The following is a 52493-nucleotide window of genomic DNA, read 5'->3' as shown; positions in this document are numbered from 1 at the left end:
TAGCTCACCAGGGTAATCAATAGCATGCCTGCCAGCGTATAGCCTTCCGGCACGTGGAAGTGCAGCGTTACGCCCGCGATAATCAACCCCGCCATGGTTCCGCCCGCCCGGTGCAGAATACGCACTCGCGTGGCGCCGTAGCCGTTCTGAGTGACAAACAGTACCGTCATTAATATCCAGTAGGGTTTGGGCAGATGCAGCGCCATGCCCATCAGGCTGGCGATGCTCAGCATCACGCTAATCCGGGCGGCGTTGCGCAGGGCGGAAGATTTAAACGAGAGATAGCTTTTAAGCGCAGGCAGCAGCGGCAGGCGCTTTTGCTTATCCGCCATCAGATCGCGGGGATAGAGCGGGCGCTGGGTACGCAGCACGCGGGCAATACGGCTGAAGTGCCAGGCGGCAAACTGGCCTACCGGGTTATCCTCATGCTGGCGGGCGATTTTCTCCAGTGCGCCGAGCTGCTTGTCCATGTTAAAGCGGGTGGGGTAACGGTGATAAAGAATGTCGTCGGCCAGTACCCGCAGGCGTGCGGACACGGTCTGCGCGTTCCAGCGGATCACCGCTTCGGCATGGCTGCGCTCCACCAGCTTTTGCACCTCCTTCGGGTGGTGCAGGCTCACGGAGATATGCTCCTGCAGATCCAGCCCCACCTGGAAGGTGCGCAGCAGCCGTTTATATTCGTGGTTCTTGTTGGCGGCCAGCATATGCAGTTGCTGGTAGCACTGGCTTATCAGATCCACCACCTTCTGCTGGCGCGTCAGCAGCGGCGGCAGCGATTTTTCCGGGTCGGTATGCTGGGTCAGCAGTGTGTATTTGGCTTCGCAGTACTCCGCAAGCTGGACATAGAGCAGGCTCAGGGATTCACGCAGCGGCTGTTCCCGCCACAGCCAGAACCAGAACCAGTTAAACAGGCCATACCATAGTGTACCGAGGGCGTAAATCAGCAGCGGCTCCCACACTGGCATGTTACCTGCGAGACTCAGGGTAAAGATGGCCGCGATGAGTGAGGCGGGCAGTAAACGCGCGTGCAGCGAACTGATTTCGGCGGTCACCCCCAGCGTCATCGCCAGCACGCTCAGGATCAGCGGCAGCGGAATATCGCGGGCCAGCAAAAGCTGCACGGCCAGGCTACACCCGGCAAACAGCGAACCGCCGATAATCAGACGTTTGAAAAAACGCTTATGCGGGGTGTCGAGACCGGCAATGTTGCAGCAGGCGGGAACCAGTGAAAACAGCAGCCCCTGCTGAAGATGCCCAAGGATCAGGCCCACGGCCACAGGAAGGCACAACACCAGCGTTTGTCGCAGTGCGTAGTTAACTTCCGGGTGATAAATCAGCCTGCGCCACATGGGGAGTAGAGACAAAAACGGCGTGACACCTTGCGATGGCACGCCGTTTTATCGGGATTAACGGGTTCCGTAAACCACGATGGTTTTACCGTGGGCGGAGATCAGGTTCTGATCTTCCAGCATTTTCAGGATACGGCCCACTGTTTCACGGGAGCAACCGACGATCTGACCAATTTCCTGGCGGGTAATTTTAATTTGCATGCCGTCAGGGTGGGTCATAGCGTCTGGCTGTTTCGCCAGGTTCAGCAGGGTCTGCGCGATACGGCCGGTCACGTCCAGGAAGGCGAGGTTACCCACTTTCTCTGATGTCACCTGCAGACGGCGAGCCATCTGCGAAGAAAGACGCATCAGGATGTCAGGGTTAACCTGAATCAACTGACGGAATTTCTTGTAGGAAATTTCAGCCACTTCACATGCTGTCTTTGCACGAACCCAGGCGCTACGTTCCTGGCCTTCTTCAAACAGGCCCAGTTCACCGATAAAATCGCCCTGGTTCAGATAAGAAAGGATCATCTCTTTCCCTTCTTCATCTTTGATCAGCACTGCCACCGAGCCTTTGACGATGTAATACAACGTTTCCGCTTTTTCACCCTGGTGAATCAGCGTGCTCTTCGATGGGTACTTATGAATGTGGCAATGAGACAAGAACCATTCGAGAGTCGGGTCTGTTTGCGGTTTGCCAAGCACCATGCGCTGTTATCCTCTGTTATAAGCTGTCACCAGAGTCATAAGATGCATCCGGACTCTGGGGTTGCAATCGAATTCTTACCCATACCTGGGAAGTCGGCTGTCGTAACGTTTCGCAGCCAGTAAAGTTTGATGTCCTCTGCATACATGTGTAACGTCAATGTATTACTGTAGCATCCAGAGTGTTTTAGCATAGCTTTCGCCGCGTGTCTCCTGGTGTCTCGCTTCAGCATGACGCAGGTCGCCTTCCATTGCGAGAAATGTAACGCACGCGTAATCTGTCACCAAAAATGCAACGTTGGAGCTAATGAATATGCAAGCGCGCGTGAAATGGGTAGAAGGTTTAACGTTCCTGGGCGAGTCCTCGTCGGGACACCAGATTTTGATGGACGGTAACTCCGGCGATAAAGCACCCAGCCCAATGGAGATGGTGCTGATGGCGGCAGGGGGATGCAGCGCGATTGACGTGGTGTCGATTCTGCAAAAGGGCCGTCATGATGTGACCGACTGTGAAGTCAAGCTCACGTCAGAACGTCGCGAAGAGGCGCCACGCCTGTTCACGCACATTAACCTGCATTTTGTTGTCACCGGGAACGCGCTGAAAGATGCTGCCGTCTCACGCGCGGTGAATCTGTCTGCGGAAAAATACTGCTCTGTGGCGTTAATGCTGGAGAAAGCGGTAAAAATTACCCATTCGTATGAAGTGATCGAGGCGTGATTAATGGGGCATCGTGCGTGTTGATGCCCTCACCCTAACCCTCTCCTACCGGGAGAGGGAATATGATTATGCGATCTGTTTCCCTTCCATCAACCGCTGCACCAGCGGCGTCATGATCAGCTCCATCGCCAGCCCCATTTTTCCGCCGGGCACCACTAACGTATTCATGTGAGAAATAAACGAGCCCTGCAGCATCGCCAGCAGCCAGGGGTAATCGATGCCGTCGAGATTGCGGAAATGGATCACCACAAAGCTCTCATCCAGCGACGGGATACTTTTGGCCGCGAACGGGTTGGAGGTGTCCACCGTCGGCACACGCTGGAAGTTGATGTGGGTGCGGGAAAACTGTGGTGTCAGATAATTGATGTAATCTTCCATTGAGCGCACGACCGAATCCATCACCGCCTCGCGTGAATGGCCGCGCTCGCTGATGTCTCGCGTCAGCTTCTGGATCCACTCCAGGTTAACGATTGGCACCACGCCGACCAGCAGGTCCACATGTCGCGCCACGTCGTGATGCGGCGTCACCACGCCGCCGTGCAATCCTTCGTAAAACAGCACGTCGGTAGGTTCCGGCAGCGGCTGCCAGGGGGTAAAGGTGCCCGGGACCTGATTCCAGGGAACGGCTTCGTCGTAGGTGTGCAGATATTTGCGGGACTGGCCTTTGCCGCTTAGGCCGTACTCTTGAAACGTTTGCTCCAGCAGGCCGAAGTCATTGGCCTCCGGGCCGAAGTAGCTGATGTGTTTGCCCAAATCACGCGCTTTGCGGATGGCCATATCCATCTCCGGGCGCGTATAGCGGTGAAAGCTGTCGCCTTCGACCTCCGCCGCGCGGAGATTCAACTGGGCGAAAATCTTGCGAAACGCGAGGCTGGTGGTGGTGGTTCCCGCACCACTCGACCCCGTAACGGCAATAACCGGATGTCTGGCAGACATAGCAACTCCCTGACTGGAAAGGTTGAAAGATCAGCCGTGAAACGCGTTGCGGGGCATGATATTGACCGTCTCATGCAGTTCAGACCACACCAGCACCACGTCGCCGCTCTTAAGCTGACGTTTAACATCGTTGACCTTTTGCTCAAGCGAACGTTCATGTTCACCATAATCGGTGCCTTCACGCAAGACAAAGCTTTCGATCAGATTATCGAGCGTTTCGGGCGCCAGATCCTGCCAGGGGATAATCATGTTGCACCGTCCAGGTAAGGGGTTAACCAGTCAGGAATGCGCGTCTCCAGCCACATTTTCGGGCGACGCAGCGTTCCGCCGACAAACCCCACGTGGCCGCCGTGCTCGGTCAGCTGATAGTGAACGTTGTCGGGCAGAAATTCCTGTGCAGGGATGGAGTGATGATCCATAAACGGGTCATCTTTCGCGTGAATGATCAGCGTCGGCTGAGTGATCTTGCTGAGCAGCGGCATGGCGCTGCACTGACGATAGTAGTCAATGGCATCGGCGAACCCATGAATTTTGGCGGTGATCAGGTCGTCGAACTCACGAATGCGGCGGACCTTTTTCAACTGTCGCAGGCTTACTGGCAGGGTATCCGGATAGGCCTTCAGCTTGCGCGCCGCATTGGCTTTTAGCAGGTTGAGCAGATAGCGCTGATAGACCCGGGAAAAGCCTTTCTCCATGTGGTAACTGCACTGTTCCAGCATGAAGGGGGCAGAGACAATCACCGCGGCATTCAGCGGTACCGCGTCTCCCTCTTTGGCCAGCAGACAGGCCAGCATATTTCCGCCGAGCGAATAGCCCACCGCCGCCGTCGGCACAGTGCCGAAATTATCCCGCAGCCAGTGCAAAAACCAGGTGCCATCTTCGGTTTCGCCGGAGTGATAGATACGTTTCTGACGATTCGGCTCGCCGCTGCATCCCCGAAAATGCATCACCACGCCCAGCCAGCCGCGCGCTTTTGCCGCCTGGATTAACCCATGGGCATACGGGCTGTGCAGGCTGCCTTCCAGACCATGAAACACCACCAGGCGGGGTTTATGGCGCGCCTGTTCGGGATCTTCGCTCCAGGCGAGATCCAGAAAATCACCGTCCGGCAAATCCAGCCGCTGCCAGTGCGGAGTGAACTGCACCTTGCGGCGGATCAGGCGCGGCAGCATGGTCTGCAGGTGGCAGTTGGCCACGCCGCGCATGGGCACGAAATCAGTGCTGTCTTCGGCGGTGAGGTCGAAGTCTGAGGGAATGATTTGGGTCATAAGGGCGATGCTGATTCTTGTCAGAAATTTACTATACCTTCCGAATTGTACCCCGTTTAGCCTGGTTTTCCGAAGCATGAACTGATCCCGATCACAAATATTTACCTTGATTATTACTCTCAGGCTAATGATTCCACTCTACGCTTAATTGATGCCTTTTCCGCCAGGGTGCAGACTTTACTCAGCGTTAAGCAAATCAAAATGATGTGCTGAATCAGGAGGTTAATAATGTTATCTGGGCAAATACCCACCCGGCAATGGAACACCCGACGCAGCGAAAAAGCGCGTCGTCTGGCCTCCGTACCGGTGCAGGGCAAGGTTCTGCCAACCGGCGACCTTGTCGCCATGCTGGAAAAGCTGATCGCGCCAGGCGATAAGGTCGTTCTGGAAGGCAACAACCAGAAGCAGGCGGATTTTCTTTCCCGCTCGCTGGCCGAAGTAAACCCGCAAATTGTGCATGACCTGCACATGATCATGCCAAGCGTTGGCCGCAGTGAACATCTGGATATCTTTGAGAAGGGCATTGCCCGTAAGCTGGACTTCTCCTTCTCCGGCACACAGAGCCTACGCATCTCCCAGCTGCTGGAGGATGGTCAACTCGAAATCGGTGCTATTCATACCTATATCGAACTGTATTCACGTCTCTACGTCGACCTTTCACCAAACGTGGCGCTGATCGCCGGGTTTAAAGCAGACCGCAAAGGCAATCTCTACACCGGGGCAAGTACCGAAGATACCCCGGCGCTGGTGGAGGCCGCCGCGTTCCACGATGGCATCGTCATCGCACAGGTTAACGAGCTGGTGGACGACGAATGCGACCTGCCGCGCGTTGATATCCCAGGCTCCTGGATTGACTACGTGGTGGTGGCCGACAAGCCATTCTTTATCGAACCGCTGTTTACCCGCGACCCGCGCCTGATCAAACAGGAACATATCCTGATGGCGATGATGGCCATCAAAGGCATCTACGCTGAACACCAGGTGCAGTCTCTGAACCACGGGATCGGTTTTAACACCGCGGCAATTGAGCTGCTGCTGCCCACCTACGGTGAACAGCTCGGCCTGAAGGGCAAAATCTGTAAACACTGGACGCTGAACCCGCATCCGACGCTGATCCCGGCAATTGAAAGCGGCTGGGTGGAGAGCGTGCACTGCTTCGGCGGCGAACTGGGGATGGAAGAGTACATCCGCGCCCGTCCGGACGTGTTCTTCACCGGTGCTGACGGCTCCATGCGCTCCAACCGCGCCTTCTGCCAGCTGGCGGGCCAGTACGCCGTGGATATGTTTATCGGCTCAACCCTGCAGGTGGATGGTTACGCCAACTCCTCAACGGTGACCCGCGGTCGTCTCTCCGGCTTCGGCGGCGCGCCGAACATGGGCCATGATCCACACGGCCGTCGCCACGCCACTCCGGCCTGGCTGAACATGATCACCGAACCCGACCCGATGCAACGCGGTAAAAAACTGGTTGTGCAGATGGTGGAAACCTTCCAGGCGGGCGTGAAGCCCACCTTCGTGGAAAAACTGGACGCCGTTGACGTGGCGAAAGCCTCCGGCATGCCGCTGGCACCGGTGATGATTTACGGCGATGACGTCACCCACGTGCTGACGGAAGAGGGGATTGCCTACCTCTACCGGGCAAAAGATCTGGAAGAGCGTCGCGCCATGGTCGCAGCCGTGGCCGGTATCACCGATATCGGTCTGGGCGTGGATGCCAGACGCGTGGCGGAACTGCGCCAGAGCGGCAAGGTCGTGTACCCGGAAGATATGGGGATTCGCCGTACCGATGCCACCCGCTCTCTGCTGGCGGCGGGCAGCGTGGCTGACCTCGTTGAGTGGTCCGGCGGTCTCTACAACCCACCTGCGAAATTCCGGAGCTGGTAATGACACTACTGCCCCAGATTCAGGTTGAAGGCGGTGCCGAATGGCTGGCGCGAACCGCCACGCAGTGTCTGATTGACGAAGCACGCTTAAGCCCGAAACCCGGTCTGGTGGACAGTCGGGGGAACGGCGCGCACCACGATTTATCGCTTGCGCTGATGGAGCGCTCCGCGCACAGCCTGACCTCCACGTTTCAGGCGCTGGCGCAGCAGAGCTGGCAGCGTCCGGCGGATATTGCCCTACGGCAAACCGTTGGCCGCCTTGGCCGTGAAGGCGAACGGCAGATGATGATCGCCACCGACGGCGTGAATACGCACCGTGGCGCAATTTGGGCGCTGGGACTGCTGGTGAGCGCGGTGGCGATGCTGGGCGGCGATGCCCGCGCGCAAACCGTCGCTAACACCGCCGCACAGCTGGCGAAACTCCCGGACGACGCGGCACCGAAGGTGTTCAGTAAGGGGTTACGCGCCACGCACCGCTACCGCGTACCGGGCGCGCGGGAAGAGGCTCAGCAGGCGTTTCCGCACATCATGCAGCGCGCGCTGCCGCAGCTTCGCCTGAGCCGTCTCAACGGCAGCAGCGAAACAAACGCCAGACTCGACGCGTTGATGGCAATCATGACCTCGCTCACCGATACCTGCGTGCTGTCGCGCGCTGGAATGGAGGGGCTGGACGCCATGCAGAACGGCGCCCGGGCGGTACTGAACGCCGGAGGATGCGCAACGCTCGCGGGGCAGCAGGCGCTGGCGCGGTTAGATCGCCAGATGCTGACGCTCAATGCCTCACCGGGCGGTGCCGCCGACCTGCTTGCCGCCACGCTGTTTCTTGACCGTGTCGAAACGCCCTATTCAAAGCATTAAGAGGATGTTATGGAAAAAATCACATTGACCATGCCAGCCAGCCGCACGTTACGCGGCCGGGCGCTGGCAGGGGTAGTTGGATCCGGGGATATGGAGGTGCTGTTTACCGCCGAACCGGGCCAGACCTTAACCATTGATATCACCACCTCCGTCGACAACAGCCGCGGACGCTGGGAGGCATTATTCAGCCGCCTGGAGACCGTCAGCAGTCTGCCCGCAGGCAAACTGACCATCCACGACTTTGGCGCGACGCCGGGCGTGGCGCGCATTCGTATCGAACAGGTTTTTGAAGGGGTGAGCCATGCGTGATGACAGCAGCTTTATCGAATTAAAAGCGCGCCAGCGTGCGCAGGCGCTGCTCGACGAGGGCACCTACCGCGAACTGCTGGATCCGTTTGCAGGCATTATCTCTCCGTGGTTGGGGCCACAGGGCATTGTGCCTCAGGCCGATGATGGCATGGTGGTCGCGAAAGGGACTATCAACGGCCAGCCTGCGGTCGTCGTGGCGATTGAAGGCGCGTTCCAGGGCGGCAGCATGGGCGAGGTCTCCGGCGCGAAAATGGCAGCAGCGCTGGAGCTGGCGGCGGAAGATAACCGCAACGGCATTCCGACTCAGGCGGTGCTGTGCCTCGAAACCGGCGGCGTACGCCTGCAGGAAGCCAACCTCGGCCTGGCGGCGATTGCCGATATCCACGCGGCGATTGTTGACCTGCGTCGCTACACGCCCGTTATCGGGATTGTGGCCGGAACCGTGGGCTGCTTCGGCGGCATGTCCATCGCGGCGGCGCTTTGCAGCTACCTGATTGTGACCCGCGAAGCGCGTCTGGGGTTAAACGGTCCGCAGGTTATTGAGCAGGAAGCGGGCATTGAAGAGTACGACTCCCGCGACCGTCCGTTTATCTGGAGCATGACCGGCGGCGAGGTGCGCTATCAGAGCGGGCTGGTGGACGCGCTGGTCGGCGATGGCGTGAATGCGGTGAAAGCCGCGATGAACGAGGCCATCGCCAAAGGCGTACCGGCAAAACATCGCACCGATAACTACGACGATTACCTGAACCGCCTGATGAATTTCGACACCCGCAAACAGGCCGATGCCGAACAGATTAACGCGCTTTTTGCCCGGGAGGTGAAATGATGAGTAACGCAATGAGCCGTGGCGCACGCTGGCTGGAAACCCTCGCCCCGAACGCCAAACGTATTGAGGGGCTGTGCCCGTCCGTGCAGGCGGCAGACGGCGAGCTGAACGGTGAAACGGTGCGTTTTATCGCCGTAGTGCCGGATGCCAACAACCACTTCCCGCGCGCGGCGAAAGGGGAAGTCGGCCTGCTTGAAGGCTGGACGCTGGCGAAAGTGGTCAGCGAAACCGTCGCGGCAGATGCTGATAAAGCCGTTAAACGCCCGATTGTGGCGGTGATCGACGTCCCAAGCCAGGCTTATGGCCGTCGCGAAGAGGCGTTTGGTATCCACCAGGCGCTGGCAGGCGCTGCGGCCGCCTACGCCAACGCGCGCCTGGCGGGTCATCCGGTAATTGGCCTGATTGTGGGTAAAGCCATGTCCGGCGCGTTTCTGGCGCATGGCTACCAGGCCAACCGCCTGATTGCTTTTAACGATAAAGGCGTGCTCATCCATGCCATGGGGAAAGCGTCTGCCGCGCGGATCACCCTGCGCAGCGTGGAGGCGCTGGAAAAACTGGCCGCCACTATTCCACCTATGGCGTATGACATCAGCAACTACGCCACGCTGGGGCTGCTCTCGAGCCTGCTGGATATCAGCAACCCGGATGCCCCATCCGATAGCGACCTGACGCTGGTGAAAACCACCCTGCAACAGGCCATCAGTGACGCTCGTCAGGATCCGACGCTGAAAAGCCGTCTGGGTGCTGACAATCGCCGCAGCTCGGCGCTCGTACGCGAACGTATGCGCGCCAGCTGGTAAGTAAAAAGAGACCTGCCAGATGCACAACCTCACGGGCGTATCCGTTACGCCCGTGCGGGAAACTGCATCCTGAAAATAATAATCATCGCGCCAGTGCTACTTCTTTTTAATCACAGGTGATTTATGACTTACGTAATTGTTCATGCTCTCGCACCGATTTTCGTCATCATGCTGCTGGGATTCTGGGCCGGTAAGGCAAAGATGGTCGATAACAAAAATGTTTCCCTGCTCAATATCTTCGTCATGGATTTTGCGCTGCCTGCTGCGTTGTTCAGCGCGACCGTGCAAAACCCGTGGACCGGTATCGTGGCGCAGTCGCCACTGATCCTGGTATTGACTCTGGCGATGTGGGTCACCTACGCAGCCATCTATTTTCTTGCCACGAAGGTCTTTAAAAAATCCCCTCAGGATGCGGCCGTCCTGACGCTCACCGTCGCGCTGCCAAACTATGCGGCGCTTGGTCTGCCGATTCTGGGCAGCGTGCTGGGTGAAGGATCTACCACGTCTCTGTCTGTGGCGGTCTCTATTGCCTGCGGGTCCGTGCTGATGACGCCGTTCTGTCTGCTGATCCTGGAGCGGGAAAAAGCGCGCGCTGAGGGCAATACCTCCGGCTCAACCCTCTCTATGCTGCCGGTGCTGATGTGGCGATCCATTAAAAAACCGATCGTGATGGGGCCTCTGCTGGGTGTGATTTTATCCGCCATCGGCATCAAAATGCCGGAACTGGTCCTCTCTGCAATTAAACCGTTGGGGCTGTCCGCCACCGCTGCGGCGCTGTTCCTGACTGGGGTGATCCTCTCTGCCCGTAAGCTGCAGATCAACACCATGGTGATCACTTCCACCATCGCTAAGCTGCTTATCCAGCCAGCCATTGCCTGGGGTATCGTTTTAATCTTCGGTCTGCACGGCTCCGTGGCGATCACCGCCATTCTGATGATTGCGCTGTCTGCGGGCTTCTTCGGGGTCGTGTTTGGTAACCGCTTTGGCGTGCAGTCACCGGATGCAGAAGCGGTACTGCTGTTAAGCTCAGTCCTGTGTATCCTGTCGCTGCCGCTGTTTATCTCGCTGACTTCAGGAATGTAATCATGACCACAACATTACGCCCCCACGACCTCATCTGGCTTACCTCGCGCGACGCGCTGGAAGGTATTACTGAAACCTGGGTGGATGCCGCCTGGCATACCGGCCTGCCGGTGGTGGTGCGGCGTGATGTTGATAACGATGACCGAATCCCCGTTGGCGTGCGCGGACTGCGCCGCGACCAGCGGGCGGCTGGATGGGTGAAGCCCGGGAATGTGTTACGCGTGGTGTCACCTGAAGAGCTGTGCGTCACCGCCGATCTGCTGCGTTCGCCGTTTGTCACCCAACCACCGGTTCAGGTGGCGTTACAGCTTGCTCAGCAGTCGTGGCCGTGGACGTGGGGCATAACCGGCAGCACCGGCTATGCGCTGGCGACCGGCATTCCGGTGATCCATGCCGACAGCGATCTTGATCTGCTGATCCGCGCCCCGCAGCCGATATCACCCGACGCGTTTACCGCCTGGCAGTCGCAGTTGAGTGGTGCGCTGTGCCGGGCTGATACCCAGGTGGATACACCAGAGGGCGGATTCGCGCTGGCGGAGTGGCTGCGCGATGGCAAAACGCTGCTGAAAACCCGCCGTGGGCCACGCCTGGTGGCAGACCCATGGCGCAGGGAGGAGTGATGAAAATACTGTTTACCTTTCCGGGGCAGGGTACGCAGCATGAAGGTATGCTGCAAAACCTGCCGGGAACGGAACTGGCTCAGGCGCGTGAGGTGCTGGGTGCCGAAGTTGATACGCTGGATAGTGCCGCCTCGTTAACCCATACCCGTGCGGTTCAGCTTTCCCTGCTGATTGCTGGCGTGTCCTGGGCGCGCGAGCTGGAGCGACGTGACGTGTCGCCTGACATCGTCAGCGGTTTATCGATTGGTGCTTATCCCGCGGCGGTAGTAGCAGGGGCGCTGGAATTTACGGACGCCCTTAAGCTGGTGGCGCTGCGTGGCGATCTGATGGAACAGGCCTGGCCCCACGGCTACGGCCTGACGGCCATCATGGGCTTAACCCTGCCGCAGGTGGAACAGCTTATCGAGGGTAGCGGAACGTATATTGCTAACCTGAATGCCGAAACGCAGATCGTCATTGCCGGATCCGATGAAGGGATGGCGCAGGTGGCAAAACGCGCCCTGGAAAAGGGGGCGAGCAAAGTGCAAAGGCTGGCAGTCAGCGTGCCATCCCATTGTGAACTGCTGGCGGAGCCGGCACAAAAGCTGGCGGCGGCGTTTGAGTCCGTCACGCTGGCTCGTCCACGCTGTGCGTACCTGAGCGGCAGCACCGGGCGCGTGCTCTGGCAGCCGGAAAAGATCGCGGACGATCTGGCCATGAACATGGCGCGTACGGTGCGCTGGCAGGAGGCGATGATTTCCGCTAACGAACGCGAAGCCCGGCTGGCGATCGAGATGCCGCCCGGTGGCGTCCTGACCTGCCTGACACGTCAGGCGGCGTGGGAAGGGGAGACCCTTTCATTCGAGCGCAGCGGTGTGGATGTGGCGGTGCATCTGGCAGGAAGGCTTCGTGCGTGAATTTTTAGCCCGGTGGCGGCTACGCCTTACCGGGCCTACGGGTTCGGTTGCCTTGTTTTGTATCACACACTTTCCTGCAGGCTGCGCGCATACATCCGCCCTTCGGCGGCTAATGCCCGCAGGCTCGGGTCCTGCTCGCGGTTGCGGGCGAACACAATCGCGATAAGCTGCTGCATCTGGTACGGTTCTGCCAACTTCAGTAGCTGCACCGAATTTTCGTAGACCTTCTTCATCCTGCCCGGCATCAGCGTAAAGCCGACCCCCGCCTGAACCAGGCTGAGCATTGAGAAAATGTCATTCACGCGGGTGACGATTTCCGGTTCAAATCCGGCGATATGAAATGCTTCCTGGAACCCCGCATAGGTGGCAAACCCTTCTGCCAGCGAGACAAATTTCTGATCTTTGTAATCGCGTAAATCCGCCAGCCCGCTGGTATTCAGCGTGGCAGAGGCAGGCGCGGCCAGGAAAATGTCATCATGAAACAGGGGCAGGACTTCAAGGCTGTTGCGGTCGATATTGCTTTCGGAAATCGAGATGAGGATCGCGTCCAGCGTACCGTCATCAAGCATATGCAGCAACGTATCGTTAGAGCCCATCGTCAGATCCATCTCCAGATCCGGGCGACGCAGCTTCATGCCCATGATCAGGCGCGGCACGGTTTCCAGCGTCAGCGAGTAGAGCGTGCCGACGCGCAACCGTCCCTGACCAATACCGGCGACTTTACGGGACTCTTCCAGCCCGCGCTCCATCACCTGCATAACCTCCTGACAATACTCCAGCAGCGTCCAGGCGGACGGAAGGGCAATCAGGTTACGTCCCTTATGGGTAAAGAGCGGACAGCGAACGTTCTCTTCCAGAGTATGCAGTGCACGATGCACGCTGACGCCGCTCAGACCCAGCGTTTCGGCAGTACGCGCGATATTGCCCTTCTCCATAAACGTCATGAAGATGCTGAGCTTACGGAATGTAATGTCGCTCGTGATATCGAAACCCATAACCCTCCCGGCGTGTCAGTCAGCCTGCAGCATTGCTTCCAGCTGTTCCTGGGCATCCAGCCATGCCATTTCGCACTCTTCGAGGCTGGATTTGGTCTTCGCCTGGGTTTGCAGACAGTCGGTCAGCTCCGCTTTACGGCTCTGGTCATACAGTTCGCTGTCGCCCAGCTTCTCTTCAACGGCGGCAAGCGTGGCGTTGAGCTTTTCCATCTCTTTTTCGAGACGGGCAATCTCTTTACGCAGTGGTTGAGTCTGAGTACGCAGTTCAGCTTCACGACGCTTCTGATCTTTACGCGCCTGCGCGCTGTTGGCGTTCTCTTTCGCCGACTCTTCCGGCTGGTTCTCTTGCTTCTGCACGTCCGTCAGCCACTGCTGATAGTCTTCCAGGTCGCCGTCAAACGGCTCGACTTTACCGTCGTGCACCAGATAGAGATCGTCCGTGGTGGAGCGGATCAGGTGACGATCGTGCGAGACCACAACCAGCGCGCCCTCAAACTCTATCAGCGCTTCGGTCAGCGCCTGACGCATGTCAAGGTCTAGGTGGTTGGTCGGTTCATCGAGCAGCAGCAGGTTCGGGCGCTGCCAGACGATCAGCGCCAGCACCAGACGCGCTTTTTCGCCGCCGGAGAAACGCTCTGTGTTTTCAGTGACCTTATCACCCTGGAAGCCAAAGCCGCCGAGGTAGTCGCGCAGCTTCTGCTCCATCTCCTGCGGTGCCAGACGTGCCAGATGCTGGATAGGGGATTCATCCGCGCGTAAAAATTCCAGCTGATGCTGGGCGAAGTAGCCAAGCTTGATGCCTTTCGCCAGACCGATTTCGCCGCTTACCGGGTTAAGCTCGCCCGCCAGCAGTTTGATGAGCGTTGACTTACCGGCACCGTTACGCCCCAGAAGACCAATGCGCGAACCCGGCACCAGGTTGAGTTTGATGGAGTCGAGGATGATGCGATCGCCGTATCCGGCGCTCACTTTTTCCATCTTCAGCAGCGGGTTTGGCAGGCTCTCCGGTTCGCGGAAGCTGAAGTGGAACGGGTTATCCACATGCGCCGGGGCAATCATCTCCATGCGTTCCAGCATCTTGATGCGGCTCTGGGCCTGCTTGGCCTTCGAGGCTTTGGCCTTGAAGCGGTCAACAAAACTCTGCAGATGCGCCACGCGCTGCTGCTGGCTTTCGTACATCGCCTGCTGTTGAGCGAGGCGCGTTGCGCGCTGGCGTTCGAAAGAGCTGTAGTTACCGGTGTACTCGAACATATTTTGCTGTTCGATATGAATGATTTTATCCACCACCGGATCGAGGAAGTCGCGGTCGTGGGAGATCAGAATCAGAGTGCCCTGATAGCTCTTGAGCCACTTCTCCAGCCAAATGACCGCATCGAGATCGAGGTGGTTGGTCGGTTCATCGAGCAACAGCAAATCGGAGCGGCAGATCAGCGCCTGCGCCAGGTTAAGACGCATACGCCAGCCACCGGAGAAGTCGCTGACGGGACGTTCAAGCTGTTCGTTGCTGAACCCCAGGCCGTGGAGCAGGCTGGAAGCGCGGGAGCGAATGGTCCACGCGTCGATGGCGTCCAGCTTGCCGTGGACAGTGGCGATGGCGTGGCCATCGTTGCGCTCGTTGGCGGCGTTCAGTTCCGCTTCCAGCTTACGGTATTCACGATCGCCATCAATAACATAGTCGAGCGCCGGCTCACTCAGGGCGGGCGTCTCCTGGTTTACCCAGGCGAGCTGCCAGTTTCCCGGATAAGTAAAGTTACCGCCATCCGCGCTAATCTCGTTTTTCAGCAGCGCCAGCAGGGTGGATTTACCGCAGCCATTTTTGCCGACCAGACCCACTTTTTGACCTGGATTAATGGTGGCGGTGGCGTTATCCAGCAGGACGCGCACGCCGCGGCGAATTTGTAACGAGGAGAAAACAATCATAGAAGCGCCGTATGTTCCGACTATGTTAATTTGTCATTATGATAATGTAAGGTGTGGGCCATTTTCCGCACCGGGCCGCCATGGTAGCCCAAAACAACGACGATACACAAAAACAGAAACAGAACCGGGAGGGGAGTGATGTCTCAGACAGCAAAAGTGCTGCTGCTGTATGCCCATCCGGAATCTCAGGACTCGGTGGCAAACCGCGTCCTGCTTAAGCCGGCTACTCAGCTCAGTAACGTGACGGTGCACGATCTCTACGCGCACTACCCTGATTTCTTTATCGATATTCCGTACGAGCAGGAATTGCTGCGTCAGCATGATGTGATTGTGTTCCAGCATCCGCTCTATACCTATAGCTGTCCGGCCCTGCTGAAAGAGTGGCTGGATCGGGTGCTGAGCCGGGGGTTTTCCAGCGGGGTGGGGGGCAACCAACTGGCGGGAAAGTACTGGCGTAGTGTGATTACCACCGGTGAGCCGGAGAGCGCCTACCGCTACGATGGCCTTAACCGTTATCCGATGAGCGATATCCTGCGACCGTTTGAACTGACGGCGGCGATGTGCCGAATGCACTGGATGAGCCCGATTATTGTCTACTGGGCACGGCGTCAGGATCCGAAGGCGCTGGCGAGCCACGCCAGAGCGTATGGCGAATGGCTGGCATCACCGATTCCGGCAGGAGGGCGTTAATGGAAGGATCGAATTTACTCCTCGCCGGGGTGCTGTTTTTGTTTGCCGCGGTGGTGGCTGTACCGTTGGCCGCACGGCTCGGTATTGGCGCGGTACTCGGGTATCTGCTGGCGGGGATCGCGATTGGCCCCTGGGGGCTGGGATTCATCAGCGATGTCGATGAAATTCTCCATTTCTCCGAGCTGGGTGTGGTCTTCCTGATGTTCATCATTGGCCTGGAGCTTAATCCGTCAAAGCTGTGGCAGCTCCGGCGCTCTATCTTTGGCGTTGGCGCGGCGCAGGTGCTGTTCAGCGCGGCCATTCTGGCCGGGTTGCTGATGCTCACTGACTTTTCGTGGCAGGCGGCGACCATCGGCGGTATTGGCCTTGCCATGTCCTCAACGGCGATGGCATTGCAGCTGATGCGGGATAAGGGCATGAACCGCAGTGAGTCGGGGCAACTGGGCTTTTCGGTGCTGCTGTTTCAGGATTTAGCGGTGATCCCGGCGTTAGCGCTGGTGCCGCTGTTGGCCGGGCCGGGTGACGATCACTTTGACTGGGCAAAAGTCTCCATGAAGGTGCTGGCTTTTGCGGGCATGCTGATTGGGGGGCGTTTTCTGCTGCGGCCGGTGTTCCGCTTTATCGCCGCGTCAGGCGTGCGCGAGGTGTTTACCGCTGCAACGCTGCTGCTGGTATTAGGCTCTGCGCTGTTTATGGACGCGCTGGGGCTGTCGATGGCGCTGGGTACGTTTATCGCCGGGGTGCTGCTCGCCGAGAGCGAATACCGCCACGAACTGGAAATTGCGATCGAACCCTTTAAAGGGCTGCTGTTAGGGCTGTTCTTTATTTCGGTGGGCATGGCGCTCAATCTCGGTGTGCTCTATACCCATCTGCTGTGGGTTATTGTGAGCGTGGCTGTGCTGGTGGCGGTGAAAACGCTGGTGCTGTATGTCCTGGCGCGTATATCCGGGCTGCGCAGTTCGGAACGTATGCAGTTTGCCAGCGTGCTAAGCCAGGGGGGAGAGTTCGCGTTTGTGCTGTTCTCTACGGCATCGTCCCAGAAACTGTTCAAAGACGATCAGATGGCGCTTCTGCTGGTGACGGTCACGCTGTCGATGATGACCACACCGCTGCTGATGAAGCTGGTGGATCAACTGCTGTCGCGCCGCTTAAACCCGGCTGATGATGAAGACGAAGCCCCGTGGGTGGAAGACGATAAGCCGCAAGTGATTGTGGTGGGGTTTGGCCGCTTCGGGCAGGTGATTGGTCGTCTGCTGATGGCGAACAAAATGCGCATCACGGTGCTGGAGCGGGATATCAGCGCGGTCAACCTGATGCGCAAATATGGATACAAGGTTTACTACGGCGATGCGACGCAGCTCGAACTGCTGCGATCCGCAGGTGCGGAGGCGGCGGAGTCGATCGTCATAACCTGTAACGATCCGGAAGATACGATGAAGCTGGTCGAACTCTGCCAGCAGCATTTCCCGCATCTGCATATTCTGGCGCGTGCGCGGGGTCGTGTTGAAGCGCACGAACTGTTGCAGGCGGGTGTGAAACACTTCTCGCGTGAGACGTTTTCCAGTGCGCTGGAGCTGGGGCGCAAAGCGTTGATTTCGCTGGGTATGCACCCGCATCAGGCGCAGCGGGCCCAGATGCACTTCCGACGGCTGGATATGCGAATGCTGCGCGAGCTGATGCCCGTACACACGGATACGGCGCAGATTTCCCGCGTGCGGGAAGCGCGTCGCGAGCTGGAGGAGATTTTCCAGCGCGAGATGCAGCAGGAACGACGCCAGCTGGACGGCTGGGACGAATTTGAATAAAGGGTAACCAAATATGGCTGTACGTAAACGCTTTATTGCGGGCGCAAAGTGCCCCTCCTGCCAGGCGCAAGATACTCTGGCAATGTGGCGTGAAAATAATATTGATGTTGTTGAGTGTGTTAAGTGCGGCCACCAGATGCGTGAGGCCGACAAAGAAGCACGCGATCATGTGCGCAAAGAAGAGCAAGTGATCGGCATTTTTCATCCGGACTAGCGATATGCCCTGAGTTTTTTTAAGCTAAAGGGTACACGGGTGCAGATTTCCGCTACAATCTGCGCCAGCAATTTTCCCACGCTCAGGAGATATCATGAAAGTAGCAAAAGACCTGGTGGTCAGCCTGGCCTATCAGGTACGTACAGAAGACGGTGTGTTGGTTGATGAGTCTCCGGTGAGTGCGCCGCTGGACTACCTGCATGGTCACGGTTCTCTGATTTCCGGCCTGGAAAACGCGCTGGAAGGTCATGAAGTTGGCGATAAATTTGACGTTGCTGTAGGCGCGAACGACGCATACGGCCAGTATGACGACAACCTGGTTCAGCGCGTTCCTAAAGACGTGTTCATGGGCGTTGACGAACTGCAGGTTGGCATGCGCTTCCTGGCGGAAACTGACCAGGGCCCGGTTCCGGTTGAAATTACTGAAGTTGAAGACGACCACGTTGTGGTTGATGGCAACCACATGCTGGCTGGCCAGAACCTGAAGTTCAACGTAGAAGTTGTCGCTATCCGTGAAGCAACCGAAGAAGAGCTGGCTCATGGCCACGTTCACGGTGCGCACGGTCACGACCATGACCACGATCACGGCCATGACGGCTGCTGCGGTGGCCACGGTCACGACCATGGTCACGACCACGGTAAAGGTGGTTGCGGTAACGGCGGCTGTGGCTGCCACTAATTCCGTATAACGGAAAATAAAAAAGCGGGATTATCCCGCTTTTTTTTCGCCTCAATAGTGAGGTGGTGGCGTCTCTTCAGACTGTGAGGCGATGTTTGACGGCTGCGTAGCCTTCAGCTTTTCCGTCAGCAGGCGCATATGATCCCGCAGTTTCGCCATTTCGAGTTCATGCGCGGTCACGGTCTGGTTAAGCTCTTCGATGGTGATGTCCTGAAAAGCCAGGCGGCTTTCCAGTTCAGCCAGTCTCGCTTCAATCGTTGTGTCCTTCATCATTCACCTCGTCTGTTTCTGATTCGCCATAATGGGCCAGCGGCGGCGAAGTTTAACTGAGTTTGTTCCTTAGTGCAGTATCCATCCCTTTGGCAAGAAACTTATTTAAACAAAAATAGTCTTAAAAGTGGCGAGAATCGGGAGAGTCTGTCTGTAGATTTCTTCCACAACGTTTTATAGTACGTAGCTCATTTACGTTTAATGCTGGGGTGAGAGTCCCCAGGCCCTGGAGATATGGATGAAATCACTGTTTAAAGTAACGCTGCTGGCGACGACGATGGCTGTTGCGCTGAACGCGCCGCTGTCCTTCGCTGCTGATACTGCTGCGAAGCCTGCTGCAACTGCAGACAGCAAAGCGGCGTTCAAAAATGACGACCAGAAATCTGCCTACGCACTGGGCGCATCTCTGGGTCGTTACATGGAAAATTCTCTGAAAGAACAAGAGAAACTGGGCATCAAACTGGACAAAGCTCAGCTGATCGCGGGTGTTCAGGATGCGTTTGCTGATAAGAGCAAACTGTCTGACCAGGAAATTGAACAGACTTTGCAGGCGTTCGAAGCGCGTGTGAAAGGTGCCGCTCAGACGAAGATGGAAGCGGACGCGAAAGACAACGAAGCGAAAGGCAAAGCCTACCGCGATACCTTTGCTAAAGAGAAGGGCGTAAAAACCTCTTCTACCGGTCTGGTATACAAAGTTGAGAAAGAAGGTACCGGTGATGCACCGAAAGACAGCGATACTGTCGTGGTGAACTACAAAGGTACGCTGATCGACGGTAAAGAGTTCGATAACTCCTACACCCGCGGTGAGCCGCTCTCCTTCCGTCTGGATGGTGTGATCCCAGGCTGGACCGAAGGTCTGAAAAACATCAAGAAAGGCGGTAAGATCAAGCTGGTTATCCCACCGGATCTGGCTTATGGCAAAACCGGCGTTCCGGGTATCCCTGCCAACTCTACGCTGGTGTTTGACGTAGAGCTGCTGGATATCAAACCGGCACCGAAAGCCGATGCGAAACCAGAAGCGCAGGCAGATCAAAAAGCTGCCGCAGACGCGAAGAAGTAATGTGATGAAAACCGCCGCCTTTAAGGCGGCGGTTTTTTTTATTGTGGGGCAGATATAATTAACACTGGAAAGTGCCAGGTACGCTGTATTAATTTAGTTGTCCGTGTAGATAATGAGCCTGCCCTGAAAACCTAACGACAGGCTCCTGAAAAGGAGTGTTTTTTTCATGTCCAGGTCGCTTTTAACCAACGAAACCAGTGAACTTGATTTGCTGGATCAACGTCCTTTCGACCAGACCGACTTCGATATTCTGAAATCCTACGAAGCGGTGGTGGACGGGTTAGCGATGCTCATTGGGTCCCACTGCGAAATCGTATTGCACTCCCTGCAAGATCTGAAGTGTTCCGCCATCCGCATTGCTAATGGTGAGCATACTGGCCGTAAAATTGGTTCGCCAATTACCGACCTTGCATTGCGTATGCTGCATGACATGACCGGCGCGGACAGCAGCGTCTCCAAATGCTATTTCACTCGCGCCAAAAGCGGCGTGCTGATGAAATCAGAAACCATTGCTATTCGAAATCGCGAGCATCGTGTGATCGGACTGCTGTGCATCAACATGAACCTTGATGTGCCATTCTCGCAAATCATGAGCACCTTTATTCCGCCTGAAACGCCAGACGTGGGCTCTTCTGTTAACTTTGCCTCTTCAGTTGAGGATCTCGTCACGCAGACGCTGGAGTTCACGATTGAAGAGGTGAATGCCGATCGCAACGTATCGAACAACGCCAAGAACCGTCAGATCGTGCTGAATCTCTATGAAAAAGGCATTTTTGATATCAAAGACGCCATCAATCAGGTGGCTGACCGCCTGAACATTTCCAAACATACGGTCTACCTCTATATTCGCCAGTTCAAAAGCGGTGATTTCCTGGGGCAGGATAAGTAATGCGTTTTGCGTTAATGGTGACAGGCCCGGCGTATGGCACTCAGCAGGCCAGCAGCGCACTGCAATTTGCCCAGGCGCTGCTAAAAGCCGGACATGAACTGGTGAGCGTCTTCTTTTATCGGGAAGGGGTCTATAACGCGAACCAGTTTACGTCGCCGGCCAGCGATGAGTTTGATCTGGTGCGCGCCTGGCAGGCGTTAAATGAGACGCAGGGTGTTGAATTGCATATCTGCGTGGCAGCGGCCCTGCGTCGCGGTGTCGCTGATACAACCGAAGCCGCGCGTCTTGATTTAGCCGGTTCCAACCTGCAGCCCGGATTTTCACTAAGTGGTCTGGGCGCGCTGGCGCAGGCTGCGCTCACCTGTGACCGAGTGGTGCAATTCTGATGAAACGCATCGCGTTTGTTTTTACCACTGCCCCGCACGGTAGCGCATCGGGCCGAGAAGGGCTGGATGCGCTGCTCGCGACATCTGCATTGACCGAGGAGATCGGCGTCTTCTTTTTAGGGGACGGGGTGTTTCAGCTTCTGGCGGGCCAGCAACCGCAGGCGATTTTGATGCGGGATTACATCGCCACCTTTAAAGTGTTGCCGCTGTACGACATTGAAACCTTCTATGTGTGTGCCGACTCGCTGGCCGCTCGCGGATTAGATGAGAAGACGCCTTTTGTTCTGGATGTCACGTGCCTGTCTTCTGCTGCGCTGCGCGAACAACTCTCTCACTACGACACTGTTCTGACTTTCTGAGGCTGCCATGCTCCATACCCTGAGCCGCTCACCGTGGCAATGTGATATCGACACGCTACTGAGCATGCTGCGCGAAGGTGATGACCTGCTGCTGATTCAGGATGGCGTACTTGCTGCGCTGGAAGGCAGCCGTTTCGTTGAAATCCTCACGAATGCCCCCATAACTGTCTCTGCGCTAAAGGACGATCTGGATGCGCGGGGTCTTTCTGGTCAAATTTCAGCCAAAATTGACGTGGTTGGCTATACTGATTTCGTCAATCTTACTGTGACGCACGCCAGTCAAATGAACTGGTGATTTGAGATCGCTGTATATTTCTTGACACCTTTTCGACGTAGCCCTAAAATTTCGCGTCCTCATATTGTATGAGGTCGTTTTATTACGTGTTTACGAAGCAAAAGCTAAAACCAGGAGCTATTTAATGGCAACAGTTAACCAGCTGGTACGCAAACCACGTGCACGCAAAGTTGCAAAGAGCAACGTGCCTGCGCTGGAAGCATGCCCGCAGAAACGTGGTGTATGTACTCGTGTGTATACCACCACTCCTAAAAAACCAAACTCCGCACTGCGTAAAGTATGCCGTGTGCGTTTGACTAACGGTTTCGAAGTGACTTCCTACATCGGTGGTGAAGGTCACAACCTGCAGGAGCACTCCGTGATCCTGATCCGTGGCGGTCGTGTTAAAGACCTTCCGGGTGTTCGTTACCACACCGTTCGTGGTGCGCTGGACTGCTCAGGTGTTAAAGACCGTAAGCAGGCTCGCTCCAAGTACGGCGTGAAGCGTCCTAAGGCTTAATGGTTCTCCGTTAAGTAAGGCCAAACTGATTTATCTTAATGTCAAACTAAACTCGTAGAGTTTTGGACAATCCTGAATTAACAACGGAGTATTCCCATGCCACGTCGTCGCGTCATTGGTCAGCGTAAAATTCTTCCAGATCCGAAATTCGGATCAGAACTGCTGGCAAAATTTGTAAATATCCTGATGGTAGATGGTAAAAAATCTACTGCAGAAGCAATCGTATACAGCGCGCTGGAGACCCTGGCTCAGCGTTCTGGTAAAAATGAACTGGAAGCTTTCGAAGTCGCTCTCGACAACGTTCGCCCAACTGTAGAAGTTAAGTCCCGCCGCGTTGGTGGTTCTACTTATCAGGTTCCAGTTGAAGTTCGTCCGGTTCGTCGTAATGCCCTGGCAATGCGTTGGATCGTTGAAGCTGCTCGTAAACGCGGTGATAAATCCATGGCTCTGCGTCTGGCGAACGAACTTTCTGATGCTGCAGAAAACAAAGGTACTGCAGTTAAGAAACGTGAAGACGTTCACCGTATGGCAGAAGCCAACAAGGCGTTCGCACACTACCGTTGGTAATCCCTTCGGAGTATTAGTCACCAGGCGGGCGCTTCAGAGAAGCTGCCCGCTCTGGGTTACTTAACTGAACGCCTAAAGAAACAAACGAGGAATCAAATGGCTCGTACAACACCCATCGCACGCTACCGTAACATCGGTATCAGTGCGCACATCGACGCCGGTAAGACCACTACTACCGAACGTATTCTGTTCTACACCGGTGTAAACCATAAAATCGGTGAAGTTCATGACGGCGCAGCCACCATGGACTGGATGGAACAGGAGCAGGAGCGTGGTATTACTATCACCTCCGCAGCGACTACTGCATTCTGGTCAGGTATGGCTAAGCAGTACGAACCGCATCGCGTAAACATCATCGACACCCCAGGGCACGTTGACTTCACCATCGAAGTAGAACGTTCCATGCGTGTTCTTGACGGCGCGGTAATGGTTTATTGCGCAGTTGGTGGTGTTCAGCCACAGTCTGAAACCGTATGGCGTCAGGCGAACAAATATAAAGTTCCACGCATCGCGTTCGTTAACAAAATGGACCGTATGGGTGCTAACTTCCTGAAAGTTGTTGGTCAGATCAAAACCCGTCTGGGCGCGAACCCTGTTCCGCTGCAGCTGGCAATTGGTGCTGAAGAAGGCTTCACCGGCGTTATCGACCTGGTGAAAATGAAAGCCATCAACTGGAACGATGCAGACCAGGGCGTTACCTTCGAATACGAAGATATCCCGGCTGAGATGCAGGACCTGGCTGACGAATGGCACCAGAACCTGATCGAATCCGCTGCTGAAGCTTCTGAAGAGCTGATGGAGAAATACCTGGGTGGTGAAGAACTGACTGAAGAAGAGATCAAAAAAGCTCTGCGTCAGCGTGTTCTGAACAACGAAATCATCCTGGTAACCTGTGGTTCTGCGTTCAAGAACAAAGGTGTTCAGGCGATGCTGGATGCGGTAGTTGACTACCTGCCATCCCCGGTTGACGTTCCTGCGATCAACGGCATCCTGGACGACGGTAAAGATACTCCGGCTGAGCGTCACGCAAGCGACGACGAGCCGTTCTCTGCACTGGCGTTCAAAATTGCTACCGACCCATTCGTGGGTAACCTGACCTTCTTCCGCGTTTACTCTGGTGTGGTTAACTCCGGTGACACCATCCTGAACTCCGTGAAAGCGGCGCGTGAACGTTTTGGCCGTATCGTACAGATGCACGCTAACAAACGTGAAGAGATCAAAGAAGTTCGTGCGGGCGACATCGCTGCAGCTATCGGTCTGAAAGACGTGACCACCGGTGACACCCTGTGTGACCCGGATCACCCGATCATTCTGGAGCGTATGGAATTCCCTGAGCCGGTAATCTCCATCGCGGTTGAACCAAAAACCAAAGCTGACCAGGAAAAAATGGGTCTGGCTCTGGGCCGTCTGGCGAAAGAAGACCCATCATTCCGCGTATGGACTGATGAAGAATCTAACCAGACCATCATCGCAGGTATGGGTGAACTGCACCTGGACATCATCGTTGACCGTATGAAGCGCGAGTTCAACGTTGAAGCGAACGTGGGTAAACCTCAGGTTGCTTACCGCGAAGCGATTCGCGCGAAAGTTACCGATATCGAAGGTAAACACGCTAAGCAGTCTGGTGGTCGCGGTCAGTACGGTCACGTTGTGATCGACATGTACCCACTGGAGCCGGGCTCTAACCCGAAAGGTTACGAGTTCATCAACGACATCAAAGGTGGTGTAATTCCTGGCGAATACATCCCTGCCGTTGATAAAGGCATCCAGGAACAGCTGAAAGCGGGCCCTCTGGCTGGCTATCCGGTTGTTGACATGGGTATCCGTCTGCACTTCGGTTCTTACCACGACGTTGACTCCTCTGAACTGGCGTTTAAACTGGCTGCGTCTATTGCCTTTAAAGAAGGCTTTAAGAAAGCAAAACCAGTTCTGCTTGAGCCAATCATGAAGGTTGAAGTAGAAACTCCTGAAGAGAACACCGGTGACGTTATCGGTGACTTGAGCCGTCGTCGCGGTATGCTGCGCGGTCAGGAATCCGAAGTAACTGGCGTTAAGATCCACGCTGAAGTTCCGCTGTCTGAAATGTTCGGATATGCAACTCAGCTGCGTTCTCTGACCAAAGGTCGTGCATCATACACCATGGAATTCCTGAAGTATGATGATGCGCCTAACAACGTTGCTCAGGCCGTTATTGAAGCCCGTGGTAAGTAATCCACAGGATTAAAACCTAAGTCCCGTGCTCTCTCCTGAGGGGAGAGCACTATAGTAAGGAATATAGCCGTGTCTAAAGAAAAATTTGAACGTACAAAACCGCACGTCAACGTCGGTACTATCGGCCACGTTGACCATGGTAAAACTACCCTGACTGCTGCAATCACTACCGTTCTGGCTAAAACCTACGGTGGTTCTGCTCGTGCATTCGACCAGATCGATAACGCACCAGAAGAAAAAGCTCGTGGTATCACCATCAACACCTCTCACGTTGAATATGACACCCCGACTCGCCACTACGCACACGTAGACTGCCCAGGCCACGCCGACTATGTTAAAAACATGATCACCGGTGCTGCGCAGATGGACGGCGCGATCCTGGTAGTAGCTGCGACTGACGGCCCAATGCCTCAGACTCGTGAGCACATCCTGCTGGGTCGTCAGGTAGGCGTTCCTTACATCATCGTGTTCCTGAACAAATGCGACATGGTTGATGACGAAGAGCTGCTGGAACTGGTAGAGATGGAAGTTCGTGAACTGCTGTCTCAGTACGATTTCCCAGGCGACGATACCCCAATCGTTCGTGGTTCCGCGCTGAAAGCGCTGGAAGGCGAAGCAGAGTGGGAAGAGAAAATCATCGAACTGGCTGGCTACCTGGATTCTTACATCCCAGAACCAGAGCGTGCGATTGACAAGCCATTCCTGCTGCCAATCGAAGACGTATTCTCCATCTCCGGTCGTGGTACCGTTGTTACCGGTCGTGTAGAGCGCGGTATCATCAAAGTGGGTGAAGAAGTTGAAATCGTTGGTATCAAAGAGACTGCGAAGTCTACCTGTACTGGCGTTGAAATGTTCCGCAAACTGCTGGACGAAGGCCGTGCTGGTGAGAACGTTGGTGTTCTGCTGCGTGGTATCAAACGTGAAGAAATCGAACGTGGTCAGGTTCTGGCGAAGCCAGGCTCAATCAAGCCACACACCAAGTTCGAATCTGAAGTGTACATCCTGTCCAAAGACGAAGGCGGCCGTCATACTCCGTTCTTCAAAGGCTACCGTCCACAGTTCTACTTCCGTACAACTGACGTGACCGGTACCATCGAACTGCCAGAAGGCGTAGAGATGGTAATGCCAGGCGACAACATCAAGATGGTTGTGACTCTGATCCACCCAATCGCGATGGACGACGGTCTGCGTTTCGCAATCCGTGAAGGCGGCCGTACCGTTGGCGCGGGCGTTGTTGCTAAAGTTCTGGGCTAATTAATTATCCCCGAATAAAAAAGGACGCTTCGGCGTCCTTTTTTGTTTTCTTAGCGTGTGTACTTGTCACAAATTTTCGCATTTTTTGTTTGCTCCCGCCCCGTATACTGGCGTTTGTGCTATTGTAATCATAACCATTCTCACTTACACTTTGCGCATATTTTGAACGGGAGTCTTTATGTACGTTTGTTTATGTAATGGTGTGAGTGACAAAAAAATACGTCAGGCCGTTCGCCAGTTTCAGCCACAGTCCTTCCAGCAACTTCGCAAGTTTGTTCCAGTGGGAAATCAATGCGGTAAATGCGTACGCGCAGCGCGTGAAATCATGCAGGATGAACTGATGCAGATCCCGGAATACAAAGAGATCGCGTAAGCGCCCATCTTTTTTTTGACATCCCTGTAGCCCGATCTACGCTTCAATGAGTGGAAGCGGAGGGACTATATAATGAAAGGTGATGTTAAAATCATAAGTTATCTCAATAAATTATTGGGAAATGAGCTTGTCGCAATCAATCAGTATTTTCTCCATGCGAGAATGTTTAAAAACTGGGGCCTCATGCGCCTCAACGACGTTGAGTATCACGAATCCATCGATGAGATGAAACATGCCGATAAATATATCGAGCGTATTTTATTTCTCGAAGGCATCCCTAACCTGCAGGACCTCGGTAAACTCGGCATCGGTGAAGATGTTGAAGAGATGCTGCGATCCGATCTCAGACTTGAACTTGAAGGCGCAAAAGACCTTCGCGAAGCTATTGCCTACGCAGACAGCGTCCATGACTACGTTAGCCGCGATATGATGATCCAGATTCTGGCCGATGAAGAAGGGCATATCGACTGGCTGGAAACCGAGCTGGATCTCATTGGCAAAATTGGCCTGCAAAACTATCTCCAGTCGCAGATTAAAGTGGAAGATTAACCAGCGTCTGCCAACCTACGCATAAACCCGCTGCCGCCAGAAATGGTCCAAAAGGCAGTGGGTTTTTTAATGTCCGTGTGGCAGGGTTGAAAAACGAAGTCATAAGGAGATAGAGCAGCGCCAATAGCGCGGCGACCAGTGCCAGTTCGGGCAACACGCACCAACCATGCCATGCACCGAGTGCCGAAAGATACTTCACATCGCCATAGCCCATTCCTTCACGGCGAAATATTAGCCGATAACCCCAGTAGATAATGGCAAAGCCGACATACCCTGCCATCGCCCCGACCACTGCACCAGGCAGAAAATCAGGGTGAAGACAGAGTTGATAGAGCAAACCAGCCCATAACAGGGGACAGAGGTATTTATCAGGGAGAATGCCTGAGCGAATATCTTCACGCACCAGTAAACCTGAGAGAACAAAATAGATGAGCAGGAAGGGGAGGAGAGTAAGCATGAACGAAACCTCAAGGTGAATTTCAGCGCATACTCTCCACACCACGAATGCCTGGCAATAGCCAAAAAATGTAATTGCGTAGTGGTTTCATAAGAACAGAAGAAAGGGGACGGATTGCAGAAAATAGTGCGAGGCCTTACGCAAGGTACACCTTTAGCGCTTAAATTCTAAACGGCACTTGCGTCTTGCCCAGATTTACGTATAATGCGCGGGCTTGTCGTAATTGACGGCGGGTTCAATCTGAACCGGAGTGACTCATTTTGTTACTCAACAATGCTCCCAATTGGGGAGCTACGTAAGAACGGTTACACTCTCCCATCAATCGTAATGGGTTTGAGGAGTAATCATTTTCGTTTATAAAATAATTGGAGCTCTGGTCTCATGCAGAACCAAAGAATCCGTATCCGCCTTAAAGCGTTTGATCATCGTCTGATCGATCAATCAACCGCGGAAATCGTCGAGACTGCTAAGCGCACTGGTGCGCAAGTCCGTGGTCCGATCCCGCTGCCGACCCGCAAAGAGCGCTTCACCGTTCTGATCTCCCCGCACGTTAACAAAGACGCGCGTGATCAGTACGAAATCCGCACTCACAAGCGTCTGGTTGACATCGTTGAGCCAACTGAGAAAACCGTTGATGCTCTGATGCGTCTGGATCTGGCTGCCGGTGTAGACGTGCAGATCAGCCTGGGTTAATCAGGTCATCGAGCGATTGAGAGGTTGAAACAATGATTGGTTTAGTCGGTAAAAAAGTGGGTATGACCCGCATCTTCACTGAAGATGGCGTTTCTATCCCAGTAACCGTAATCGAAGTTGAAGCAAACCGCGTTACTCAGGTTAAAGATCTGGCTAACGATGGCTACCGCGCTATTCAGGTTACCACTGGTGCTAAAAAAGCTAACCGTGTAACCAAACCAGAAGCGGGTCACTTCGCTAAAGCTGGCGTTGAAGCTGGCCGTGGTCTGTGGGAATTCCGTCTTGCTGAAGGCGAAGAGTTCACCGTAGGTCAGGACATTAGCGTTGAGCTGTTTGCTGACGTTAAAAAAGTTGACGTAACCGGTACCTCTAAAGGTAAAGGTTTTGCTGGTACCGTTAAGCGCTGGAACTTCCGTACCCAGGACGCTACTCACGGTAACTCCTTGTCTCACCGCGTTCCGGGTTCTATCGGTCAGAACCAGACTCCGGGCAAAGTGTTCAAAGGCAAGAAAATGGCAGGTCAGCTGGGCAACGAACGTGTAACTGTTCAGAGCCTGGACGTAGTACGTGTTGACGCTGAGCGCAACCTGCTGCTGGTTAAAGGTGCGGTCCCGGGTGCAACCGGTAGCGACCTGATCGTTAAACCAGCTGTGAAGGCGTAAGGGGATAGCAATGGAATTAGTATTGAAAGACGCGCAGAGCGCGCTGACTGTTTCCGAAACTACCTTCGGTCGTGATTTCAACGAAGCGCTGGTTCACCAGGTTGTTGTTGCTTATGCAGCTGGTGCTCGTCAGGGTACTCGTGCTCAGAAGACTCGTGCTGAAGTAACTGGTTCTGGCAAAAAGCCATGGCGCCAGAAAGGTACCGGCCGTGCGCGTTCAGGTTCTATCAAGAGCCCGATCTGGCGTTCAGGTGGCGTGACCTTCGCTGCGCGTCCACAGGACCACAGTCAAAAAGTTAACAAAAAGATGTACCGCGGCGCGCTGAAAAGCATCCTGTCCGAACTGGTACGTCAGGATCGTCTGATCGTTGTCGAGAAGTTCTCTGTAGAAGCGCCTAAAACTAAGCTGCTGGCACAGAAACTGAAAGACATGGCTCTGGAAGATGTGCTGATCATCACCGGTGAGCTGGACGAGAACCTGTTCCTGGCCGCGCGCAACCTGCACAAGGTTGACGTACGCGACGCGACTGGTATCGACCCGGTTAGCCTGATCGCCTTCGACAAAGTCGTAATGACTGCTGATGCTGTTAAGCAAGTTGAGGAGATGCTGGCATGATTCGTGAAGAACGTCTGCTGAAGGTGCTGCGCGCACCGCACGTTTCTGAAAAAGCGTCTACTGCGATGGAAAAAACAAACACCATCGTTCTCAAAGTTGCTAAAGACGCGACCAAAGCAGAGATCAAAGCTGCTGTGCAGAAACTGTTTGAAGTCGAAGTCGAAGTCGTTAACACCCTGGTAGTTAAAGGGAAAGTTAAACGTCACGGACAGCGTATCGGTCGTCGTAGCGACTGGAAAAAAGCTTACGTCACCCTGAAAGAAGGCCAGAACCTGGACTTCGTTGGCGGCGCTGAGTAAGTCGGAGGAGTAATACAATGGCAGTTGTTAAATGTAAACCGACATCTCCGGGTCGTCGCCACGTAGTTAAAGTGGTTAACCCTGAGCTGCACAAGGGCAAACCTTTTGCTCCGTTGCTGGAAAAAAACAGCAAATCCGGTGGTCGTAACAACAATGGCCGTATCACCACTCGTCACATCGGTGGTGGCCACAAGCAGGCTTATCGTATTGTTGACTTCAAACGCAACAAAGACGGTATCCCAGCAGTTGTTGAGCGTCTTGAGTACGATCCGAACCGTTCCGCGAACATCGCGCTGGTTCTGTACAAAGATGGCGAACGCCGTTACATCCTGGCCCCTAAAGGCCTGAAAGCTGGCGACCAGATTCAGTCTGGCGTTGATGCTGCAATCAAAGCAGGCAACACCCTGCCGATGCGCAATATCCCGGTTGGTTCTACCGTTCATAACGTAGAAATGAAACCAGGTAAAGGCGGTCAGCTGGCGCGTTCCGCGGGTACTTACGTTCAGATCGTTGCGCGTGACGGTGCTTATGTCACCCTGCGTCTGCGTTCTGGTGAAATGCGTAAAGTCGAAGCAGACTGCCGCGCTACTCTGGGCGAAGTTGGCAATGCTGAGCATATGCTGCGCGTTCTGGGTAAAGCTGGTGCTGCACGCTGGCGTGGTGTTCGTCCTACCGTTCGCGGTACTGCGATGAACCCAGTAGATCACCCACATGGTGGTGGTGAAGGTCGTAACTTTGGTAAGCACCCGGTAACTCCGTGGGGCGTTCAGACCAAAGGTAAGAAGACCCGCAGCAACAAGCGTACTGATAAATTTATCGTACGTCGCCGTAGCAAATAATTTTAGAGGATAAGCCATGCCACGTTCTCTCAAGAAAGGTCCTTTTATTGACCTGCACTTGCTGAAGAAGGTAGAGAAAGCGGTGGAAAGCGGAGACAAGAAGCCCCTGCGCACTTGGTCCCGTCGTTCAACGATCTTTCCTAACATGATCGGTTTGACCATCGCTGTCCATAATGGTCGTCAGCACGTTCCAGTCTTTGTTACCGACGAAATGGTTGGTCACAAACTGGGTGAATTCGCACCGACTCGTACTTATCGCGGCCACGCTGCTGATAAAAAAGCGAAGAAGAAATAAGGTAGGAGGAAGAGATGGAAACTTTAGCTCAACATCGCCATGCTCGTTCTTCTGCACAGAAGGTTCGCCTTGTTGCTGACCTGATTCGCGGTAAGAAAGTGTCGCAGGCCCTGGACATCCTGACCTATACCAACAAGAAAGCTGCGGTATTGGTCAAGAAAGTACTGGAATCTGCCATTGCTAACGCTGAACACAACGATGGCGCTGACATCGACGATCTGAAAGTCGCGAAAATTTTCGTAGATGAAGGCCCAAGCATGAAGCGCATTATGCCGCGTGCGAAAGGTCGTGCAGATCGCATCCTGAAGCGCACCAGCCACATTACTGTGGTTGTGTCCGATCGCTGAGACTCTGGAGACTAGCAATGGGTCAGAAAGTACATCCTAATGGTATTCGCCTGGGTATTGTAAAACCATGGAACTCTACCTGGTTTGCGAACACCAAAGAATTCGCTGACAACCTGGACAGCGATTTTAAAGTACGTCAGTACCTGACGAAGGAACTGGCTAAAGCGTCTGTATCTCGTATCGTTATCGAGCGTCCAGCTAAGAGCATCCGTGTGACTATTCACACTGCTCGTCCTGGCATCGTTATCGGTAAGAAAGGCGAAGACGTAGAAAAACTGCGCAAGGTCGTAGCGGATATCGCTGGCGTTCCTGCACAGATCAATATCGCTGAAGTTCGTAAGCCTGAACTGGACGCTAAATTGGTTGCTGACAGCATCACTTCTCAGCTGGAACGTCGTGTTATGTTCCGTCGTGCTATGAAGCGTGCTGTACAGAACGCAATGCGTCTGGGCGCTAAAGGTATCAAAGTTGAAGTTAGCGGCCGTCTGGGCGGCGCGGAAATCGCACGTACCGAATGGTACCGTGAAGGTCGCGTACCGCTGCACACTCTGCGTGCTGACATCGACTACAACACCTCTGAAGCGCACACCACTTACGGTGTAATCGGCGTTAAGGTATGGATCTTCAAAGGTGAGATCCTGGGTGGTATGGCTGCTGTTGAACAACCGGAAAAACCGGCTGCTCAACCTAAAAAGCAGCAGCGTAAAGGCCGTAAATAAGGAGCGTCGCTGATGTTACAACCAAAGCGTACAAAATTCCGTAAAGTGCACAAAGGCCGCAACCGTGGTCTGGCGCAGGGTACGGATGTTAGCTTCGGCACTTTCGGTCTGAAAGCTGTTGGCCGTGGTCGTCTGACTGCACGTCAGATCGAAGCAGCACGTCGTGCAATGACCCGTGCAGTTAAGCGTCAAGGTAAGATCTGGATCCGTGTATTCCCGGACAAACCGATCACCGAGAAGCCGCTGGAAGTTCGTATGGGTAAAGGTAAAGGTAACGTGGAGTACTGGGTTGCCTTGATCCAACCGGGCAAAGTCCTGTATGAAATGGACGGTGTTCCGGAAGAGCTGGCCCGTGAAGCCTTCGGCCTGGCAGCAGCGAAACTGCCTATCAAAACCACCTTTGTAACTAAGACGGTGATGTAATGAAAGCAAAAGAGCTGCGTGAAAAGAGCGTTGAAGAGCTGAACGCTGAGCTGCTGAACCTGCTGCGCGAGCAGTTCAACCTGCGTATGCAGGCTGCAAGTGGCCAGCTGCAACAGACCCACCTGCTGAAGCAAGTGCGTCGCAATGTTGCACGCGTTAAGACTTTACTGACTGAGAAGGCGGGTGCGTAATGACCGATAAAATCCGTACTCTGCAAGGTCGTGTTGTTAGCGACAAAATGGAGAAATCCATCGTTGTTGCTATCGAACGCATTGTGAAACACCCGATCTACGGTAAATTCATCAAGCGTACGACCAAACTGCACGTACATGACGAGAACAACGAATGTGGTATCGGCGACAAGGTTGAAATCCGTGAATGCCGTCCACTGTCCAAGACTAAGTCCTGGACGCTGGTTCGCGTTGTAGAGAAAGCGGTTCTGTAATACAGTACCCGTTCTCGATACGAATAAACGGCTCAGCGATGAGCCGTTTATTTTTTCTACCCATATTGCAGAAGCGGTGTTATAATGCCGCGCCCTCGATATGGGGCTTTTTAACGGCTCTGATTTTAGAGTCTCAGGTAGTAGTTGACATTAGCGGAGCACTAAAATGATCCAAGAACAGACTATGCTGAACGTCGCCGACAACTCCGGTGCACGTCGCGTAATGTGTATCAAGGTTCTGGGTGGCTCGCACCGTCGCTACGCAGGCGTAGGCGACATCATCAAGATCACCATCAAAGAAGCAATTCCACGTGGTAAGGTCAAAAAAGGTGATGTGCTGAAAGCGGTAGTGGTGCGCACCAAGAAGGGTGTTCGTCGCCCTGACGGTTCTGTCATTCGCTTCGATGGTAATGCATGCGTTATTTTGAACAATAACAGCGAGCAGCCAATCGGCACGCGTATCTTTGGGCCGGTAACTCGTGAACTTCGTACTGAGAAGTTCATGAAAATTATCTCTCTGGCACCAGAAGTACTCTAAGGAGCGAATCATGGCAGCGAAAATCCGTCGTGATGACGAAGTTATCGTGTTAACCGGTAAAGATAAAGGTAAACGCGGTAAAGTAAAAAATGTCCTGTCTTCCGGCAAGGTCATTGTTGAAGGTATCAACCTGGTTAAGAAACATCAGAAGCCGGTTCCGGCCCTGAACCAACCAGGCGGCATCGTTGAAAAAGAAGCTGCTATTCAGGTTTCTAACGTTGCAATCTTCAATGCGGCAACCGGCAAGGCTGACCGTGTAGGCTTTAGATTCGAAGACGGCAAAAAAGTCCGTTTCTTCAAGTCTAACAGCGAAACTATCAAGTAATTTGGAGTAGTACGATGGCGAAACTGCATGATTACTACAAAGACGAAGTAGTTAAGAAACTCATGACTGAGTTTAACTACAATTCTGTCATGCAAGTCCCTCGGGTCGAGAAGATCACCCTGAACATGGGTGTTGGTGAAGCGATCGCTGACAAGAAACTGCTGGATAACGCAGCAGCTGACCTGACAGCAATCTCCGGTCAAAAACCGCTGATCACCAAAGCACGCAAATCAGTTGCAGGCTTCAAAATCCGTCAGGGCTATCCGATCGGCTGTAAAGTAACTCTGCGTGGCGAACGCATGTGGGAGTTCTTTGAGCGCCTGATCACTATTGCTGTACCTCGTATCCGTGACTTCCGTGGCCTGTCCGCTAAGTCATTCGACGGTCGTGGTAACTACAGCATGGGTGTCCGTGAGCAGATCATCTTCCCAGAAATCGACTACGATAAAGTCGACCGCGTGCGTGGTTTGGATATTACCATTACCACTACTGCGAAATCTGACGAAGAAGGCCGTGCTCTGCTGGCTGCCTTTGACTTCCCGTTCCGCAAGTAAGGTAGGGTTACTGAATGGCTAAGCAATCAATGAAAGCACGCGAAGTAAAACGCGTAGCTTTAGCTGATAAATTCTTCGCTAAACGCGCTGAACTGAAAGCGATCATCTCTGATGTGAACGCTTCCGACGAAGATCGTTGGAACGCAGTTCTCAAGCTGCAAACTCTGCCGCGTGATTCCAGCCCGTCTCGTCAGCGTAACCGCTGCCGTCAAACAGGTCGTCCACATGGTTATGTGGGCAAGTTCGGGTTGAGCCGTATTAAGCTGCGTGAAGCCGCCATGCGCGGTGAAGTGCCAGGCTTGAAAAAGGCTAGCTGGTAATTGTCACCAATTGAATCACGGGAGTAAAGACAGATGAGCATGCAAGATCCGATCGCGGATATGCTGACCCGTATCCGTAACGGTCAGGCCGCGAATAAAGCTGCGGTCACCATGCCTTCCTCCAAGCTGAAAGTGGCAATCGCCAACGTGCTGAAGGACGAAGGTTTTATTGAAGATTTTAAAGTTGAAGGCGACACCAAGCCGGAGCTGGAAGTGACCCTTAAGTACTTCCAGGGTAAAGCTGTTGTAGAAAGCATTCAGCGTGTCAGCCGCCCAGGTCTGCGCATCTATAAGAAAAAAGATGAGCTGCCAAAAGTTATGGCCGGTCTGGGTATCGCAGTTGTTTCTACCTCTAAAGGTGTTATGACTGATCGTGCAGCGCGCCAGGCTGGTCTTGGCGGCGAAATTATCTGCTACGTAGCCTAATCGGAGGAAAAAATGTCTCGTGTTGCTAAAGCACCGGTCGTTGTTCCTGCCGGCGTTGATGTAAAAATCAACGGTCAGGTTATTACGATCAAAGGTAAAAACGGCGAGCTGACTCGTACTCTCAACGATGCTGTTGAAGTTAAACATGCAGATAATGCTCTGACCTTCGGTCCGCGTGATGGTTACGCAGACGGCTGGGCTCAGGCTGGTACCGCGCGTGCCCTGCTGAACTCAATGGTTATCGGTGTTACCGAAGGCTTCACTAAGAAGCTGCAGCTGGTTGGTGTAGGTTATCGTGCAGCGATCAAAGGGAATGCAGTAGGCCTGTCTCTGGGCTTCTCTCACCCTGTTGAGCATCCGCTGCCGGCCGGTATCACTGCAGAATGTCCAACTCAGACTGAGATCGTGCTGAAAGGCGCTGATAAACAGCTGATTGGCCAGGTTGCAGCAGATCTGCGCGCCTACCGTCGTCCTGAGCCTTATAAAGGCAAGGGTGTTCGTTACGCCGACGAAGTCGTGCGTACCAAAGAGGCTAAGAAGAAGTAAGGTAACACTATGGATAAGAAATCTGCTCGTATCCGTCGTGCGACCCGCGCACGCCGCAAGCTCAAAGAGCTGGGTGCAACTCGCCTGGTGGTACATCGTACCCCGCGTCACATTTACGCACAGGTAATTGCACCGAACGGTTCTGAAGTTCTGGTAGCTGCTTCTACTGTAGAAAAAGCTATCGCAGAACAATTGAAGTACACCGGTAACAAAGACGCTGCTGCAGCTGTAGGTAAAGCTGTTGCTGAACGCGCTCTGGAAAAAGGCATCAGCAATGTATCCTTTGACCGTTCCGGGTTCCAATATCATGGTCGTGTCCAGGCACTGGCAGATGCTGCCCGTGAAGCTGGCCTTCAGTTCTAAGGTAGAGGTGTAAGATGGCTCACATCGAAAAACAAGCTGGCGAACTGCAGGAAAAGCTGATCGCGGTAAACCGCGTATCTAAAACCGTTAAAGGTGGTCGTATTTTCTCCTTCACAGCTCTGACTGTAGTTGGCGATGGTAACGGTCGCGTTGGTTTTGGTTACGGTAAAGCGCGTGAAGTTCCAGCAGCGATCCAGAAAGCGATGGAAAAAGCCCGTCGCAATATGATTAACGTCGCGCTGAACAACGGCACCCTGCAGCACCCAGTTAAAGGTGTTCACACGGGTTCTCGTGTATTCATGCAGCCAGCTTCAGAAGGTACCGGTATCATCGCCGGTGGTGCAATGCGCGCCGTTCTGGAAGTTGCTGGGGTTCATAACGTTCTGGCTAAAGCATACGGTTCCACCAACCCGATCAACGTGGTTCGTGCAACTATTGATGGCCTGGAAAATATGAATTCTCCAGAAATGGTCGCTGCCAAGCGTGGTAAATCCGTTGAAGAAATTCTGGGGTAATTGACCATGGCAAAGACTATTAAAATCACTCAAACCCGCAGTGCAATCGGTCGTCTGCCGAAACACAAGGCAACGCTGCTTGGCCTGGGTCTGCGTCGTATTGGTCATACCGTTGAGCGCGAGGATACTCCTGCTGTTCGCGGTATGGTCAACGCGGTTTACTTCATGGTTAAAGTTGAGGAGTAAGAGATGCGTTTAAATACTCTGTCTCCGGCCGAAGGCTCTAAAAAGGCGGGTAAACGCCTGGGTCGTGGTATCGGTTCTGGCCTCGGCAAAACCGGTGGTCGTGGTCACAAAGGTCAGAACTCTCGTTCTGGCGGTGGCGTACGTCGCGGTTTCGAGGGTGGCCAGATGCCACTGTACCGTCGTCTGCCGAAGTTCGGCTTCACTTCTCGCAAAGCAGCGATCACAGCGGAAGTCCGTCTGTCTGACCTGGCGAAAGTTGAAGGCGGCGTTGTAGACCTGAACACGCTGAAAGCAGCTAACATTATCGGTATCCAGATCGAGTTCGCGAAAGTGATCCTGGCTGGTGAAGTTTCTACTCCGGTAACTGTTCGTGGCCTGCGTGTTACTAAAGGTGCTCGTGCTGCTATCGAAGCTGCTGGCGGTAAAATTGAGGAATAAGTAGCAGATGGCTAAGCAACCGGGATTAGATTTTCAAAGTGCCAAAGGTGGATTTGGTGAGCTGAAACGCAGACTGCTGTTTGTAATCGGCGCGCTGATTGTGTTCCGTATTGGCTCTTTTATTCCGATCCCTGGTATCGATGCCGCTGTACTTGCCAAACTGCTTGAGCAACAGCGAGGCACCATCATTGAAATGTTTAACATGTTCTCTGGTGGTGCTCTCAGCCGTGCTTCTATCTTCGCCCTGGGTATTATGCCGTATATTTCGGCATCCATTATTATCCAGCTGCTGACGGTCGTTCATCCGGCCCTGGCAGAACTGAAGAAAGAAGGGGAGTCTGGACGTCGTAAGATTAGTCAGTACACCCGCTACGGTACTCTGGTGCTGGCAATATTCCAGTCGATCGGTATTGCTACCGGTCTTCCGAATATGCCTGGTATGCAGGGCCTGGTCTTAAACCCAGGCTTTGCATTCTATTTCACCGCTGTTGTTAGTCTGGTCACAGGGACAATGTTCCTGATGTGGCTCGGCGAACAGATTACTGAACGTGGTATCGGTAACGGTATCTCAATCATTATCTTCGCCGGTATTGTTGCGGGTCTCCCGCCAGCCATCGCCCATACTATCGAGCAAGCGCGTCAAGGCGACCTGCACTTCCTCCTGTTGCTGTTGGTTGCAGTATTAGTATTTGCAGTGACGTTCTTTGTTGTCTTCGTTGAACGTGGTCAACGCCGCATTGTGGTGAACTACGCGAAACGTCAGCAGGGTCGTCGTGTCTATGCTGCACAGAGCACACATTTGCCGCTGAAAGTGAATATGGCAGGGGTAATCCCGGCGATCTTCGCTTCCAGTATTATTCTGTTCCCGGCAACCATCGCGTCATGGTTCGGGGGCGGTACTGGTTGGAACTGGCTGACAACAATTTCGCTGTATTTGCAGCCTGGGCAACCACTTTATGTGTTACTCTATGCGTCTGCGATCATCTTCTTCTGTTTCTTCTACACGGCGTTGGTCTTCAACCCGCGTGAAACAGCAGATAACCTGAAGAAGTCCGGTGCATTTGTACCAGGAATTCGTCCGGGAGAGCAAACGGCGAAGTATATCGATAAAGTAATGACTCGCCTGACTTTGGTTGGTGCGCTTTATATTACTTTTATCTGCCTGATCCCGGAGTTCATGCGTGATGCAATGAAAGTACCGTTCTACTTCGGTGGGACCTCACTGCTTATCGTTGTTGTCGTGATTATGGACTTTATGGCTCAAGTGCAAACTCTGATGATGTCCAGTCAATATGAGTCTGCATTGAAGAAGGCGAACCTGAAAGGCTACGGCCGCTAATTGGTCGCCTGAGAAGTTACGGAGAGTAAAAATGAAAGTTCGTGCTTCCGTCAAGAAATTATGCCGTAACTGCAAAATCGTTAAGCGTGATGGTGTCATCCGTGTGATTTGCAGTGCCGAGCCGAAGCATAAACAGCGCCAAGGCTGATTATTTCGCATATTTTTCTTGCAAAGTTGGGTTGAGCTGGCTAGATTAGCCAGCCAATCTTTTGTATGTCTGTACGTTTCCATTTGAGTATCCTGAAAACGGGCTTTTCAGCATGGTGCGTACATATTAAATAGTAGGAGTGCATAGTGGCCCGTATAGCAGGCATTAACATTCCTGATCAGAAACATGCTGTGATCGCATTAACTTCGATCTACGGCATCGGCAAGACCCGTTCTAAAGCCATCCTGGCTGCAGCGGGTATCGCTGAAGATGTTAAGATCAGTGAGCTGTCTGAAGGACAAATCGACACGCTGCGTGACGAAGTTGCCAAATTTGTCGTTGAAGGTGATCTGCGCCGTGAAATCAGCATGAGCATCAAGCGCCTGATGGATCTTGGTTGCTATCGCGGTTTGCGTCATCGTCGTGGTCTGCCAGTGCGCGGTCAGCGTACTAAGACCAACGCACGTACCCGTAAGGGTCCGCGCAAACCGATCAAGAAATAATCGGGGTGATTGAATAATGGCAAAGGCACCAATTCGTGCACGTAAACGTGTAAGAAAACAAGTCTCTGACGGCGTGGCTCATATCCATGCTTCTTTCAACAACACCATCGTTACTATTACTGATCGTCAGGGTAACGCATTGGGTTGGGCAACAGCCGGTGGTTCCGGTTTCCGTGGTTCTCGCAAATCCACTCCGTTTGCAGCTCAGGTTGCAGCAGAGCGTTGCGCAGAAGCCGTAAAAGAATACGGCATCAAGAATCTGGAAGTTATGGTTAAAGGTCCGGGTCCGGGTCGTGAATCTACTGTTCGCGCTCTGAACGCCGCTGGTTTCCGCATCACTAATATTACTGATGTGACTCCGATCCCTCATAACGGTTGTCGTCCGCCGAAAAAACGTCGCGTATAACGCTCGTTTTTTAGGTTAGTTGGAGATAGAAAATGGCAAGATATTTGGGTCCTAAGCTCAAGCTGAGCCGTCGTGAGGGCACCGACTTATTCCTTAAGTCTGGCGTTCGCGCGATCGATACCAAGTGTAAAATTGAACAAGCTCCTGGCCAGCACGGTGCGCGTAAACCGCGTCTGTCTGACTATGGTGTGCAGTTGCGTGAAAAGCAAAAAGTTCGCCGTATCTACGGTGTGCTGGAGCGTCAGTTCCGTAACTACTATAAAGAAGCAGCACGTCTGAAAGGCAACACAGGTGAAAACCTGCTGGCTCTGCTGGAAGGTCGTCTGGACAACGTTGTATACCGTATGGGCTTCGGCGCTACTCGTGCTGAATCACGCCAGCTGGTTAGCCACAAAGCAATCATGGTAAACGGTCGTGTTGTTAACATCGCTTCTTATCAGGTTAAAGCGAATGACGTTGTTAGCATTCGTGAGAAAGCGAAAAAGCAATCTCGCGTGAAAGCCGCTCTGGAGCTGGCTGAGCAGCGTGAAAAGCCAACCTGGCTGGAAGTTGATGCTGGCAAGATGGAAGGTACGTTCAAGCGTCAGCCAGAACGTTCTGATCTGTCTGCGGACATTAACGAACACCTGATCGTCGAGCTTTACTCCAAGTAAAGCTTAGTACCAAAGAGAGGACACAATGCAGGGTTCTGTGACAGAGTTTCTAAAACCGCGCCTGGTAGATATCGAGCAAGTGAGTTCGACGCACGCCAAGGTGACCCTTGAGCCTTTAGAGCGTGGCTTTGGCCATACTCTGGGTAACGCACTGCGCCGTATTCTGCTCTCATCGATGCCGGGTTGCGCGGTGACCGAGGTTGAGATTGATGGTGTACTTCATGAGTACAGCACCAAAGAAGGCGTTCAGGAAGATATCCTTGAAATCCTGCTCAACCTGAAAGGGCTGGCGGTGAGAGTTCAGGGTAAAGATGAAGTTATTCTTACTCTGAATAAATCTGGCATTGGCCCTGTGACTGCAGCCGACATCACCCACGACGGTGATGTTGAAATCGTCAAGCCGCAGCACGTGATCTGCCACCTGACCGATGAGAACGCAGCTATTAGCATGCGTATCAAAGTTCAGCGCGGTCGTGGTTATGTGCCGGCTTCTGCCCGAATTCATTCGGAAGAAGATGAGCGCCCAATCGGCCGTCTGCTGGTCGACGCATGCTACAGCCCTGTAGAGCGTATTGCCTACAATGTTGAAGCAGCGCGTGTAGAACAGCGTACCGACCTGGACAAGCTGGTCATCGAAATGGAAACCAATGGCACAATCGATCCTGAAGAGGCGATTCGTCGTGCGGCAACCATCCTGGCAGAACAACTGGAAGCTTTCGTTGACTTACGTGATGTACGTCAGCCGGAAGTGAAAGAAGAGAAACCAGAATTCGATCCGATCCTGCTGCGCCCTGTTGACGATCTCGAATTGACTGTCCGCTCTGCTAACTGCCTCAAGGCAGAAGCTATCCACTATATCGGTGATCTGGTACAGCGTACCGAGGTTGAGTTGCTGAAAACGCCGAACCTGGGTAAAAAATCTCTTACTGAGATTAAAGACGTGCTGGCTTCACGTGGTCTGTCTCTGGGCATGCGCCTGGAAAACTGGCCACCAGCAAGCATTGCTGACGAGTAACCGGATCACAGGTTAAGGTTTTACTGAGAAGGATAAGGTCATGCGCCATCGTAAGAGTGGTCGTCAACTGAACCGCAACAGCAGCCATCGCCAGGCTATGTTCCGCAACATGGCAGGTTCACTGGTTCGTCATGAAATCATCAAGACGACCCTGCCTAAAGCGAAAGAGCTGCGTCGTGTAGTTGAGCCGCTGATTACTCTTGCCAAGACTGACAGCGTTGCTAATCGTCGTCTGGCATTCGCCCGTACTCGTGATAACGAGATCGTGGCAAAACTGTTTAACGAGCTGGGCCCGCGTTTCGCGAGCCGTGCCGGTGGTTACACTCGCATTCTGAAGTGTGGCTTCCGCGCAGGCGACAACGCTCCGATGGCTTACATCGAGCTGGTTGATCGTTCTGAGTCGAAAGCAGAAGCTGCTGCAGAGTAATCTGCAGTAACGTAAAAAAACCCGCTCCGGCGGGTTTTTTTATATCCGCACTATCCCCACTTCTCTACAATATCTGTATTAATTTTGTTCATCCCCTGGAGTTTATGATGTGGTTGCTCGACCAGTGGGCAGAACGCCATATTCGCGATGCCCAAACTAAAGGCGAATTCGATAACCTGTCCGGTAGCGGTGAACCGCTAATACTGGAAGATGATTCGCATATACCCCCTGAACTACGGGCTGGATATCGCTTACTGAAAAATGCGGGGTGTCTGCCTCCCGAGCTTGAACAGCGCAAAGAGGCGATTGAGCTTACTGACCTGCTAAAAGGGATACGGAAAGACGATCCCCGTCATGGAGAACTAAGCCGGCGGTTGGCTCTGGTTGAACTCAAGCTACGACAAGCAGGAATTGCGACTGATTTTCTGCATGGCGAGTATAGTGAAAGACTGATGCAGAAAATAAACGAGGAATAGCCATGTATCGTATCGGTGAACTTGCAAAGCTTGCTAACGTGACGCCGGATACCATCCGTTACTATGAAAAACAGCAGATGATTGATCACGAGGTGCGAACCGAAGGTGGGTTCCGGCTCTATACCGACAACGATCTGCAACGGCTGCGGTTTATTCGTTATGCACGCCAACTGGGATTCACGCTGGATTCGATCCGTGAGTTATTGTCGATCCGTATCGATCCGGCACATCACACCTGCCAGGAATCGAAAAGCATTGTCCAGGCCAGGCTGGATGAAGTTGAAGCGCGTATTCAGGAACTGCAAACCATGCAGCGCTCTCTGCAAAGGTTGAATGATGCATGCTGTGGTACGGCTCACAGCAGTGTCTATTGTTCTATTCTGGAGGCCCTTGAACAAGGGGCAAGTGGAGAAACCCGGGGTTGTTGATTTTTTATCAGTCCGGGTCTAGACTCCCCTCGACATTAATCATGCTCAGGAGAAATTATGAGTCACTATCAACATACGAAGGGACAAATTAAAGATAATGCCATTGAGGCTTTGCTTCACGACCCGCTTTTTCGACAGCGAGTTGAAAAGAACAAAAAAGGGAAGGGAAGTTATCTGCGTAAAAACAAACATGCAAAACGGGGTAACTGGGAGGCCAGTGGCAAGCAAGCGAATCGCTTATTTACCACTGGCCTTCCTGCTTTTAGCTGTTAAACGCGGTTATTCTGCTCTTTTAACAGATCGCGAATTTCAGTCAGTAATACTTCTTCTTTCGTAGGCGCGGGCGCCGCAGCAGGCTCTTCTTTTTTACGGTTGAGCTTGTTGATAAGCTTGATGGCCATAAAAATGGCAAACGCGACGATCACGAAATCAAATACGTTCTGAATAAACACGCCATAGTGCATCACCACTGCCGGGATATCCCCCTGTGCTTCCCGAAGCGTGAAGGCGAATTGTTTGAAATCAATGCCCCCAATTAATAGCCCTAAAGGTGGCATGATGATATCAGCCACTAAAGATGAAACGATCTTGCCGAACGCTGCACCAATAATGACACCCACTGCCAAATCCACCACATTTCCGCGCATCGCAAATTCGCGAAATTCTTTAACAAAACTCATTATGTTCTCCTTGTGCCAGCTGACGACTATAAGTTTAACAAATGATTAGCTAATTGCCATTGGGGATAAATAAACGTTATGAAAATAAAAGGCACAGGAATCAGAAGGATAATATTCAGGTGCTCTATCGCGAGCACCTGAATCATTACAGGAAGAATGGGCTTGGCTGGAATAAACGTTCGACGTCGGTAATAAATTTTTTATCGGTCAGGAACATAATAACGTGATCGCCTTGTTCAATACGCAAATTATCATTGGCAATCATGACATCATTCCCGCGTACTACAGCGCCGATAATTGTGCCGGGTGGTAGCTTAATTTCATCGATGGCGCGTCCCACCACGCGCGATGTGGTTTCATCACCGTGAGCGACAGCTTCAATGGCTTCAGCGACGCCGCGACGCAGTGAGGACACACCAACAATATCTGCTTTACGAACGTGGCTCAACAGCGCGGAAATCGTTGCCTGCTGCGGCGAAATCGCAATATCAATTACGCTCCCCTGCACCAGGTCAACATAGGCACGACGCTGAATAAGTACCATGACCTTTTTTGCTCCCATGCGCTTGGCGAGCATGGCGGACATAATATTTGCTTCATCGTCGTTGGTGACGGCAATAAACAGATCAACTTGATCGATATGCTCTTCTGCCAGTAATTCCTGATCTGATGCATCGCCATAAAACACGATCGTGTTTTGTAGTTTTTCAGCAAGTTCAGAGGCGCGCTGTTGATCGCGCTCGATCAACTTCACGCTATAGTCTTTTTCCAGACGGCGGGCGAGACCTGCGCCGATATTACCCCCGCCGACCAGCATGATGCGTTTATAGGGCTTTTCGAGGCGCTGAAGTTCACTCATAACGGCACGAATATGTTGTGAGGCAGCAATGAAGAAAACTTCATCTCCTGCTTCGACAATGGTCGAGCCCTGAGGACGAATCGGTCTGTCGTGACGGAAAATGGCTGCGACGCGGGTATCTATATGCGGCATATGTTCGCGCATCGTAGACAGCGCGTTTCCGATCAACGGACCGCCATAATAGGCCTTAACGACGGCCAGACTCACTTTCCCTTCTGCAAAGTTCACGACCTGCAGTGCACCGGGATATTCGATCAGGCGATAAATATTATCGATAACCAGCTGTTCTGGTGCGATAAGGTGGTCGATTGGTACCGCTTCTGAGTTAAAGAGTTTTTCCGCATCGCGGACATAATCCGGGGAGCGGATACGGGCAATTCGGTTAGGCGTGTTGAAAAGCGAATAGGCCACCTGACAAGCGACCATATTGGTCTCATCCGAGCTGGTCACGGCCACTAACATATCGGCATCGTCAGCACCGGCTTCACGGAGGACACGTGGATGCGAACCGTGCCCCTGCACAACGCGAAGGTCAAATTTATCCTGCAGAACGCGCAGTCGATCGCCGTTGGTATCGACGATCGTAATGTCGTTGTTTTCATCTACAAGGTTTTCCGCCAGCGTCCCGCCGACCTGTCCTGCGCCCAGAATGATAATTTTCATATCTCGTGACCTGTTCTCAACATCACTCTTTGATTAGCTTAGCGTAAAAGAAGCCATCACCCTCTTCAGCGCCGGGCAGGTTCTGCTGGCCCGGGTGCTCCGGTGTCCCCGTATCGCGCAGCGTAGCGCCAGGAGTGCGTTTAAGGAAGGCTGAAATTTGCTGGCTATTCTCCTCCGGAAGAATGGAACAGGTGGCATAGACCAGCGTTCCGCCAGGCTTCAGGTGTGGCCAGATAGCGTCAAGGATCTCGGATTGCAGCTGCGCAAGTTCCTTAATATCACGGTCGCGACGCAGCCACTTAATGTCCGGGTGACGACGAATAACGCCGGTTGCCGAGCAGGGAGCGTCCAGCAAAATGCGGTCGAATTGAGTCTCGCCGCACCATTCTGTGGGCTTACGTCCGTCGCCTTGCTTGACCTGCGCCTTCATACCTAAACGCTTAAGGTTGTCGTAGACACGCGAAAGTCGCTGCTCATCAACATCCACAGCCATTACGCTGGCCTGCGGTGCGACTTCCAGAATATGCGTTGTTTTTCCCCCAGGCGCGGCACACAGGTCGAGGATCTGTTCGCCATTTTTGGGTTCGAGCCATGTCATACAGCCCTGAGCAGAGGCATCCTGAACGGTTACCCAGCCTTCATCGAATCCGGGTAAGGCATGCACCGGCACAGGGGAGGCTAAACGCACGGCATCAGGATAAGTATCATGCGCGAATCCACTCATTCCGGCTTCTTCCAGCAAGGCCAGCCATGCATCGCGGGTATGATGATTACGGTTAACGCGTAACCACATCGGCGGACGTTGATTATTTGCGTCAGCAATATCCTGCCACCGCTGCGGATACGCTTTTTTGAGGCGATTCAGAAGCCAGTCAGGATGAAGGAAACGGGTTTCGCTTTTTGCAAATTCTGCCAGAAGTTCTTCCTGTTGACGCTGGAACTGACGCAGTACGCCGTTGATCAGCCCTTTGAGCTGGGGACGTTTAATCGCGACAGCACCTTCTACCGTCTCAGCCAACGCAGCATGAGGTGGGATGCGGGTATGAAGAAGCTGATAGAAGCCAACCATAATCAAATAATGCACGGTACGCTGCTTACCGGTCATTGGGCGCGACATCAGCTTATTAATCAGCCATTCAAGCTGAGAAAGGGTGCGCAGGACGCCAAAACAGAGCTCCTGAAGCAGAGCTTTGTCTTTGTCGGACACTTTTTGCTGCAGTGGAGGCAGGACATTACTCAGTGATTGACCCTGCTCGACAACCTGCTCAACGGCCTGTGCCGCCAGACTGCGTAGATTTTGTTTTTTCATAACCGTAAAAATAAAAATGCCCGGAAACACCGGGCCTTAAGAATAAATTTGCTCAGGCAAGGCGAGAGCCAGGGATAAACCATTCGCGACGGGAATTTAACAGATCCTGAGCACTCATTGCCTTTTTACCCGCTGGCTGCAGTGATTCCAGATTCAGGATCCCTTCCGAGGTTGCCACCTGGATACCATTTTTGCTGGCTTCGATAATTGTACCCGGCTCAGCAGACGTATTGCCTTCAATGACGGACGCTTTCCAGACTTTAACGGGTTGCTCATCGATCACCATCCAGCTCATTGGCCACGGATTAAAGGCGCGAATGCAACGCTCAAGCTGTGCGGCGGAGAGGGACCAGTCGACCCGCGCCTCTTCTTTGCTGAGTTTTTCGGCGTAGGTCACCAGGGTCTCATCCTGAACTTCAGGGGTAGCCGTATTATCAGCAAGCTGCTGCAAGGTTTTGATGAGTCCTTGTGGACCCAGATCCGCCAGTTTGTCATACAGCGTGGCACTGGTGTCGTCGGCGGTAATTGGACAGGCCAGTTTATACAGCATGTCGCCGGTGTCTAAACCTACATCCATCTTCATGATGGTGACGCCGGTTTCAGCATCACCCGCCCACAGCGAGCGCTGGATCGGTGCCGCGCCACGCCAGCGTGGAAGCAACGAACCATGTACGTTGACACACCCCAGACGAGGCATATCAAGCACGACTTTTGGCAGAATTAAGCCGTAAGCCACCACCACCATGACATCAGCATTGAGATCGGCAACAAGTTGCTGATTTTCCTGAGGTCGTAAGGATGCGGGCTGGTAAACGGGTAACCCATGTTCTTCTGCCAGCACTTTCACCGGGCTGGGCATGAGCTTTTTACCACGGCCTGCCGGGCGATCCGGTTGGGTAAACACGCCAACAACCTGGTGGCCAGAAGATAACAGCGCGTCAAGATGACGCGCTGCAAAATCAGGGGTACCCGCGAAGATAATACGTAGTGTTTTAGACACGATGATCCTTGTATCCGGGGGGATGTTATGCGCGGGAGCGCAAACGATCCAGTTTCTCTACTTTCTGACGAATACGCTGCTGCTTCAATGGTGAGAGGTAATCGATAAACAGTTTACCGACCAGGTGATCCATCTCATGCTGAATACAAATCGCCAGCAGATCGTCTGCTTCCAGTTCGAACGGGTTGCCTTCACGATCCAGGGCGCGAATTTTCACTTTTTCGGCACGTGGAACTAAAGCACGCTGTTCAGGAATGGACAGACAACCTTCCTCAATACCTGTTTCACCGCTCTTTTCCAACAGCTCAGGGTTGATCAGCACCAGACGGCCATCGCGATTCTCAGAAACGTCGATCACGATAATACGCTTGTGAATGTCCACCTGAGTTGCCGCAAGGCCAATGCCTTCTTCGGCGTACATGGTATCGAACATATCATCAACGATACGCTGAATTTCTGCATTCACTTCTTTGACCGGTTCAGCGACGATGCGAAGGCGCTCGTCCGGAATATGTAACACTTGCAAAACTGCCATAAATTTCCAGAGTCGTGTTCAGGAGTTGATAAGAATACTATCTCTATTCTAGACAAATCCCCCATCGATTGACAGCATCCGTGACCAATCGCAATGATTGCAGAGGCTGCTTATGGCAGGGAATAGGATGACGTCCACGGAGATATGGTTACGGCTAATCCACACAGGTTCTCTGTGTGGTGATCAGATGCTCGCAGCGGCAGCGCGACTACTTATGCAGACAAGGATTGATGATGCCGTTGTCAGAGATGCCGGGCTGTCAACAAAACAGGCTCAACAGTTCTTTGCGCTTGATGAAAATGAACTGCAACGAAATCTGGCGTGGCTTGAACAGCCGGAGAATCATCTGCTGACGGCGGATGATCCTCGTTATCCCCCTTTACTTCGCACGATCCCTGACTACCCCGGCGCATTGTTTATTAAAGGCAATCCTGAAGCCCTTAACACCGTTCAACTGGCGGTTGTGGGTAGCCGCGCACCATCCTGGTACGGTGAGCGATGGGGGAAAATCCTGTGCGAACAACTTTCACAAAGTGGTTTCACGATCACCAGTGGGCTGGCCTGCGGTATTGACGGCGTCGCTCACCACGCCGCGCTGTCTGTAAAAGGGCGAAGTGTCGCGGTGCTTGGAAACGGGCTGTTTAGCATTTATCCCCGTCGGCATCAGGCTCTGGCTGCACGGCTTATCGAATCAGAGGGGGCTATTGTGTCGGAGTTCCCGCTGTCAGCGCCGCCCTGGCCGGCAAATTTTCCACGTCGTAACCGAATCATCAGCGGTCTGAGTCTGGGCGTGCTGGTGGTGGAGGCCGCTTTAAGGAGCGGCTCACTCGTCACGGCACGGTATGCGCTAGAACAGGGGCGAGAAGTCTTTGCCTTACCTGGCCCGATAGGTAACCCGGGGTGTGAGGGGCCCCACTGGCTCATCAAGCAGGGGGCAACGCCTGTGACGAGCGTCGAGGACATCCTTGAAAATTTGCAATATGGCTTGCACTGGTTAACAGATGAACCCGAAAAGCGACATTTTTCATCAGATCAGGATAAGGTGGCATTGCCATTTCCCAGCCTCCTGGCTAACGTAGGAGATGAGGTAACACCTGTTGACGTTGTCGCTGAACGTGCCGGCCAACCTGTGCCAGTAACGGTAGCACAGCTACTCGAACTGGAGTTAGCAGGGTGGATCGCAGCTGTACCCGGCGGCTATGTCCGATTGAGGAGGGCAAGCCATGTTCGACGTACTGATGTATTTGTTTGAGACTTACATCCATAACGAAGCAGAAATGCGAGTGGATCAGGACAAATTGACACAGGATCTTACCGATGCGGGGTTTGAACGGGAAGATATTTATAATGCGTTGATGTGGCTGGAAAAACTGGCTGATTATCAGGAAGGCCTTGCCGAACCGATGCAGCTTGCTTCTGACCCATTGTCTGTGCGCATTTATACCGCTGAAGAGTGTGAAAGGCTGGACGCCAGCTGCCGGGGATTCATCTTATTCCTTGAGCAGATTCAGGTGCTAAACCTCGAAACAAGAGAAATGGTGATAGAGCGCGTTATGGCGCTGGATACGGCAGAGTTCGAACTGGATGACCTCAAGTGGGTGATCCTGATGGTTCTGTTTAATATTCCAGGCTGTGAAAATGCCTATCAGCAAATGGAAGAATTACTCTTTGAAGTGAATGAAGGTATGCTGCACTAATTCAATGTGCAGCACCAAGAGTTGTTATGGCCAAATCAGCACTGTTCACGGTGCATAAAAACGAGCCCTGCCCACAGTGCGGGGCTGAACTTGTCATTCGGTCCGGGAAACACGGTCCGTTTCTCGGTTGTTCACACTATCCGGAATGTGATTATGTTCGTCCCCTGAAAAGCCAGGCGGACGGACATATCGTTAAAATTCTGGAGGGACAGCTTTGCCCGAAGTGTGGAGGCGAACTGGCGTTACGGCAGGGCCGTTTTGGTATGTTCATTGGTTGCAGTCGCTATCCTGAATGTGAACATACGGAACAAATTGATAAGCCAGATGAAACGGCAATCGCCTGCCCCCAGTGCCAGCGCGGACAACTGGTACAGCGTCGTTCTCGTTTTGGTAAAACCTTCCATTCCTGCGATCGTTATCCTGAATGCCAGTTCGTTATCAATTTCAAACCGGTAGCGGGTACCTGCCCTCATTGCGATTATCCGTTACTTATAGAGAAGAAAACGGCGCAAGGTATGAAACGCTTTTGCGCCAGTAAACAATGTGGAAAGCCGGTTTCGGCGGATGAAATCAGTGAATAATAACCTGCCAACAGGATCCATTGCGCACGCAGTGGAGGTCCTGAAAAATGAAGAAGTCATCGCCTATCCAACAGAAGCTGTCTTTGGGGTCGGTTGCGATCCTGACAGCGAGACAGCTGTGAATCGCTTACTTACGCTAAAACAGAGACCTGTCGAAAAAGGATTGATTTTGATCGCTGCTAATTATGAGCAGCTTAAACCTTATATTGATGATTCCATGCTCACGCCAGCACAACGGGATACCATCTTTTCGGCGTGGCCAGGGCCGGTGACCTTTGTTTTCCCGGCGCAGCCAACTACGCCACACTGGTTAACAGGGCGTTTCGATTCCCTCGCTGTCCGTGTCACCGATCATCCGCTGGTGGTAGAGCTATGTCTGGCGTTTGGTAAACCGCTGGTCTCAACCAGTGCCAACCTTACCGGGCAGCCTCCTTGCCGTAGCACCGAAGAGGTGCTGGCGCAGTTCGGGAATGACTTCCCGGTAGCCGTCGGTGAAACCGGAGGTCGTCTTAATCCGTCGGAAATCCGCGACGCCTTGACCGGCGAACGTTTTCGCCAGGGGTAATATGATGGAAACCTATGCCGTTTTTGGTAATCCGATCGCACACAGCAAGTCGCCGTTAATCCATCAGCAGTTTGCTGAACAACTGCAGATCGATCATCCCTATGGCCGGGTGCTGGCACCTGTTGATGCCTTTGTTACCACCCTGAATGCTTTTTTTGACGCGGGTGGTAAAGGTGCCAATGTGACGGTGCCTTTTAAAGAAGAAGCCTTTGAACGTGCGGATGAATTAACTGAGCGCGCGTCTCTTGCGGGTGCCGTGAATACGCTTAAACGGCTGGAGGATGGTCGCCTTCTGGGTGACAACACTGACGGAATCGGCTTACTTAGCGATCTGGAAAGACTCTCATTTATCAAACCCGGGTTCCGGGTTCTGTTGATTGGTGCTGGTGGGGCATCGCGAGGCGTACTGTTACCGCTCCTTTCACTGGATTGTGCAGTGACCATTACCAATCGCACCTTTTCCCGGGCTGAAGCGTTGGCGGCGTTGTTTGCACATACTGGCAGCGTGAGTGCGGTGGCTCTTGATGATCTTATCCACCATGAATTTGATCTTATCATTAATGCCACCTCCAGCGGCATTGGTGGGGAAGTACCGGCGATCCCGTCCTCTTTGGTAAACAACCACCTCTATTGCTACGACATGTTTTATCAGAAAGGGAAAACTCCCTTCCTCAGCTGGTGTGAACAACACGGCGCGAAACAGCTGGCTGATGGCCTTGGCATGCTGGTGGGGCAGGCTGCGCATGCAGTTTTGCTCTGGCACGGTGTATTACCTGCTGTCGAACCTGTCATTGAAAAGCTGAAACAGGAACTTACGGCGTGAACCAGGCGATTCACTTTCCCGACAGAGAACAGTGGGATGAGAGTAAGCAAGCAGTCTGTTTCCCGGTGCTCGTGCATGGGATGCAACTGACATGTGCCATTAGCGGTGAAACGCTCAAGCGCCGCTTTGGTGGCTCAAATCCATTAGAGGTGTTCTGCGAAAATCGCTGGGATCTTGAAGAAGAAGCCAGCGATTTGATCCGCGATCAGCAGGAAGACGATCAGGGTTGGGTCTGGTTGTCCTGATCCAGATACTCATCTTTCCATTTCACGTAATTATTCGCTGAATATTTCAGACCTTCTCTTTCCGCTTCTGTTAAGGGGCGGATCTGCTTTACCGGGCTGCCTAAATAGAGATAACCGCTTTCGAGCCGTTTATGTTGAGGGACAAGACTCCCGGCACCAATCATCACATCATCCTCTACGATGACACCATCCAGCAGGATCGATCCCATGCCAACCAGCACCCGGTTTCCGATAGTGCAGCCGTGAAGCATGACTTTATGGCCGACGGTAACATCTTCTCCTATAACAAGTGGATTGCCGTCCGGGTTATATGAGGATTTGTGGGTGACATGCAGCACGCTGCCATCCTGAATATTAGTGCGTGCGCCAATTGCCACATAGTTAACGTCTCCCCTGATCGCAACGAGCGGCCAGATGCTGACATCTTTGGCCATTCGGACATCGCCAATGACCACACTGCTGGCATCGATCATCACGCGATCGCCTTTTTGTGGAAACAGATCTTTATACGGACGTAGTACTGCAGACATATCTACCTCGACAGATGAGCGCTATACAGAAGACTTTGATCATATTTTTGGATCGAGGCAAGGCAAAATACGTCAATATTTAAGCAGATCGGGCGGGATTTCAGCGAAAAGCGCGGAAAATCATCAGTCAGAAAAAAAGATCTAAAAAATACTTGTGCTAAAAAATGGGATCCCTATAATGCGCCTCCATCGACACGGCGGATGTGAATCACTTCACAAACAACCCGGTCGGTTGAAGAGAAAAAATCCTGAAAATCAGGGTTGACTCTGAAAGAGGAAAGCGTAATATACGCCACCTCGCGACAGAGCGCTGAAGCGCGTCGCAACTGCTCTTTAACAATTTATCAGACAATCTGT

At 53.3% G+C, this 52493-nt stretch carries 76 protein-coding genes (1 of these 76 running past the window's edge); 61 read left to right on the top strand and 15 right to left on the bottom strand.

Annotated features, from left to right (window positions below; all coding sequences use genetic code 11):
* Both EQV24_RS19885 and crp read right to left on the bottom strand, forming a co-directional pair.
* Positions 1-1349, bottom strand: partial view of a YccS/YhfK family putative transporter gene (locus EQV24_RS19885; RefSeq protein ID WP_013099057.1) — the 5' portion only. Its footprint begins 739 nt before the window's first position; only the first 1349 of its 2088 coding nucleotides appear in the window; it begins with the start codon at positions 1347-1349; its stop codon lies off the left edge, out of view.
* A 57-nt stretch (positions 1350-1406) separates the two neighbouring features.
* A complete protein-coding gene (gene crp / locus EQV24_RS19880; RefSeq protein ID WP_000242758.1) occupies positions 1407-2039 on the bottom strand; it encodes a cAMP-activated global transcriptional regulator CRP in 633 nt (210 codons plus the stop codon).
* 310 nt (positions 2040-2349) lie between these two features.
* Here crp and EQV24_RS19875 point away from each other — a divergent pair, with 310 nt between their 5' ends.
* Positions 2350-2754 (top strand): OsmC family protein, encoded by a 405-nt coding sequence (locus EQV24_RS19875; protein WP_058650505.1) that lies wholly within the window; start codon positions 2350-2352, stop codon positions 2752-2754.
* Positions 2755-2820: 66 nt separating this feature from the next.
* On the opposite strand, the gene EQV24_RS19870 is transcribed toward EQV24_RS19875, so the two are convergent.
* Genes EQV24_RS19870 through EQV24_RS19860 form a run of 3 tightly spaced genes read right to left on the bottom strand, consistent with a single transcriptional unit; the run spans position 2821 to position 4958 of the window.
* Entirely contained in the window at positions 2821-3690 is an 870-nt protein-coding gene (locus EQV24_RS19870; protein WP_013099054.1) for a phosphoribulokinase, read from the bottom strand.
* Between the two features lie 30 nt (positions 3691-3720).
* Positions 3721-3939: a YheU family protein gene (locus EQV24_RS19865; protein ID WP_013099053.1), complete on the bottom strand. Its 219-nt coding sequence runs from the start codon at positions 3937-3939 to the stop codon at positions 3721-3723.
* On the bottom strand, positions 3936-4958 hold the full coding sequence (locus EQV24_RS19860; protein WP_013099052.1) for a hydrolase: 1023 nt from the start codon (positions 4956-4958) through the stop codon (positions 3936-3938). The genes EQV24_RS19865 and EQV24_RS19860 overlap by 4 nt, the downstream gene beginning before the upstream one ends.
* A 228-nt stretch (positions 4959-5186) precedes the next feature.
* On the opposite strand from EQV24_RS19860, the gene mdcA reads away from it, so the two are divergent.
* The 8 genes from mdcA (at position 5187) to mdcH (ending at position 12233) form a co-directional block, all read left to right on the top strand.
* Positions 5187-6842 carry a malonate decarboxylase subunit alpha gene (gene mdcA, locus EQV24_RS19855; RefSeq protein ID WP_013099050.1) on the top strand — a complete coding sequence of 552 codons (1656 nt, stop codon included), beginning with the start codon at positions 5187-5189 and terminating at the stop codon, positions 6840-6842.
* Entirely contained in the window at positions 6842-7699 is an 858-nt protein-coding gene (locus EQV24_RS19850; RefSeq protein ID WP_013099049.1) for a triphosphoribosyl-dephospho-CoA synthase, read from the top strand. The genes mdcA and EQV24_RS19850 overlap by 1 nt, the downstream gene beginning before the upstream one ends.
* Positions 7700-7708: 9 nt before the next feature.
* The gene (gene mdcC, locus EQV24_RS19845) at positions 7709-8008 is read left to right on the top strand and encodes a malonate decarboxylase acyl carrier protein (RefSeq protein ID WP_058684281.1); all 300 of its coding nucleotides are present in this window, start codon (positions 7709-7711) and stop codon (positions 8006-8008) included.
* Positions 8001-8834 (top strand): biotin-independent malonate decarboxylase subunit beta, encoded by an 834-nt coding sequence (locus tag EQV24_RS19840; protein ID WP_058660977.1) that lies wholly within the window; start codon positions 8001-8003, stop codon positions 8832-8834. The genes mdcC and EQV24_RS19840 overlap by 8 nt, the downstream gene beginning before the upstream one ends.
* Positions 8834-9634 carry a biotin-independent malonate decarboxylase subunit gamma gene (mdcE, locus tag EQV24_RS19835; protein WP_058661014.1) on the top strand — a complete coding sequence of 267 codons (801 nt, stop codon included), beginning with the start codon at positions 8834-8836 and terminating at the stop codon, positions 9632-9634. Before EQV24_RS19840 ends, mdcE begins: the two co-directional genes overlap by 1 nt.
* 123 nt (positions 9635-9757) lie before the next feature.
* Positions 9758-10717, top strand: coding sequence for an AEC family transporter (locus EQV24_RS19830; RefSeq protein ID WP_130626955.1), 960 nt, complete (start codon positions 9758-9760; stop codon positions 10715-10717).
* 2 nt (positions 10718-10719) lie between these two features.
* The gene (locus EQV24_RS19825; RefSeq protein ID WP_023619825.1) at positions 10720-11337 is read left to right on the top strand and encodes a malonate decarboxylase holo-ACP synthase; all 618 of its coding nucleotides are present in this window, start codon (positions 10720-10722) and stop codon (positions 11335-11337) included.
* Positions 11337-12233 (top strand): malonate decarboxylase subunit epsilon, encoded by an 897-nt coding sequence (gene mdcH, locus EQV24_RS19820; RefSeq protein WP_130626954.1) that lies wholly within the window; start codon positions 11337-11339, stop codon positions 12231-12233. Before EQV24_RS19825 ends, mdcH begins: the two co-directional genes overlap by 1 nt.
* 62 nt (positions 12234-12295) lie before the next feature.
* Here the strand turns inward: mdcH and EQV24_RS19815 are convergent, their stop codons facing one another.
* Both EQV24_RS19815 and EQV24_RS19810 read right to left on the bottom strand, forming a co-directional pair.
* Positions 12296-13228, bottom strand: coding sequence for a LysR family transcriptional regulator (locus tag EQV24_RS19815; RefSeq protein WP_013099042.1), 933 nt, complete (start codon positions 13226-13228; stop codon positions 12296-12298).
* Positions 13229-13243: 15 nt separating this feature from the next.
* Positions 13244-15148 (bottom strand): ABC transporter ATP-binding protein, encoded by a 1905-nt coding sequence (locus EQV24_RS19810; protein ID WP_013099041.1) that lies wholly within the window; start codon positions 15146-15148, stop codon positions 13244-13246.
* A 138-nt stretch (positions 15149-15286) separates the two neighbouring features.
* Between EQV24_RS19810 and kefG the strand changes: the two genes are divergently transcribed.
* The 4 genes from kefG to slyD all read left to right on the top strand — a co-directional run bounded on the left by kefG (position 15287) and on the right by slyD (position 18536).
* Positions 15287-15838 carry a glutathione-regulated potassium-efflux system ancillary protein KefG gene (gene kefG, locus EQV24_RS19805; RefSeq protein ID WP_029882146.1) on the top strand — a complete coding sequence of 184 codons (552 nt, stop codon included), beginning with the start codon at positions 15287-15289 and terminating at the stop codon, positions 15836-15838.
* Entirely contained in the window at positions 15838-17643 is a 1806-nt protein-coding gene (gene kefB, locus EQV24_RS19800) for a glutathione-regulated potassium-efflux system protein KefB (RefSeq protein WP_102752896.1), read from the top strand. The genes kefG and kefB overlap by 1 nt, the downstream gene beginning before the upstream one ends.
* A 13-nt stretch (positions 17644-17656) precedes the next feature.
* On the top strand, positions 17657-17857 hold the full coding sequence (locus EQV24_RS19795) for a YheV family putative zinc ribbon protein (RefSeq protein ID WP_013099038.1): 201 nt from the start codon (positions 17657-17659) through the stop codon (positions 17855-17857).
* Between the two features lie 94 nt (positions 17858-17951).
* A complete protein-coding gene (gene slyD / locus EQV24_RS19790) occupies positions 17952-18536 on the top strand; it encodes a peptidylprolyl isomerase (protein WP_013099037.1) in 585 nt (194 codons plus the stop codon).
* A 51-nt stretch (positions 18537-18587) separates the two neighbouring features.
* On the opposite strand, the gene EQV24_RS19785 is transcribed toward slyD, so the two are convergent.
* Entirely contained in the window at positions 18588-18806 is a 219-nt protein-coding gene (locus EQV24_RS19785) for a protein SlyX (RefSeq protein ID WP_003861693.1), read from the bottom strand.
* 238 nt (positions 18807-19044) lie between these two features.
* Here EQV24_RS19785 and fkpA point away from each other — a divergent pair, with 238 nt between their 5' ends.
* The 11 genes from fkpA to bfr all read left to right on the top strand — a co-directional run bounded on the left by fkpA (position 19045) and on the right by bfr (position 27248).
* Positions 19045-19866, top strand: coding sequence for an FKBP-type peptidyl-prolyl cis-trans isomerase (fkpA, locus tag EQV24_RS19780; RefSeq protein ID WP_013099036.1), 822 nt, complete (start codon positions 19045-19047; stop codon positions 19864-19866).
* Positions 19867-20032: 166 nt separating this feature from the next.
* Positions 20033-20755 (top strand): transcriptional regulator, encoded by a 723-nt coding sequence (locus EQV24_RS19775; RefSeq protein ID WP_003861697.1) that lies wholly within the window; start codon positions 20033-20035, stop codon positions 20753-20755.
* A complete protein-coding gene (tusD, locus tag EQV24_RS19770; protein WP_130626953.1) occupies positions 20755-21141 on the top strand; it encodes a sulfurtransferase complex subunit TusD in 387 nt (128 codons plus the stop codon). Before EQV24_RS19775 ends, tusD begins: the two co-directional genes overlap by 1 nt.
* A complete protein-coding gene (gene tusC, locus EQV24_RS19765) occupies positions 21141-21500 on the top strand; it encodes a sulfurtransferase complex subunit TusC (RefSeq protein WP_013099034.1) in 360 nt (119 codons plus the stop codon). The genes tusD and tusC overlap by 1 nt, the downstream gene beginning before the upstream one ends.
* Positions 21501-21507: 7 nt before the next feature.
* Positions 21508-21795, top strand: a complete 288-nt coding sequence (gene tusB / locus EQV24_RS19760; protein WP_013099033.1) for a sulfurtransferase complex subunit TusB — start codon at positions 21508-21510, stop codon at positions 21793-21795.
* Positions 21796-21919: 124 nt separating this feature from the next.
* Complete coding sequence (rpsL, locus tag EQV24_RS19755; RefSeq protein ID WP_000246815.1) at positions 21920-22294, top strand: 30S ribosomal protein S12; 375 nt, start codon at positions 21920-21922, stop codon at positions 22292-22294.
* Positions 22295-22390: 96 nt separating this feature from the next.
* Complete coding sequence (gene rpsG, locus EQV24_RS19750) at positions 22391-22861, top strand: 30S ribosomal protein S7 (RefSeq protein ID WP_003861706.1); 471 nt, start codon at positions 22391-22393, stop codon at positions 22859-22861.
* A 96-nt stretch (positions 22862-22957) separates the two neighbouring features.
* Positions 22958-25072, top strand: coding sequence for an elongation factor G (gene fusA, locus EQV24_RS19745; protein ID WP_013099032.1), 2115 nt, complete (start codon positions 22958-22960; stop codon positions 25070-25072).
* A gap of 69 nt (positions 25073-25141) precedes the next feature.
* Complete coding sequence (gene tuf, locus EQV24_RS19740; protein ID WP_023620081.1) at positions 25142-26326, top strand: elongation factor Tu; 1185 nt, start codon at positions 25142-25144, stop codon at positions 26324-26326.
* A gap of 178 nt (positions 26327-26504) precedes the next feature.
* Positions 26505-26699, top strand: a complete 195-nt coding sequence (gene bfd, locus EQV24_RS19735) for a bacterioferritin-associated ferredoxin (RefSeq protein WP_008503493.1) — start codon at positions 26505-26507, stop codon at positions 26697-26699.
* A 72-nt stretch (positions 26700-26771) separates the two neighbouring features.
* On the top strand, positions 26772-27248 hold the full coding sequence (bfr, locus tag EQV24_RS19730) for a bacterioferritin (protein ID WP_013099029.1): 477 nt from the start codon (positions 26772-26774) through the stop codon (positions 27246-27248).
* On the opposite strand, the gene EQV24_RS19725 is transcribed toward bfr, so the two are convergent.
* Complete coding sequence (locus tag EQV24_RS19725; RefSeq protein ID WP_130626952.1) at positions 27232-27705, bottom strand: A24 family peptidase; 474 nt, start codon at positions 27703-27705, stop codon at positions 27232-27234. The genes bfr and EQV24_RS19725 overlap by 17 nt on opposite strands.
* Before the next feature lie 381 nt (positions 27706-28086).
* On the opposite strand from EQV24_RS19725, the gene rpsJ reads away from it, so the two are divergent.
* The 31 genes from rpsJ to EQV24_RS19570 all read left to right on the top strand — a co-directional run bounded on the left by rpsJ (position 28087) and on the right by EQV24_RS19570 (position 42922).
* Complete coding sequence (gene rpsJ, locus EQV24_RS19720; RefSeq protein ID WP_001181005.1) at positions 28087-28398, top strand: 30S ribosomal protein S10; 312 nt, start codon at positions 28087-28089, stop codon at positions 28396-28398.
* Between the two features lie 32 nt (positions 28399-28430).
* On the top strand, positions 28431-29060 hold the full coding sequence (gene rplC / locus EQV24_RS19715) for a 50S ribosomal protein L3 (RefSeq protein ID WP_003863274.1): 630 nt from the start codon (positions 28431-28433) through the stop codon (positions 29058-29060).
* Positions 29061-29070: 10 nt separating this feature from the next.
* The gene (gene rplD / locus EQV24_RS19710) at positions 29071-29676 is read left to right on the top strand and encodes a 50S ribosomal protein L4 (protein WP_000424395.1); all 606 of its coding nucleotides are present in this window, start codon (positions 29071-29073) and stop codon (positions 29674-29676) included.
* Positions 29673-29975, top strand: coding sequence for a 50S ribosomal protein L23 (gene rplW, locus EQV24_RS19705; RefSeq protein ID WP_000617546.1), 303 nt, complete (start codon positions 29673-29675; stop codon positions 29973-29975). The genes rplD and rplW overlap by 4 nt, the downstream gene beginning before the upstream one ends.
* 17 nt (positions 29976-29992) lie before the next feature.
* Positions 29993-30814: a 50S ribosomal protein L2 gene (gene rplB / locus EQV24_RS19700; RefSeq protein ID WP_000301859.1), complete on the top strand. Its 822-nt coding sequence runs from the start codon at positions 29993-29995 to the stop codon at positions 30812-30814.
* A gap of 16 nt (positions 30815-30830) precedes the next feature.
* A complete protein-coding gene (rpsS, locus tag EQV24_RS19695; protein ID WP_001138117.1) occupies positions 30831-31109 on the top strand; it encodes a 30S ribosomal protein S19 in 279 nt (92 codons plus the stop codon).
* 14 nt (positions 31110-31123) lie between these two features.
* Entirely contained in the window at positions 31124-31456 is a 333-nt protein-coding gene (gene rplV, locus EQV24_RS19690) for a 50S ribosomal protein L22 (protein WP_002919773.1), read from the top strand.
* A 17-nt stretch (positions 31457-31473) separates the two neighbouring features.
* The gene (rpsC, locus tag EQV24_RS19685; RefSeq protein WP_000529945.1) at positions 31474-32175 is read left to right on the top strand and encodes a 30S ribosomal protein S3; all 702 of its coding nucleotides are present in this window, start codon (positions 31474-31476) and stop codon (positions 32173-32175) included.
* A gap of 12 nt (positions 32176-32187) precedes the next feature.
* Complete coding sequence (gene rplP / locus EQV24_RS19680; protein ID WP_002919759.1) at positions 32188-32598, top strand: 50S ribosomal protein L16; 411 nt, start codon at positions 32188-32190, stop codon at positions 32596-32598.
* On the top strand, positions 32598-32789 hold the full coding sequence (gene rpmC, locus EQV24_RS19675; RefSeq protein ID WP_013099027.1) for a 50S ribosomal protein L29: 192 nt from the start codon (positions 32598-32600) through the stop codon (positions 32787-32789). The genes rplP and rpmC overlap by 1 nt, the downstream gene beginning before the upstream one ends.
* Entirely contained in the window at positions 32789-33043 is a 255-nt protein-coding gene (gene rpsQ, locus EQV24_RS19670) for a 30S ribosomal protein S17 (RefSeq protein ID WP_008503489.1), read from the top strand. Before rpmC ends, rpsQ begins: the two co-directional genes overlap by 1 nt.
* Positions 33044-33209: 166 nt before the next feature.
* Complete coding sequence (rplN, locus tag EQV24_RS19665; protein ID WP_002919748.1) at positions 33210-33581, top strand: 50S ribosomal protein L14; 372 nt, start codon at positions 33210-33212, stop codon at positions 33579-33581.
* Positions 33582-33591: 10 nt separating this feature from the next.
* A complete protein-coding gene (gene rplX / locus EQV24_RS19660; protein ID WP_000729185.1) occupies positions 33592-33906 on the top strand; it encodes a 50S ribosomal protein L24 in 315 nt (104 codons plus the stop codon).
* A 14-nt stretch (positions 33907-33920) separates the two neighbouring features.
* A complete protein-coding gene (gene rplE, locus EQV24_RS19655; protein ID WP_001096202.1) occupies positions 33921-34460 on the top strand; it encodes a 50S ribosomal protein L5 in 540 nt (179 codons plus the stop codon).
* 14 nt (positions 34461-34474) lie between these two features.
* Complete coding sequence (gene rpsN, locus EQV24_RS19650) at positions 34475-34780, top strand: 30S ribosomal protein S14 (RefSeq protein WP_013099026.1); 306 nt, start codon at positions 34475-34477, stop codon at positions 34778-34780.
* Between the two features lie 33 nt (positions 34781-34813).
* Entirely contained in the window at positions 34814-35206 is a 393-nt protein-coding gene (gene rpsH, locus EQV24_RS19645; RefSeq protein ID WP_013099025.1) for a 30S ribosomal protein S8, read from the top strand.
* Between the two features lie 12 nt (positions 35207-35218).
* A complete protein-coding gene (rplF, locus tag EQV24_RS19640; RefSeq protein WP_013099024.1) occupies positions 35219-35752 on the top strand; it encodes a 50S ribosomal protein L6 in 534 nt (177 codons plus the stop codon).
* Positions 35753-35761: 9 nt separating this feature from the next.
* Positions 35762-36115: a 50S ribosomal protein L18 gene (gene rplR / locus EQV24_RS19635; RefSeq protein ID WP_013099023.1), complete on the top strand. Its 354-nt coding sequence runs from the start codon at positions 35762-35764 to the stop codon at positions 36113-36115.
* A 14-nt stretch (positions 36116-36129) separates the two neighbouring features.
* The gene (gene rpsE, locus EQV24_RS19630) at positions 36130-36630 is read left to right on the top strand and encodes a 30S ribosomal protein S5 (protein ID WP_003863299.1); all 501 of its coding nucleotides are present in this window, start codon (positions 36130-36132) and stop codon (positions 36628-36630) included.
* Between the two features lie 6 nt (positions 36631-36636).
* The gene (gene rpmD / locus EQV24_RS19625) at positions 36637-36816 is read left to right on the top strand and encodes a 50S ribosomal protein L30 (RefSeq protein ID WP_003863301.1); all 180 of its coding nucleotides are present in this window, start codon (positions 36637-36639) and stop codon (positions 36814-36816) included.
* 3 nt (positions 36817-36819) lie between these two features.
* The gene (rplO, locus tag EQV24_RS19620) at positions 36820-37254 is read left to right on the top strand and encodes a 50S ribosomal protein L15 (RefSeq protein ID WP_013099022.1); all 435 of its coding nucleotides are present in this window, start codon (positions 36820-36822) and stop codon (positions 37252-37254) included.
* Between the two features lie 7 nt (positions 37255-37261).
* Entirely contained in the window at positions 37262-38593 is a 1332-nt protein-coding gene (gene secY, locus EQV24_RS19615) for a preprotein translocase subunit SecY (RefSeq protein WP_003863305.1), read from the top strand.
* Between the two features lie 31 nt (positions 38594-38624).
* Complete coding sequence (rpmJ, locus tag EQV24_RS19610; protein ID WP_000868187.1) at positions 38625-38741, top strand: 50S ribosomal protein L36; 117 nt, start codon at positions 38625-38627, stop codon at positions 38739-38741.
* A gap of 146 nt (positions 38742-38887) precedes the next feature.
* Positions 38888-39244 carry a 30S ribosomal protein S13 gene (gene rpsM / locus EQV24_RS19605; RefSeq protein ID WP_013099021.1) on the top strand — a complete coding sequence of 119 codons (357 nt, stop codon included), beginning with the start codon at positions 38888-38890 and terminating at the stop codon, positions 39242-39244.
* 16 nt (positions 39245-39260) lie between these two features.
* On the top strand, positions 39261-39650 hold the full coding sequence (rpsK, locus tag EQV24_RS19600; protein ID WP_003031137.1) for a 30S ribosomal protein S11: 390 nt from the start codon (positions 39261-39263) through the stop codon (positions 39648-39650).
* 32 nt (positions 39651-39682) lie between these two features.
* Positions 39683-40303: a 30S ribosomal protein S4 gene (rpsD, locus tag EQV24_RS19595; RefSeq protein ID WP_003863314.1), complete on the top strand. Its 621-nt coding sequence runs from the start codon at positions 39683-39685 to the stop codon at positions 40301-40303.
* 25 nt (positions 40304-40328) lie between these two features.
* Positions 40329-41318 carry a DNA-directed RNA polymerase subunit alpha gene (gene rpoA / locus EQV24_RS19590; protein ID WP_002919219.1) on the top strand — a complete coding sequence of 330 codons (990 nt, stop codon included), beginning with the start codon at positions 40329-40331 and terminating at the stop codon, positions 41316-41318.
* A gap of 40 nt (positions 41319-41358) precedes the next feature.
* The gene (rplQ, locus tag EQV24_RS19585; RefSeq protein WP_001216372.1) at positions 41359-41745 is read left to right on the top strand and encodes a 50S ribosomal protein L17; all 387 of its coding nucleotides are present in this window, start codon (positions 41359-41361) and stop codon (positions 41743-41745) included.
* Between the two features lie 107 nt (positions 41746-41852).
* Entirely contained in the window at positions 41853-42221 is a 369-nt protein-coding gene (locus EQV24_RS19580) for a DUF1992 domain-containing protein (RefSeq protein ID WP_013099020.1), read from the top strand.
* Between the two features lie 2 nt (positions 42222-42223).
* Complete coding sequence (gene zntR / locus EQV24_RS19575) at positions 42224-42649, top strand: Zn(2+)-responsive transcriptional regulator (protein WP_013099019.1); 426 nt, start codon at positions 42224-42226, stop codon at positions 42647-42649.
* Positions 42650-42706: 57 nt separating this feature from the next.
* Positions 42707-42922: an alternative ribosome-rescue factor A gene (locus EQV24_RS19570; RefSeq protein ID WP_013099018.1), complete on the top strand. Its 216-nt coding sequence runs from the start codon at positions 42707-42709 to the stop codon at positions 42920-42922.
* Here EQV24_RS19570 and mscL read toward each other — a convergent pair.
* From mscL to def, 5 genes are all read right to left on the bottom strand, one after another.
* Positions 42919-43329 (bottom strand): large-conductance mechanosensitive channel protein MscL, encoded by a 411-nt coding sequence (mscL, locus tag EQV24_RS19565; RefSeq protein WP_013099017.1) that lies wholly within the window; start codon positions 43327-43329, stop codon positions 42919-42921. The two genes, EQV24_RS19570 and mscL, sit on opposite strands and share 4 nt — an antisense overlap.
* Positions 43330-43474: 145 nt before the next feature.
* Entirely contained in the window at positions 43475-44851 is a 1377-nt protein-coding gene (trkA, locus tag EQV24_RS19560; protein WP_130626951.1) for a Trk system potassium transporter TrkA, read from the bottom strand.
* A gap of 22 nt (positions 44852-44873) precedes the next feature.
* Positions 44874-46160, bottom strand: a complete 1287-nt coding sequence (gene rsmB, locus EQV24_RS19555; protein WP_045295637.1) for a 16S rRNA (cytosine(967)-C(5))-methyltransferase RsmB — start codon at positions 46158-46160, stop codon at positions 44874-44876.
* A gap of 52 nt (positions 46161-46212) precedes the next feature.
* A complete protein-coding gene (fmt, locus tag EQV24_RS19550) occupies positions 46213-47160 on the bottom strand; it encodes a methionyl-tRNA formyltransferase (RefSeq protein ID WP_013099014.1) in 948 nt (315 codons plus the stop codon).
* A 25-nt stretch (positions 47161-47185) separates the two neighbouring features.
* Positions 47186-47695, bottom strand: coding sequence for a peptide deformylase (gene def, locus EQV24_RS19545; protein WP_013099013.1), 510 nt, complete (start codon positions 47693-47695; stop codon positions 47186-47188).
* Between the two features lie 127 nt (positions 47696-47822).
* On the opposite strand from def, the gene dprA reads away from it, so the two are divergent.
* Genes dprA through EQV24_RS19515 form a run of 6 tightly spaced genes read left to right on the top strand, consistent with a single transcriptional unit; the run spans position 47823 to position 51606 of the window.
* Entirely contained in the window at positions 47823-48947 is a 1125-nt protein-coding gene (gene dprA, locus EQV24_RS19540; RefSeq protein ID WP_130626950.1) for a DNA-protecting protein DprA, read from the top strand.
* Positions 48919-49392, top strand: a complete 474-nt coding sequence (smg, locus tag EQV24_RS19535; RefSeq protein ID WP_013099011.1) for a DUF494 family protein Smg — start codon at positions 48919-48921, stop codon at positions 49390-49392. Before dprA ends, smg begins: the two co-directional genes overlap by 29 nt.
* A 26-nt stretch (positions 49393-49418) precedes the next feature.
* Positions 49419-49973 carry a type I DNA topoisomerase gene (locus EQV24_RS19530; RefSeq protein ID WP_013099010.1) on the top strand — a complete coding sequence of 185 codons (555 nt, stop codon included), beginning with the start codon at positions 49419-49421 and terminating at the stop codon, positions 49971-49973.
* Entirely contained in the window at positions 49966-50538 is a 573-nt protein-coding gene (gene tsaC, locus EQV24_RS19525; protein WP_130627002.1) for an L-threonylcarbamoyladenylate synthase type 1 TsaC, read from the top strand. The genes EQV24_RS19530 and tsaC overlap by 8 nt, the downstream gene beginning before the upstream one ends.
* 4 nt (positions 50539-50542) lie before the next feature.
* Positions 50543-51361, top strand: coding sequence for a shikimate dehydrogenase (aroE, locus tag EQV24_RS19520; protein WP_038420960.1), 819 nt, complete (start codon positions 50543-50545; stop codon positions 51359-51361).
* Entirely contained in the window at positions 51358-51606 is a 249-nt protein-coding gene (locus EQV24_RS19515) for a DUF1488 domain-containing protein (protein WP_038420723.1), read from the top strand. The genes aroE and EQV24_RS19515 overlap by 4 nt, the downstream gene beginning before the upstream one ends.
* Here the strand turns inward: EQV24_RS19515 and EQV24_RS19510 are convergent.
* Complete coding sequence (locus EQV24_RS19510; RefSeq protein WP_130626949.1) at positions 51582-52136, bottom strand: gamma carbonic anhydrase family protein; 555 nt, start codon at positions 52134-52136, stop codon at positions 51582-51584. The genes EQV24_RS19515 and EQV24_RS19510 overlap by 25 nt on opposite strands.
* Positions 52137-52493 lie beyond the last annotated feature (357 nt).

The organism is Enterobacter sp. A8, from assembly GCF_004296595.1.
GTDB classification, from domain to species: Bacteria; Pseudomonadota; Gammaproteobacteria; order Enterobacterales; family Enterobacteriaceae; genus Enterobacter; species Enterobacter cloacae.
Note: the sequence above shows the minus strand (reverse complement) of the source record. Positions and strands in the feature narration are given on the sequence as shown.

Coding starts and splice junctions, on each gene's coding strand:
- rplB (WP_000301859.1), top strand. CDS start 29,993: ATGGCAGTTGTTAAATGTAAACCGACATCTCCGGGTCGTCGCCACGTA.
- EQV24_RS19840 (WP_058660977.1), top strand. CDS start 8,001: ATGCGTGATGACAGCAGCTTTATCGAATTAAAAGCGCGCCAGCGTGCG.
- trkA (WP_130626951.1), bottom strand. CDS start 44,851: ATGAAAATTATCATTCTGGGCGCAGGACAGGTCGGCGGGACGCTGGCG.
- EQV24_RS19510 (WP_130626949.1), bottom strand. CDS start 52,136: ATGTCTGCAGTACTACGTCCGTATAAAGATCTGTTTCCACAAAAAGGC.
- rpsD (WP_003863314.1), top strand. CDS start 39,683: ATGGCAAGATATTTGGGTCCTAAGCTCAAGCTGAGCCGTCGTGAGGGC.
- EQV24_RS19870 (WP_013099054.1), bottom strand. CDS start 3,690: ATGTCTGCCAGACATCCGGTTATTGCCGTTACGGGGTCGAGTGGTGCG.
- rpsS (WP_001138117.1), top strand. CDS start 30,831: ATGCCACGTTCTCTCAAGAAAGGTCCTTTTATTGACCTGCACTTGCTG.
- EQV24_RS19860 (WP_013099052.1), bottom strand. CDS start 4,958: ATGACCCAAATCATTCCCTCAGACTTCGACCTCACCGCCGAAGACAGC.
- rpmC (WP_013099027.1), top strand. CDS start 32,598: ATGAAAGCAAAAGAGCTGCGTGAAAAGAGCGTTGAAGAGCTGAACGCT.
- rplQ (WP_001216372.1), top strand. CDS start 41,359: ATGCGCCATCGTAAGAGTGGTCGTCAACTGAACCGCAACAGCAGCCAT.
- rplV (WP_002919773.1), top strand. CDS start 31,124: ATGGAAACTTTAGCTCAACATCGCCATGCTCGTTCTTCTGCACAGAAG.
- tusC (WP_013099034.1), top strand. CDS start 21,141: ATGAAACGCATCGCGTTTGTTTTTACCACTGCCCCGCACGGTAGCGCA.
- rplC (WP_003863274.1), top strand. CDS start 28,431: ATGATTGGTTTAGTCGGTAAAAAAGTGGGTATGACCCGCATCTTCACT.
- secY (WP_003863305.1), top strand. CDS start 37,262: ATGGCTAAGCAACCGGGATTAGATTTTCAAAGTGCCAAAGGTGGATTT.
- rplP (WP_002919759.1), top strand. CDS start 32,188: ATGTTACAACCAAAGCGTACAAAATTCCGTAAAGTGCACAAAGGCCGC.
- mdcE (WP_058661014.1), top strand. CDS start 8,834: ATGAGTAACGCAATGAGCCGTGGCGCACGCTGGCTGGAAACCCTCGCC.
- dprA (WP_130626950.1), top strand. CDS start 47,823: ATGACGTCCACGGAGATATGGTTACGGCTAATCCACACAGGTTCTCTG.
- tusB (WP_013099033.1), top strand. CDS start 21,508: ATGCTCCATACCCTGAGCCGCTCACCGTGGCAATGTGATATCGACACG.
- rpoA (WP_002919219.1), top strand. CDS start 40,329: ATGCAGGGTTCTGTGACAGAGTTTCTAAAACCGCGCCTGGTAGATATC.
- EQV24_RS19850 (WP_013099049.1), top strand. CDS start 6,842: ATGACACTACTGCCCCAGATTCAGGTTGAAGGCGGTGCCGAATGGCTG.
- def (WP_013099013.1), bottom strand. CDS start 47,695: ATGGCAGTTTTGCAAGTGTTACATATTCCGGACGAGCGCCTTCGCATC.
- mscL (WP_013099017.1), bottom strand. CDS start 43,329: ATGAGTTTTGTTAAAGAATTTCGCGAATTTGCGATGCGCGGAAATGTG.
- EQV24_RS19875 (WP_058650505.1), top strand. CDS start 2,350: ATGCAAGCGCGCGTGAAATGGGTAGAAGGTTTAACGTTCCTGGGCGAG.
- EQV24_RS19830 (WP_130626955.1), top strand. CDS start 9,758: ATGACTTACGTAATTGTTCATGCTCTCGCACCGATTTTCGTCATCATG.
- rplX (WP_000729185.1), top strand. CDS start 33,592: ATGGCAGCGAAAATCCGTCGTGATGACGAAGTTATCGTGTTAACCGGT.
- aroE (WP_038420960.1), top strand. CDS start 50,543: ATGGAAACCTATGCCGTTTTTGGTAATCCGATCGCACACAGCAAGTCG.
- rplE (WP_001096202.1), top strand. CDS start 33,921: ATGGCGAAACTGCATGATTACTACAAAGACGAAGTAGTTAAGAAACTC.
- rpsQ (WP_008503489.1), top strand. CDS start 32,789: ATGACCGATAAAATCCGTACTCTGCAAGGTCGTGTTGTTAGCGACAAA.
- rpsH (WP_013099025.1), top strand. CDS start 34,814: ATGAGCATGCAAGATCCGATCGCGGATATGCTGACCCGTATCCGTAAC.
- rpsL (WP_000246815.1), top strand. CDS start 21,920: ATGGCAACAGTTAACCAGCTGGTACGCAAACCACGTGCACGCAAAGTT.
- smg (WP_013099011.1), top strand. CDS start 48,919: ATGTTCGACGTACTGATGTATTTGTTTGAGACTTACATCCATAACGAA.
- EQV24_RS19810 (WP_013099041.1), bottom strand. CDS start 15,148: ATGATTGTTTTCTCCTCGTTACAAATTCGCCGCGGCGTGCGCGTCCTG.
- rplD (WP_000424395.1), top strand. CDS start 29,071: ATGGAATTAGTATTGAAAGACGCGCAGAGCGCGCTGACTGTTTCCGAA.
- mdcH (WP_130626954.1), top strand. CDS start 11,337: ATGAAAATACTGTTTACCTTTCCGGGGCAGGGTACGCAGCATGAAGGT.
- EQV24_RS19530 (WP_013099010.1), top strand. CDS start 49,419: ATGGCCAAATCAGCACTGTTCACGGTGCATAAAAACGAGCCCTGCCCA.
- rpsK (WP_003031137.1), top strand. CDS start 39,261: ATGGCAAAGGCACCAATTCGTGCACGTAAACGTGTAAGAAAACAAGTC.
- kefB (WP_102752896.1), top strand. CDS start 15,838: ATGGAAGGATCGAATTTACTCCTCGCCGGGGTGCTGTTTTTGTTTGCC.
- kefG (WP_029882146.1), top strand. CDS start 15,287: ATGTCTCAGACAGCAAAAGTGCTGCTGCTGTATGCCCATCCGGAATCT.
- rpsJ (WP_001181005.1), top strand. CDS start 28,087: ATGCAGAACCAAAGAATCCGTATCCGCCTTAAAGCGTTTGATCATCGT.
- EQV24_RS19825 (WP_023619825.1), top strand. CDS start 10,720: ATGACCACAACATTACGCCCCCACGACCTCATCTGGCTTACCTCGCGC.
- rsmB (WP_045295637.1), bottom strand. CDS start 46,160: ATGAAAAAACAAAATCTACGCAGTCTGGCGGCACAGGCCGTTGAGCAG.
- rplO (WP_013099022.1), top strand. CDS start 36,820: ATGCGTTTAAATACTCTGTCTCCGGCCGAAGGCTCTAAAAAGGCGGGT.
- EQV24_RS19570 (WP_013099018.1), top strand. CDS start 42,707: ATGAGTCACTATCAACATACGAAGGGACAAATTAAAGATAATGCCATT.
- EQV24_RS19815 (WP_013099042.1), bottom strand. CDS start 13,228: ATGGGTTTCGATATCACGAGCGACATTACATTCCGTAAGCTCAGCATC.
- fkpA (WP_013099036.1), top strand. CDS start 19,045: ATGAAATCACTGTTTAAAGTAACGCTGCTGGCGACGACGATGGCTGTT.
- fusA (WP_013099032.1), top strand. CDS start 22,958: ATGGCTCGTACAACACCCATCGCACGCTACCGTAACATCGGTATCAGT.
- rpmJ (WP_000868187.1), top strand. CDS start 38,625: ATGAAAGTTCGTGCTTCCGTCAAGAAATTATGCCGTAACTGCAAAATC.
- zntR (WP_013099019.1), top strand. CDS start 42,224: ATGTATCGTATCGGTGAACTTGCAAAGCTTGCTAACGTGACGCCGGAT.
- rplF (WP_013099024.1), top strand. CDS start 35,219: ATGTCTCGTGTTGCTAAAGCACCGGTCGTTGTTCCTGCCGGCGTTGAT.
- rpsN (WP_013099026.1), top strand. CDS start 34,475: ATGGCTAAGCAATCAATGAAAGCACGCGAAGTAAAACGCGTAGCTTTA.
- crp (WP_000242758.1), bottom strand. CDS start 2,039: ATGGTGCTTGGCAAACCGCAAACAGACCCGACTCTCGAATGGTTCTTG.
- EQV24_RS19725 (WP_130626952.1), bottom strand. CDS start 27,705: ATGCTTACTCTCCTCCCCTTCCTGCTCATCTATTTTGTTCTCTCAGGT.
- EQV24_RS19795 (WP_013099038.1), top strand. CDS start 17,657: ATGGCTGTACGTAAACGCTTTATTGCGGGCGCAAAGTGCCCCTCCTGC.
- EQV24_RS19785 (WP_003861693.1), bottom strand. CDS start 18,806: ATGAAGGACACAACGATTGAAGCGAGACTGGCTGAACTGGAAAGCCGC.
- mdcA (WP_013099050.1), top strand. CDS start 5,187: ATGTTATCTGGGCAAATACCCACCCGGCAATGGAACACCCGACGCAGC.
- bfd (WP_008503493.1), top strand. CDS start 26,505: ATGTACGTTTGTTTATGTAATGGTGTGAGTGACAAAAAAATACGTCAG.
- EQV24_RS19580 (WP_013099020.1), top strand. CDS start 41,853: ATGTGGTTGCTCGACCAGTGGGCAGAACGCCATATTCGCGATGCCCAA.
- bfr (WP_013099029.1), top strand. CDS start 26,772: ATGAAAGGTGATGTTAAAATCATAAGTTATCTCAATAAATTATTGGGA.
- tusD (WP_130626953.1), top strand. CDS start 20,755: ATGCGTTTTGCGTTAATGGTGACAGGCCCGGCGTATGGCACTCAGCAG.
- EQV24_RS19775 (WP_003861697.1), top strand. CDS start 20,033: ATGTCCAGGTCGCTTTTAACCAACGAAACCAGTGAACTTGATTTGCTG.
- EQV24_RS19865 (WP_013099053.1), bottom strand. CDS start 3,939: ATGATTATCCCCTGGCAGGATCTGGCGCCCGAAACGCTCGATAATCTG.
- rplN (WP_002919748.1), top strand. CDS start 33,210: ATGATCCAAGAACAGACTATGCTGAACGTCGCCGACAACTCCGGTGCA.
- slyD (WP_013099037.1), top strand. CDS start 17,952: ATGAAAGTAGCAAAAGACCTGGTGGTCAGCCTGGCCTATCAGGTACGT.
- rpsG (WP_003861706.1), top strand. CDS start 22,391: ATGCCACGTCGTCGCGTCATTGGTCAGCGTAAAATTCTTCCAGATCCG.
- mdcC (WP_058684281.1), top strand. CDS start 7,709: ATGGAAAAAATCACATTGACCATGCCAGCCAGCCGCACGTTACGCGGC.
- rpmD (WP_003863301.1), top strand. CDS start 36,637: ATGGCAAAGACTATTAAAATCACTCAAACCCGCAGTGCAATCGGTCGT.
- rplR (WP_013099023.1), top strand. CDS start 35,762: ATGGATAAGAAATCTGCTCGTATCCGTCGTGCGACCCGCGCACGCCGC.
- rpsC (WP_000529945.1), top strand. CDS start 31,474: ATGGGTCAGAAAGTACATCCTAATGGTATTCGCCTGGGTATTGTAAAA.
- rplW (WP_000617546.1), top strand. CDS start 29,673: ATGATTCGTGAAGAACGTCTGCTGAAGGTGCTGCGCGCACCGCACGTT.
- rpsE (WP_003863299.1), top strand. CDS start 36,130: ATGGCTCACATCGAAAAACAAGCTGGCGAACTGCAGGAAAAGCTGATC.